The organism is Desulfatiglans sp., assembly GCA_012513605.1.
Taxonomy (GTDB): domain Bacteria; phylum Desulfobacterota; class DSM-4660; order Desulfatiglandales; family HGW-15; genus JAAZBV01.
Map to the genome: position 1 here is coordinate 1 of JAAZBV010000033.1, position 44,417 is coordinate 44,417.

At 41.0% G+C, this 44,417-nt stretch carries 47 protein-coding genes; 18 read left to right on the plus strand and 29 right to left on the minus strand.

The genetic code is table 11. The features are described from left to right. The first annotated feature begins 160 nt into the window (after positions 1 to 160). The 12 genes from GX654_03905 (at position 161) to GX654_03960 (ending at position 9,810) form a co-directional block, all read left to right on the plus strand. Complete coding sequence (locus GX654_03905) at positions 161 to 481, plus strand: nucleotidyltransferase domain-containing protein (GenBank protein ID NLD35992.1); 321 nt, start codon at positions 161 to 163, stop codon at positions 479 to 481. Positions 482 to 573: 92 nt separating this feature from the next. Continuing rightward, positions 574 to 960: a nucleotidyltransferase domain-containing protein gene (locus tag GX654_03910; GenBank protein NLD35993.1), complete on the plus strand. Its 387-nt coding sequence runs from the start codon at positions 574 to 576 to the stop codon at positions 958 to 960. Further along, positions 957 to 1,427, plus strand: a complete 471-nt coding sequence (locus tag GX654_03915; protein ID NLD35994.1) for a hypothetical protein — start codon at positions 957 to 959, stop codon at positions 1,425 to 1,427. The genes GX654_03910 and GX654_03915 overlap by 4 nt, the downstream gene beginning before the upstream one ends. 157 nt (positions 1,428 to 1,584) lie before the next feature. Continuing rightward, entirely contained in the window at positions 1,585 to 1,929 is a 345-nt protein-coding gene (locus GX654_03920; GenBank protein ID NLD35995.1) for a four helix bundle protein, read from the plus strand. After that, positions 1,929 to 2,237 carry a hypothetical protein gene (locus GX654_03925; protein ID NLD35996.1) on the plus strand — a complete coding sequence of 103 codons (309 nt, stop codon included), beginning with the start codon at positions 1,929 to 1,931 and terminating at the stop codon, positions 2,235 to 2,237. Before GX654_03920 ends, GX654_03925 begins: the two co-directional genes overlap by 1 nt. Positions 2,238 to 2,347: 110 nt before the next feature. After that, positions 2,348 to 3,832 carry an MOP flippase family protein gene (locus tag GX654_03930; protein NLD35997.1) on the plus strand — a complete coding sequence of 495 codons (1,485 nt, stop codon included), beginning with the start codon at positions 2,348 to 2,350 and terminating at the stop codon, positions 3,830 to 3,832. Positions 3,833 to 3,878: 46 nt separating this feature from the next. Continuing rightward, positions 3,879 to 4,832 carry a polysaccharide pyruvyl transferase family protein gene (locus GX654_03935; GenBank protein ID NLD35998.1) on the plus strand — a complete coding sequence of 318 codons (954 nt, stop codon included), beginning with the start codon at positions 3,879 to 3,881 and terminating at the stop codon, positions 4,830 to 4,832. Positions 4,833 to 4,973: 141 nt separating this feature from the next. Beyond that, the gene (locus tag GX654_03940) at positions 4,974 to 5,705 is read left to right on the plus strand and encodes a glycosyltransferase (protein ID NLD35999.1); all 732 of its coding nucleotides are present in this window, start codon (positions 4,974 to 4,976) and stop codon (positions 5,703 to 5,705) included. 183 nt (positions 5,706 to 5,888) lie between these two features. Next, entirely contained in the window at positions 5,889 to 6,875 is a 987-nt protein-coding gene (locus GX654_03945; GenBank protein ID NLD36000.1) for a glycosyltransferase family 2 protein, read from the plus strand. 129 nt (positions 6,876 to 7,004) lie between these two features. Further along, positions 7,005 to 8,039 (plus strand): glycosyltransferase, encoded by a 1,035-nt coding sequence (locus GX654_03950; protein ID NLD36001.1) that lies wholly within the window; start codon positions 7,005 to 7,007, stop codon positions 8,037 to 8,039. A gap of 125 nt (positions 8,040 to 8,164) precedes the next feature. Next, a complete protein-coding gene (locus GX654_03955; protein NLD36002.1) occupies positions 8,165 to 9,007 on the plus strand; it encodes a glycosyltransferase family 2 protein in 843 nt (280 codons plus the stop codon). Between the two features lie 62 nt (positions 9,008 to 9,069). Then, positions 9,070 to 9,810 (plus strand): FkbM family methyltransferase, encoded by a 741-nt coding sequence (locus GX654_03960; protein ID NLD36003.1) that lies wholly within the window; start codon positions 9,070 to 9,072, stop codon positions 9,808 to 9,810. A gap of 9 nt (positions 9,811 to 9,819) precedes the next feature. Here the strand turns inward: GX654_03960 and GX654_03965 are convergent, their stop codons facing one another. Further along, positions 9,820 to 10,404: a hypothetical protein gene (locus tag GX654_03965; GenBank protein ID NLD36004.1), complete on the minus strand. Its 585-nt coding sequence runs from the start codon at positions 10,402 to 10,404 to the stop codon at positions 9,820 to 9,822. 1 nt (position 10,405) lies between these two features. Next, a complete protein-coding gene (locus GX654_03970; GenBank protein NLD36005.1) occupies positions 10,406 to 10,669 on the minus strand; it encodes a hypothetical protein in 264 nt (87 codons plus the stop codon). A 286-nt stretch (positions 10,670 to 10,955) separates the two neighbouring features. On the opposite strand from GX654_03970, the gene GX654_03975 reads away from it, so the two are divergent. Both GX654_03975 and GX654_03980 read left to right on the plus strand, forming a co-directional pair. After that, entirely contained in the window at positions 10,956 to 11,195 is a 240-nt protein-coding gene (locus tag GX654_03975; protein ID NLD36006.1) for an AbrB/MazE/SpoVT family DNA-binding domain-containing protein, read from the plus strand. Then, positions 11,192 to 11,653, plus strand: a complete 462-nt coding sequence (locus GX654_03980) for a type II toxin-antitoxin system VapC family toxin (GenBank protein ID NLD36007.1) — start codon at positions 11,192 to 11,194, stop codon at positions 11,651 to 11,653. Before GX654_03975 ends, GX654_03980 begins: the two co-directional genes overlap by 4 nt. A gap of 2 nt (positions 11,654 to 11,655) precedes the next feature. On the opposite strand, the gene GX654_03985 is transcribed toward GX654_03980, so the two are convergent. The 15 genes from GX654_03985 to GX654_04055 form a co-directional block, all read right to left on the minus strand. Beyond that, positions 11,656 to 12,090, minus strand: a complete 435-nt coding sequence (locus GX654_03985) for a type II toxin-antitoxin system VapC family toxin (protein NLD36008.1) — start codon at positions 12,088 to 12,090, stop codon at positions 11,656 to 11,658. Next, the gene (locus GX654_03990; GenBank protein NLD36009.1) at positions 12,087 to 12,359 is read right to left on the minus strand and encodes a type II toxin-antitoxin system prevent-host-death family antitoxin; all 273 of its coding nucleotides are present in this window, start codon (positions 12,357 to 12,359) and stop codon (positions 12,087 to 12,089) included. The genes GX654_03985 and GX654_03990 overlap by 4 nt, the downstream gene beginning before the upstream one ends. Before the next feature lie 204 nt (positions 12,360 to 12,563). Continuing rightward, positions 12,564 to 13,373, minus strand: coding sequence for a class I SAM-dependent methyltransferase (locus GX654_03995; GenBank protein ID NLD36010.1), 810 nt, complete (start codon positions 13,371 to 13,373; stop codon positions 12,564 to 12,566). Between the two features lie 51 nt (positions 13,374 to 13,424). Beyond that, entirely contained in the window at positions 13,425 to 13,754 is a 330-nt protein-coding gene (locus GX654_04000) for an XRE family transcriptional regulator (protein NLD36011.1), read from the minus strand. Further along, positions 13,747 to 14,103: an addiction module toxin RelE gene (locus tag GX654_04005; GenBank protein NLD36012.1), complete on the minus strand. Its 357-nt coding sequence runs from the start codon at positions 14,101 to 14,103 to the stop codon at positions 13,747 to 13,749. The genes GX654_04000 and GX654_04005 overlap by 8 nt, the downstream gene beginning before the upstream one ends. Before the next feature lie 68 nt (positions 14,104 to 14,171). Then, a complete protein-coding gene (locus GX654_04010) occupies positions 14,172 to 15,158 on the minus strand; it encodes an NAD-dependent epimerase/dehydratase family protein (GenBank protein ID NLD36013.1) in 987 nt (328 codons plus the stop codon). Between the two features lie 12 nt (positions 15,159 to 15,170). Continuing rightward, complete coding sequence (locus GX654_04015; protein ID NLD36014.1) at positions 15,171 to 15,839, minus strand: YdcF family protein; 669 nt, start codon at positions 15,837 to 15,839, stop codon at positions 15,171 to 15,173. A gap of 9 nt (positions 15,840 to 15,848) precedes the next feature. Continuing rightward, positions 15,849 to 16,979 carry a radical SAM protein gene (locus tag GX654_04020; protein NLD36015.1) on the minus strand — a complete coding sequence of 377 codons (1,131 nt, stop codon included), beginning with the start codon at positions 16,977 to 16,979 and terminating at the stop codon, positions 15,849 to 15,851. Between the two features lie 9 nt (positions 16,980 to 16,988). Beyond that, positions 16,989 to 18,164 (minus strand): glycosyltransferase, encoded by a 1,176-nt coding sequence (locus tag GX654_04025; GenBank protein NLD36016.1) that lies wholly within the window; start codon positions 18,162 to 18,164, stop codon positions 16,989 to 16,991. A 20-nt stretch (positions 18,165 to 18,184) separates the two neighbouring features. Next, positions 18,185 to 19,066: a glycosyltransferase family 2 protein gene (locus tag GX654_04030; GenBank protein ID NLD36017.1), complete on the minus strand. Its 882-nt coding sequence runs from the start codon at positions 19,064 to 19,066 to the stop codon at positions 18,185 to 18,187. 18 nt (positions 19,067 to 19,084) lie between these two features. Next, a complete protein-coding gene (locus GX654_04035; protein ID NLD36018.1) occupies positions 19,085 to 19,447 on the minus strand; it encodes a prepilin-type N-terminal cleavage/methylation domain-containing protein in 363 nt (120 codons plus the stop codon). A gap of 64 nt (positions 19,448 to 19,511) precedes the next feature. Then, positions 19,512 to 21,215, minus strand: a complete 1,704-nt coding sequence (locus GX654_04040; GenBank protein NLD36019.1) for a phospholipid carrier-dependent glycosyltransferase — start codon at positions 21,213 to 21,215, stop codon at positions 19,512 to 19,514. Positions 21,216 to 21,467: 252 nt separating this feature from the next. Next, entirely contained in the window at positions 21,468 to 22,640 is a 1,173-nt protein-coding gene (nrfD, locus tag GX654_04045) for a polysulfide reductase NrfD (GenBank protein ID NLD36020.1), read from the minus strand. Positions 22,641 to 22,681: 41 nt separating this feature from the next. After that, the gene (locus GX654_04050; GenBank protein ID NLD36021.1) at positions 22,682 to 23,620 is read right to left on the minus strand and encodes a 4Fe-4S dicluster domain-containing protein; all 939 of its coding nucleotides are present in this window, start codon (positions 23,618 to 23,620) and stop codon (positions 22,682 to 22,684) included. A gap of 24 nt (positions 23,621 to 23,644) precedes the next feature. Further along, entirely contained in the window at positions 23,645 to 24,871 is a 1,227-nt protein-coding gene (locus tag GX654_04055) for a hypothetical protein (protein NLD36022.1), read from the minus strand. 454 nt (positions 24,872 to 25,325) lie between these two features. Between GX654_04055 and GX654_04060 the strand changes: the two genes are divergently transcribed. Continuing rightward, a complete protein-coding gene (locus GX654_04060; protein NLD36023.1) occupies positions 25,326 to 26,489 on the plus strand; it encodes a type III PLP-dependent enzyme in 1,164 nt (387 codons plus the stop codon). 80 nt (positions 26,490 to 26,569) lie between these two features. Here the strand turns inward: GX654_04060 and GX654_04065 are convergent, their stop codons facing one another. The 4 genes from GX654_04065 to GX654_04080 all read right to left on the minus strand — a co-directional run bounded on the left by GX654_04065 (position 26,570) and on the right by GX654_04080 (position 31,763). Beyond that, the gene (locus tag GX654_04065; GenBank protein NLD36024.1) at positions 26,570 to 27,547 is read right to left on the minus strand and encodes a polyprenyl synthetase family protein; all 978 of its coding nucleotides are present in this window, start codon (positions 27,545 to 27,547) and stop codon (positions 26,570 to 26,572) included. A 47-nt stretch (positions 27,548 to 27,594) separates the two neighbouring features. Next, a complete protein-coding gene (gene rimO, locus GX654_04070) occupies positions 27,595 to 28,929 on the minus strand; it encodes a 30S ribosomal protein S12 methylthiotransferase RimO (protein ID NLD36025.1) in 1,335 nt (444 codons plus the stop codon). An 18-nt stretch (positions 28,930 to 28,947) separates the two neighbouring features. Beyond that, positions 28,948 to 30,300 (minus strand): protein kinase, encoded by a 1,353-nt coding sequence (locus GX654_04075; GenBank protein NLD36026.1) that lies wholly within the window; start codon positions 30,298 to 30,300, stop codon positions 28,948 to 28,950. 113 nt (positions 30,301 to 30,413) lie between these two features. After that, the gene (locus tag GX654_04080) at positions 30,414 to 31,763 is read right to left on the minus strand and encodes an HD domain-containing protein (protein ID NLD36027.1); all 1,350 of its coding nucleotides are present in this window, start codon (positions 31,761 to 31,763) and stop codon (positions 30,414 to 30,416) included. A 269-nt stretch (positions 31,764 to 32,032) separates the two neighbouring features. On the opposite strand from GX654_04080, the gene GX654_04085 reads away from it, so the two are divergent. Together GX654_04085 and fbp are read left to right on the plus strand one after the other, a co-directional pair. After that, positions 32,033 to 33,094: an AI-2E family transporter gene (locus tag GX654_04085; GenBank protein ID NLD36028.1), complete on the plus strand. Its 1,062-nt coding sequence runs from the start codon at positions 32,033 to 32,035 to the stop codon at positions 33,092 to 33,094. A gap of 48 nt (positions 33,095 to 33,142) precedes the next feature. Next, complete coding sequence (gene fbp / locus GX654_04090) at positions 33,143 to 34,162, plus strand: class 1 fructose-bisphosphatase (protein NLD36029.1); 1,020 nt, start codon at positions 33,143 to 33,145, stop codon at positions 34,160 to 34,162. 87 nt (positions 34,163 to 34,249) lie between these two features. On the opposite strand, the gene GX654_04095 is transcribed toward fbp, so the two are convergent. The 4 genes from GX654_04095 to GX654_04110 form a co-directional block, all read right to left on the minus strand. Next, positions 34,250 to 35,254: a 2-hydroxyacyl-CoA dehydratase gene (locus GX654_04095; protein NLD36030.1), complete on the minus strand. Its 1,005-nt coding sequence runs from the start codon at positions 35,252 to 35,254 to the stop codon at positions 34,250 to 34,252. Next, a complete protein-coding gene (locus tag GX654_04100) occupies positions 35,251 to 35,892 on the minus strand; it encodes a serine/threonine protein phosphatase (GenBank protein NLD36031.1) in 642 nt (213 codons plus the stop codon). The genes GX654_04095 and GX654_04100 overlap by 4 nt, the downstream gene beginning before the upstream one ends. Before the next feature lie 87 nt (positions 35,893 to 35,979). Then, positions 35,980 to 36,690, minus strand: coding sequence for a Bax inhibitor-1/YccA family protein (locus GX654_04105; protein ID NLD36032.1), 711 nt, complete (start codon positions 36,688 to 36,690; stop codon positions 35,980 to 35,982). A 90-nt stretch (positions 36,691 to 36,780) separates the two neighbouring features. Further along, entirely contained in the window at positions 36,781 to 37,956 is a 1,176-nt protein-coding gene (locus tag GX654_04110; GenBank protein NLD36033.1) for a M48 family metallopeptidase, read from the minus strand. Positions 37,957 to 38,083: 127 nt separating this feature from the next. On the opposite strand from GX654_04110, the gene GX654_04115 reads away from it, so the two are divergent. After that, positions 38,084 to 39,295 carry a 6-phosphofructo-2-kinase/fructose-2,6-bisphosphatase gene (locus tag GX654_04115; GenBank protein NLD36034.1) on the plus strand — a complete coding sequence of 404 codons (1,212 nt, stop codon included), beginning with the start codon at positions 38,084 to 38,086 and terminating at the stop codon, positions 39,293 to 39,295. Positions 39,296 to 39,530: 235 nt separating this feature from the next. On the opposite strand, the gene GX654_04120 is transcribed toward GX654_04115, so the two are convergent. The 4 genes from GX654_04120 to GX654_04135 all read right to left on the minus strand — a co-directional run bounded on the left by GX654_04120 (position 39,531) and on the right by GX654_04135 (position 44,225). Further along, positions 39,531 to 40,070 (minus strand): hypothetical protein, encoded by a 540-nt coding sequence (locus tag GX654_04120; protein ID NLD36035.1) that lies wholly within the window; start codon positions 40,068 to 40,070, stop codon positions 39,531 to 39,533. Between the two features lie 16 nt (positions 40,071 to 40,086). Further along, positions 40,087 to 40,935, minus strand: coding sequence for a hypothetical protein (locus tag GX654_04125; protein ID NLD36036.1), 849 nt, complete (start codon positions 40,933 to 40,935; stop codon positions 40,087 to 40,089). Between the two features lie 870 nt (positions 40,936 to 41,805). Further along, positions 41,806 to 43,080, minus strand: coding sequence for a group II intron reverse transcriptase/maturase (gene ltrA, locus GX654_04130; GenBank protein ID NLD36037.1), 1,275 nt, complete (start codon positions 43,078 to 43,080; stop codon positions 41,806 to 41,808). A gap of 725 nt (positions 43,081 to 43,805) precedes the next feature. Further along, positions 43,806 to 44,225, minus strand: coding sequence for a hypothetical protein (locus GX654_04135; protein ID NLD36038.1), 420 nt, complete (start codon positions 44,223 to 44,225; stop codon positions 43,806 to 43,808). Positions 44,226 to 44,417: the final 192 nt, after the last annotated feature.

Genomic DNA, 44,417 nt, shown 5'->3' on the forward strand with positions numbered 1-44,417 from the left:
TCAGGTTTCAGGTCTCAGCCCTCAACCCTCTCATCAGGTTTCAGGTCTCAGCCCTCAGCCCTCCTCTCCGGTTTCAGGCATCAGGTCTCTGTTCATGTATTAATAACAATTTGCTAAAAACCCTATTGTATACAATACCAAGCTATGATATTTTATGGGCATGGAAAAAAACGAAATTATAAAAGAAATTGAAAAAATTTTCGATCAACTAATCAAAAAATATAATTCTTTAAAAATAATCTTATTTGGATCTGCAGGACGTGGAGAATATGAAAAATTAAATGATCTTGATTTTTTGATAATAAAAGAAAATGTGCCATCACAAGGTCTGGATAGAATGAGGGAACTGGATGATTTAATAGAAAGAGATATTGCTGCAGATATGTTAGTGTATCGTCCTGAAGAATTCGAAGAGCGAATCAAGCTTGGCGATCCCTTTATTAAAACAATTCTTGATGAAGGTCGCGTTTTATATGGCTGATCCGAAGGTAATCAAAGAATGGTTAGATAAAGTTGATGAAGACTTTGAATTCGCCAGTTTAAAGAGACTCATATAACAAATCAGGAAAAAATATGGCAAAAACCACATTGGAAATACCCCGGGAAGAATGGAGAAAATATAATCCTTCCCTTATTATGAGCCAAAATTCATATAGTGATGCTGAAGTTGAACAGCAGAAGCTTGATGCATGGCAAATCGCAAGAAAAGCATCTCATTTACTTAAAAAAAACTATAGTGCCAAAAAGGTCTTATTAATTGGTTCTCTAGCAAGAGAATCAGGATATCATTTACATTCTGATATTGATATCGCTGTTTCAGGTATAGCCCCTGAGAAATTTTATTCCGCTGTTGCTGAAATAATCGGATTATCTCCTCTTTTTAAAATTGATCTGATCGATATTGATGATTGCAACCCCGGCCTAAAAAAAGCTATCGAGGTCGAAGGCCACTTGATATGAATTCTATCATACAACAGACCTCATTACGTATAAGATCTGGAGTTGAAGATCTTGAGGTTCTTGCACATAGAATTAATGAAGGTTGGGCAAAGGCAGAACATAACGCTGACACATACTATCTTGATAGCGTCGCGCTCAATCTTCATGGTTTTTATACAGGTTTGGAGCGTTTATTTGAAATAATTGTGACAAATATAGATGGGACCATTCCAGAAGGTGAAAATTGGCACCAGCAGTTACTTAAACAAGTTTCAAAAGAATTGCCTAAAATAAGACCTGCGATTATTTCAAAATCCAGTTTTTTAGATCTTAATGAATTACGAGGATTCCGGCATGTAGTAAGAAATGTTTATACCTTCAATTTTAATCCATCAAAAATTAAAACCATCGTCGAAAAAATACCAGATTTATTTAGCAGCTTGAAGGCGGAATTAACCGCTTTCGCTGATTTTCTTGATGATGCCTAAAAAGAGGGATGAGGGGTGAGACCTGAAACCTGAAAGGTGAGACAGGAAACTTGAAACCTGAGAGGAGAGACCTGAAACCTGAAACTGGAGACTGGAAACCTGAGATAAGAAAGGTGAAAGAAATATAGTGGAGAAAGCTGAAGACAGAAAAGAGATTTTGAGGCAGAGGACAAAGAAATATGCCTCTGCTGTTATTCGATTATACTGTGAGTTACCCAAAAACCGAATGGAGTGTCAGGTTATAGGGAAACAACTTCTAAGATCAGGCACCTCTGTAGCTGCAAACTATCGTGAAGCATCAAGAGCAAGAAGCAATGCAGAATTTATCTCCAAAATTGAAATATGTGTACAGGAAGCAGAGGAAACCATGCTATGGCTTGAACTCCTTCGAGATGATTGCGCCATTATATCTGATAAGCTTGACTGGTTATTTGATGAATCTAACCAACTGATTTCCATATTTGTAACCATGTCAAAAAATGTAAAGATGAGATGTAAATAATGGAAAATGATTTACCTCAGGTTTCAGGTCTCAGCCCTCATTCTTCAACTCAGGTCTCAGGTCTCAGCCCTCATTCTTCAACTCAGGTCTCAGGTCTCAGCCCTCAGGTTTCTCCTCCGGTTTCCGGTCTCAGCCCTCATCCCTCCGACGACGTCCTCATCCGAGTCGAAAACGTCTCAAAAAAATTCTGCCGGAGCCTGAAAAAATCACTCTGGTACGGCATGAAGGATTTGGGAAGTGAACTGATAGGCCGCTCACACGAAGAGAATGATGACCTCCGCCCTGATGAATTCTGGGCAGGGACTTAAGATATTACAATAATATAACATAGATTAATATATGCCAGTGAAAAACGCTAAAAGTCTTTTTCTTTTATATGTCCCTACCCCAATGAAAATAACTCGTAACCTTCTACACTATGTCATTTTTCGCCCCTCAACATCCCAATACTGATCTAAAAAAACAGTCACTGCGCGGCGGCGCGGTCACCCTTACATCACAGTCTCTTTCCTTAGTGATACATTTAGGGTCAACAATGATCCTGGCACGAATTCTGTCGCCTCAGGATTACGGCATTATCGCAATGGTAGCTGCGATAACAGGATTTGCAGGGGTCTTCAGTGACCTCGGGCTGTCCACAGCTACGATCCAAAGAGATAAAATCAGTCACGAGCAGGTAAGTAACCTGTTCTGGATTAATGCAGGGCTAGGATTAATCATAACCCTGGTCGTGGCATCACTCTCCCCTGCGGTAGCGTGGTTTTACCACACACCTCAGCTTGTTTGGGTTACTGTGGTTCTTTCAATGAACTTTATGATCACTGGGCTGGGGGTACAGCATCAAGCACTTCTTACACGCCAGATGAGGTTTTTTAGCCTAGCTAAAATCCATATTTTTTCAATGCTTTTGGGAATTGGAATTGCTATTTTGATGGCGCTTCATGGCTACCGCTACTGGGCGCTTGTCTTTAATACCATCACTTTATCTGCCAGCAATACATTCTGTCTATGGTTGGTTGCCAGGTGGCAGCCCTGTTTGCCCAAACACAAAACAGGGATTCGACCTATGATTCGTTTCGGATCGGATATCGCAGGTTTTAATACAATTAACTTTTTTGCCAGAAATCTCGATAATATCCTCATCGGCCGTTACCACGGTAGCGGCCCGCTGGGTTTTTACAGTAAAGCTTACCAGCTTTTGATGATGCCCATCACCAATTTTAGGGCTCCTCTTGACAAAGTTGCGCTACCTGCTATGAGCCGTCTTCAGAATGATCATGAGCGATTCCGTGATTATTACATGGAGTATTTATCGATCCTTTCTTTTATCTATATGCCTCTGGTCACTTTCATGTTCGTTTGTTCTGATAACATAATAAAAATCATTCTAGGACCTCAATGGATTAAGGCTGGTGAAATATTCAGGATTCTAGCAATCGCAGCCTTAATCCAGCCTGTAGGTTCATCACGTGGGTTGGTTTTGCTATCCACGGGGCAAAGTCGAAAATATCTTTTCCAGGGTGTCACAGTGGCTTTAATAATTAGCCTAGCCATTGTTCTTGGAGTATCTAAAGGGGCAAAAGGAGTTGCATGGGCTTATGCAATTTCTGTGTACGCCGTGCTTTTCCCTTCTTTATTTTTTTCCTACAAAAACACATCCATTCATATAGGCCATTTTTTAGAAGCGATTAAGCAACCCTTTGCTGCGAGTTTAGCTATGGGTGTAATATGTTATTTACTTTTATCAAAAATTAGAATTTTTGGAGATATGGCCAGCTTAGTTATATGTTTGATAACAGGTATTCTCAGCTATCTTGGGCTGATAATTTTCTTTTCAAGAGGGTTGAAAAACTTACTTAAGTATTACGAATATAGCAAGTTAATGTTTAAAAATATTCATTAGCCATTTAAGAAAATCTTTATTTAAAACGCCCAAAATAGCAGGCAACATGAGCAATTCATTACTATTTGACAGTAGGATAAAATTCTATGATTTATCCACACTGGTAAAGCAGCAGAGAGTTCCAAAATCCAAAACAATTCAATTTTATTCGGCTGTTAACAATATTGGGAATTACACTCCCATACTTGGAATTCGTAAAATAATTCAGACACATCCGGATACATGGAACATCCATGACAAAAATATTGATTTTAAATTTATTAATGAAAATTATACACATGCTATTATAGGAGGAGCCGGGCTGCTTCATCCCTGTTTCTCATCTTTTTGGCGAAAATATGCAGAAGAATGCAGGCTCCCCACTGTAATTTGGGGAGTAGGCATATGTTTACCTCTATATTCTACAGGGTGGGAAAAAGAAGATAAGAAAAAAGTCAGAGCAGTCTTTTCTCAGGCAGACTTGGTTAATGTAAGAGATGAAATAACTGTGGACTATTTCGATATCAAAAACGCAAATATAGGACCATGTCCCACAATAGCCTATTTATCGGATTTTCTTACTTATAAACACCCTTCTAAACATCTCCTATACAGTTTTCATGATGAAATTCTTTCAAGCGATAAATCTGAAATATTATACAAACAGATACAAACTAAAACAAAGTCTACCGTATTAAGAACAGACAATATTCAGTATAGATTCCAAGGTATTCAAAAAATACTAAAGAAATTATACTGCAAGAGTTCTCTTGTAGTATCTACCCGTCTACATGGAGCAATCTTCGCTTATGGGCTTGGAATACCTTATATCGTTTTTCCTGTTGATAATAAAATAATAGATTTTCAAAAAATTTATAAGAATGGACTAATTATTGGTATTGAGGAGTTTGATAATATTAAGGATTTAGATGCTATTTGTAATAACATTAAGATCAACGAAATTAGACTCGATTCGGTCTTAAACTTTGGTAAACTAGTAAAAGAATGGTTGACACTCTAGAAAGTATCAGAAAAATATTCTAAAAAATATTTAGCGACTTTAATACGAGGAAATCAATTGAGAGTTATCGTTTCACTAACCAGCACATTTGAAAGATCTCATATGCTATTTTATGGTATACAATCTATCTTGAAGCAGTCAGTGAAACCTGATCTAATATTGATAAATCTTTCTAAAGATTCCTATCTCAGTGACATCGGTTTTAAGGCTATACCTGACTGGTTGATAAATCCTAATATAAAAATAAATATAGTTGAAAATACCGGGTCATACAGAAAGTTACTTCCAGCGTTAGAATTTGCTGATGATAAGGACCTTATCGTTACTGCGGATGATGATATTCTGTATGCTACGAATTGGCTTAAAAACCTTTTGAAATTTTCAACTTCAGAGCCAGATTCAATAGTCTGCTGCAGAGCACGACTTATGAAAAAAAATATTATCAGAAACTGGCAGAATTATACAAAATGGGATTTGATCAATGAGAAAATGAAAGGAAATAATATCCTGCCAACAGGAGGTGCTGGTGCTGTTTACAAAAAAAAATTATTGGATGTTGATTTTTTGTCTGATCATATGTTTTTAGAAATTGCACCCACTACCGATGACCTCTGGTTTCGAATGGCCAGTTTAAGGATGAACACACCGGTTGCAGTATTTCCTGAGATAGGTTATCAGAATATATATTTATTACATAGATTAGGACTTGAACAGGAAAATATTTTAAAACCAAAAAATGCTTCTGTTTCATTTTATTTCCCCTTTTATAAAAAATGGATGAAGTTTTTAGACTATATTGGAAAAAACCAGTCAAAAAATGATTTTGCCTGGGCTTCTATTTGTAAATATAGCCAGTCAGTGCAAGGCAAATAGGATCTGACATTATTCCTTTGTTATTATGTGCAAAAAACTACCCGAAATATTATCATTTTCGATCCAAGCTATTGGCCGAACATTTTTTGGGGTATAAAGTTAGATATATTCAAATAATTTATTACCCCTACAAACTTTTTAAGTAATGACTTACACATCTGCATCTGGACTAATAACAAATAAATGTCTCCTATAGTTTCAGTAATAATTCCTACTGCTAATCGTCCGCATTATTTGCCCAGAGCCGTAAATAGTGCGTTAGCTGGTATGCAACAAAATGAGATTGAAATCATTGTAGTGCCAAACGGCCCGGACGAATCCTGGAAAGAATCTCTTAAACCATATAAAAACAACCCTTGTGTAAAAATAATACCAATCCAGGAAGCAAACGCGAATATTGCCCGCAATAGAGGCATGGAAGAAGCTCGAGGAGAGTTTTTGAGGTTTTTAGATGATGATGATTACCTTTTTCCAGATAAAGCTATTATCCAGTACCAATTAATCAGGACCTCTAACTTTGATATTACATGCGGGGCTATTGATGTCATAAATTCGTATGGTAAGATTATTCGGACGTTAAAACCTCCTGAATTTAATGACTTTTGTGAATCAATAACATCTCCCATTGGATTTCATTTAATTCACGCATATGTATATCGAAAGAATGCTATCCAGGGGCTTACTTGGGACCCTCATATCAAGAGTCGTCAAGATGTTTTTTGGCTTTTTAAACTATGTCAAACAAAGGAAGTAAAATATATAAAGCTAAATGAAGCTGTCGGTGTATGGCAACATCACTGGGGTACTCGTATTTCTACAAAACAGGATATTAATGATGCAAATCGTATAACTGCAGAAGCATTAATACAAATATTCAAGACACTAGAGAAAACCGATCGATTAACAGAAGGGCGGCGAAGATCCATTGCACAAGGTTTATGGTTCTGCGTACATGCGGCCTTTTTCTTAAGTCCAGTATATTGGGCAAAAATTGCCAAAGTAGCACGTCATATTGATCCGCAAACAAGACCCATACAACCGATATATCAATGGCCATTATTACGATTTATTGATCCACTCATCATTATGTGGGCTTTATATCCAAAAAAATTCTTTATGCATTTAAGGCGAAATTATTTTCTTAAGCATAAATCAGATAATTATTGGTAGGTTTAAACTATCTAATATTATTATCTTTTCAATAAATATGTAAAAATAGACTACGAAGCATTTTAAATAAATTATTACCCAGCCATCCCGGATTCGTTTGAAAATTTATTTCATGAAAGTATATTACTAATGTATGATCAAACTAAAATATCACAATTATCTGTATGCGTAGTAATCCTGGCTTATGGATCGCGAACAGAAAATCTCCGACGAGTTCTTTCAGCTGTTCTAGATATCGGGGTAGGACATATCATCGTGGTAGCGAATGCCGTGACCTTTGAAACCCATCAAATGCTCAATAATTTTTCAAAGACATATCCAGATTGTATTGAAATCTTGACATCGTATGAGAATATAGGTTCCGCAGGTGGGTATGCGCTTGGTTTGCGAGCGGCATTTAAAACCTCGTATGATTTTTTTTGGCTCCTCGATGATGACAATCTTCCTCAAAAAAATGCATTGATGGGTTTGATAAATGCATTTTCATTTCATACGGAAAAGATCAAGAAGGATGGTTTTCTATTGCTGTCATTCCGTAAATCACTTCCGGAAATGATGTATTACATTCATTCTAAATCTCAAATAATTTACCCAAGGCCAGCGTCTTTTATAGGCTTCCACATATTCAACATTTGGAAAGATTTTCTATTGTTTATACAAACAAAAAAAAAGCCTGACACTGCCTTTACAGATCATCACAAAAATAACATTTCATTAAATTTTGCCCCATATGGAGGATTATTCTTTCATCGAGACGCTGTTAAGATATTGGGGCTCCCAAATCCGCTTTTTTTCCTATACTCGGATGATTTGGCCTACACACTCAACTTTACCCTAAAAGGTGGCTCTCTGTTTCTGGTACCCGACAGCTGCATAAACGATATTGAACCTCCTTGGAACGCAACCACCAGTAAAACCTTCAACATATCAAGGCGATTGAAGGTGATGACAGCGGAAAAAACTTACTATGAGGTACGAAACAGGGTTTATTTAGGCAGAACAATGTTCCCGGGGCATCCATTAATATATTTATTAAATAAGTGGCTATATATTACTATATTAGGAAATTTTGCACTATATTATCGTAGTTGGAAAAGATTCAAGCTGATACTTCGCGCGGTTACTGATGGCGAGAAAGGTCGTCTGGGCAAACGAATTTTTTGAAATAAAAAGTAGAAAGGTATCAAATTCACTTAACACTTTGAACGCTCAAAGGTTCTTGCTGGCAATAAAATGCAGACCTTCTTAAAGAAAAATCGTAAATACTTATTATGAATATTTGTGCAATTATGATTAATTATTTCAACTGGCGCGATACAGTTGAAAGTGTTGAATCAATCATTGATCAACCGATCACACGGATTGTTGTTCTCGATAATTCAGGGGATGAAAAAGAAGTAACTTCACTTAGAAAGGCACTAGGATGTTATTCTTGTGTAGATGTAATGGAATCAAACACCAACCTTGGTTTTGCTGGTGGTATGAATTATGTTCTTAATAAAAAGTTTCCTTTAGGTTTTGATTACTTTTTAATACTAAATAATGACATTATTGCTTCGGAAAATCTTGTTAAAAACCTGATCGAAGGCTCCGGATCCAAATCCTTCGATATATCTTCTCCAATTATTTATTATTACCCTCAAAAAGATCGACTGTGGTCTCATGGTTATTACTATAATATGATGACAGGAATCGTAACACATAACCCAATAGCATTCCTGCCTCGAAACTGCTTTTATCTAACTGGATGTTGCATGTTGATCAGGCGTGAGGTTTTCGAGGATATCGGTCTTTTTGATGAAACATTTTTTATGTATGGTGAGGATGTTGAATTTTCATACCGTGCGGTCAAGAAAGGTTACCGGATTGGAATAGTGGAATCCGCAAAGCTTTACCACCATGTAAGCCTCACTACCCAAAACAATTCTCCCTTTTATGAATATCACATTACTCGCAGCCATTTTCTGCTTATTAATAAATTCTTTAACAAACCTTTCAAACAGGCAATATCTTTTATCATTAAATCAATTACGTTAAGCATGCGTGTGTTAGTAAGGACTATAAAGTATAAAAACCAAAATGCTTTATCAGGTTTTACAAAGGCTTTTTATGAAAGACTTTATAGGTCATGAATTTAGAAACAATATCATTGAGATAGTAACTAATATAGACGCTGTTCAGGCAAAATCTTCGGATGAAAAAACACACTAAATGGCTGAGAACAAGGCTTGTTGAGATACTTGCTTCATTTTTAAATCTATTGCCGATAAGACATCAAAATAAGTTTTTTGAGATTGTCTTACGATTTATACCAATCCCCCTCCTTAAACTCATTCCCTGTTCTTACTCTGCTTACATTAAACAATACATGCCTCAAAGAGGTGATGTAATAATTGATTGCGGGGCACATATCGGTAACTGTACTATCCTTTTTTCACGACTTGTTGGTAAGTCAGGCACTGTTATTGCGGTGGAACCATTTGAGGTTTCTTTCAGAATTTTAAAAGAAAGAACTAAAAATTTAAAATGTAAAATCACCCTTATCAATAAGGCTGTTTGGGATAAAAACACAAAAATACCATTGAAGGTGTTTGATAACACAGTTTCCTGCCGGATTGTCGATGATAACCATTCTGCGGCAGGGCCGGATATTAAGATGATCGACTGCATTGCCATTGATGACCTTGTAGCTGAAATAAACCCCGAACGCCTAAATATGATAAAGATGGATATTGAAGGGGCTGAAATAGAAGCTCTAAAGGGTTCTGTAAATACAATAGAAAAATACTCCCCACGTTTTGCAGTAGCATCCTATCATAAAAGGAATACTCAAAAGACATGTTATTGGGTTGAAAACTTTTTAAACGAAAGAGGCTATTCGACTAAAACCTTTTTCCTGCCTCATCTGACTACCTACGGTGAAATACGAGGATAACGAACTAACCTAAATATCAGACTGCTCTTTCAACGCCTTTTCAAGTAATTCTGATACCCCTCTTTGCTCTGCCCGCTTAACAAGATAGTCAATATCAAGCCTTCCTGATTGAACCTGCAAAATCCCTATAACATCATTCCATTGACGCTCGGACACATACCCTCCCAGTTTATACCAGTATAATTTATGAAGTAATACATCCTCCGCACTTGCCAGAAAAATTTGATCCAATGGATCATCAGATAACTGGTATCTGTCTTTGCGTCCTATTTCTTCTTTTGATAAATCATCTCGGCCAAGAATAAACACATCAACCTTAAACATAGTTTTGAGATGGATTACATTGAAGGAGGATTTACGATGAAGTGCGTCAAATATCATATCCTGGTCGATATAGAAACGATCTTTTAAATTATCTACGAGAACTGAAACATCCTCCTTTTTTATATCTGCTACAATATCAACATCCTGAGTGGCCCTGGGGATACCATACAGAGAACTTGCCAGAGAACCACCAATGAAATAGGGTATTTTGAGATCCTCGAATACTTTGGCAATAATTCTCGTAATACTTAATGGTTCCGCTACTGTCATATTAATAACCTTGAAGACCGGGATCCCAGTTAAAAACTCTGATCATCGTCTCCCTGTCAAGCCAAAGTGAAGCAAGCCTGAGCCGCTCTTCCTGCTCTGAGATGTTTTTATGCTGTTTTCGGATACGCACAAGGGCAAGCTGCTGAACTGCTTTTGTCATTTCATTAACTTGAATAAGCTTTTCATGCGGGGGCATTCTGCGATATCCTTCAACAATTATTTTGTGTATGGCAGGCGATGTATCTGATAATCTGGTATCCGGCATTAAAAACACCTCAAATTATTAACGATTTTCCCTTTTTTAGCACATAACCCCTTTTGCATTCAATGTTTATTATTCATCTTTACCTGGTAAAAAATGTTATTGGGTTGAAAATTTTTAACCGAAAAAGGCTATTCGACTAAAACCTTTTTCCCGCCCCAAATTAACCTATGGTGAAAAACCTGAATAAACAAAACTATCGCTATTTTAGGTCCAATTTTACAATAGGTTGACAGATTTAGTTTTGCAGCTATAATATCATTTAACATCAAATAACGAGGTTTGCAGCATGATAACAGAAAGTGTCACAGTTTCAAATAGAGGGTATATTATTTTGCCCGCCCATATTCGAAAAGAGATGAAGATAAAACCTGGCACCAGAATCCTTCTTAGTAAGGAGGATAACAAGGTTATTCTCCAGCCAGTTTCTTCATTTACAGAAAAAATATCCGGATTAACTGCTGGTTGCTTTGGTAAAGACAAAAATGCAGTTGATGACTACATTGACAATGAAAGAAAAGATAGATGAGCCTGATTAAGCCCTCTGTTTTAAGAAAAGCTGTTTATGGTAAACAAATACTTGTTGATACGAATATCATTATTTACTTGACCGACTTAGTAGAGCCTTACGTTTCATTATCCAGACTACTGTTTGAGATGATAGAAAAAGGTGAAACATCAGCCGTAATCTCAGTTATTTCTATTGCAGAGGTAATGCATGGCCCTTTAAAAAAGGGTAACCTGAAGAATGCCTTTGATGTTAAAAATTATCTCATGAATTTTCCGAATATTCTCTGTCAGGAAATTACCGAAAAGGTTATAACGAATATAGGCATTGATGAAAAGATAGAATGGGCAAATTTGAGGGTAATGGATAGCCTGATAATTGCTTCAGGTGTTTCAAACAATGTTGACCTGATTATATCAAATGACACTCACTTCAAAAAAGCCCTGTCAAAGAATTATATCCTGACTTTTGATGAATAAAACTAACCGAATTCGTGTATTAGTAGCCCTTCCTTCTTTGCTGCTTTATTTAAATTTCTGTCAAAGCATGAAAAGAAAAGATCAGATAATTCACCTTCATTTTGAATGACAAGGGCAGACGCCAGATGAACAGCGTCATACCCCCTCAGGTTATGTTCAAAGATAAGTTCCATGGTGCTATTGATCAACGTTTCATCAACTTTTATCAACCGAAAGTTATTCCATTCCCTCTGGAACTCTGCTCTGGCTTTTTCCATATCGGTTTTTTTATAACGCCCCTCCTGACTGGCACGGTTAAAAGCGGATAACACCTCAGGGTATGAAAGGATCGATGTAAAAACAGTATCGGCTTCATCTCTTGCCAGCCTTGCAATATCCGAGTATTGTTCATCAATAAACAATTTTACAATACTGCTGCTGTCAAAATAGGTAATCACCTTCGATCCTCAACAATCATTTCAGATACAGGTTTATCAGGCATGGCATTTTTAATGGTCTTTATATTTCCAAGCACACCTGTACCCCCACCTAAAAGACCTTTCTTCTGCAAACCATTCAGAAGCTTCTGTTCTTTGCTTTGAATTAATGGCTGCATTTCAACAACGGCTTTCCCGTGTCGCATAATCCTTATAACTTCGCCGCTCTCAACTTTTTTAAGGACACTGCTAAGATTATCTCTTAGTTCTTTCACCCCTATATTTTCCATCTTAAGTACCCTCAATTTATGTACATATTTATGATTAATTGTAGACACAATATAAGTAGATGTCAAAAGATAATTCTCATAGCGCCTGCAGCATAATATGTAACCACGAAATACACAAAACCCACTAAATATAAATTGGCGTTAATTTCCAATATGCATATTGTCATATGTCATGTCATAGGGCACTATTCTGGTTTTTGGTGATTATTCAGATTTGATTCCTACCACATAAAAAAGATGGCTCATGGGGAGTTTAAAGACACCCTTTCTGAATGCCATATCCCACCTTCCAAGGTACTTCATCCAGCCCGGAAAATTTCCTGTTTTGATATAATCCAGAATTGGCACACTCCATAGAGGTCTTGCCCCCGAAGGCTGAACCCCTTTTGTTCCATATCTCCTGTGCAACCTCACATCCCTTGGCCCACTGGGGTCAGGCCACCCAGGGGTATCGATGGCGCCATATTCAGACACCTTTAACCCAGCCTTTTCAAACATCCTTCTAACTCTTGTAATATGATTGTATTTCACCTGCCCATGCGTCCATGGAAAACCGAATAGCCAGTGCAGAAACCTGTGCCAGGGATAGCCAGGCTGAAAGTTATTACATGTTACAAGAAACACATATCTTTTAGATACCCGCTTCATCTCCTTTATTAAGAGCTCCGGTTTATCAAGCTCAGTCCATGTAACAAAATTCCAGGCCAGATCAAAGCTGTTATGTTCAAATGGAGTGTTACAGACATCAGTGCATTTGACAGTCTGAATATTTTTACCGATGCCAAGTTCATCCCATCCATACATCATCTCCATCTCAGGGTTTACCAGTGTTACATTACATCCGGCGAGCCCAAAACCTATGGAGTAAAGTGATCCTGCGGCCTTTGCGCCATGGCTGGGCATCTCTATAACAGTTTTGAGCCCAAACTCTTCAGTCATGATTCTGTGCAGGTTTAAAAGCACATAGCGGTCATAGGTAACTCCAAAGACCTCTGTTTCTTTTTTATTTGTCATTCGATACACATCATATAATATTGGTTGATCAGAAGAAACAAATAATGCTTATCAGGCAGCGATAACACTTATGGTTCCTCTTTTCTGTGAATTCTTTTTGGCTCGTATTACTATTTCCACGTTGTAATTCAAACTGTTTAAAAATCGCAGCAACCGTTCGGTAGAAAAGCCAGTAAGCCGACCATTCAGCAATGCTGATACTTTAGGTTGATCAATTCCCAAAATTTTTGCAGTAGCATGCTGTGTAAGCTGGCGCTCAGCAATAATCTGATTGATTTGACGTGCCAACTCGGCTTTTGCCATTGCTTCTTCAGGGTTAGAGACCTTCAAATCTTTAAAAACATTGCCACTACTTAATTCAAATTCTAAATTTTCATCCATGATACTCACCTTTTATATAAATCTCTTTTGCTCTCTTCAGCCTGGAATTAATAATATCCATCTCCATTTTTGGTGTTGATATCCCCTTTTTGGATTTCTTTTGAAAAGCATGTAGCACAAATATTATATCCTTGAACTGAACAGTATAAACAGCCCTGTAGGTATCACCCTCGAAATCCTCAACAATCTCCAGCACACCTGCCCCTTTAAAACCTTTTAAAGGCTTTGCATGCAAATATTTATCCCCTTTCTGCGCCAGGTATAATGCATATCCCATGACACGACGCACATCGTCCGGAAATTTAATCAGATCATTTTTTGAGCTTCCCATCCAAATCAGTTCTTTCATTTCAACGCCTTAATTATGCCAGATATGGCATAATTAATCAAATGAAACATGAATAGTAAAAATCAGAATTAAACCCACCCCTGCTTCATGTACCACTCCACTGTCTCCTTAAGCCCTTTCACTGGGTCTTTTTCAGGGTTAAATCCCAATTCCCTCTTAGCCTTTTCTATTGAGAATACCCTGTCAGCGAGAGTGGACTCTATGTTCTTTCTGGTAACAGGAGGAACCTTACCTGTAAGAGAAAACACCTTTTCACACAGTGTGGCCATAAAAAGGGCTGCCCACTCAGGCGCATATAATGGAATCCTTTTAACACCCAGCGCCTCCTGTAATATCTTTCTTATATCATCAAAGGGCATGGATTCCCTGTTTGTGATCAGGTATATCTCACCTGCCCTCCCCTTTTCAGAAGCAAGCAGAAGCCCTGTTACTGCATCATCAACATGAATCATTGGAGTAAGCTTTGGTCTATTGCCTATCTTCGGGAACATCCCCTTTTTAGCTAGCCTTGTAAGTCTGAGCATATCACGCGGGTCACCAGGGCCATACACCATTGAAAATCTCACAATCACAGCAGGAAGGGCTTTCTCAGCCACCATGCGCAGAACTTCTCCTTCCGCCTCCAGCTTGCTGCGGCCATAGGGATGATGAGGTTGACATTCAGTCTTTTCGGTTGCTGGCACCTCAGAACATATACCCATCGCAGCAACAGAACTGCAATGAACAACCCTTTTTACTCCTGCCTTGATGGCCTCTCTCATGATGTTCTGAGTGCCACAGACATTAACCTTCATAAACATCTCCTCAGTCACATGGAAATTATTCATGTGACCAAGGGTCGCCATATGAAATATACAATCTATCTCCTCTGCGATATTTTTGAGGCTGTTAATGTCGGTAATATCGCCCTGAACCAGTTCAATACCAGCGCCTTGATAAATATTCCTGTTTCCTGTATCTCTCACAAGACAGCGGCATCTGTGCCCTTCAGATATAAGTCTTCTGACCAGATATGGGCCGATAAAACCTGTTGCGCCTGTTATGAGGTAGTTCAATCTGTAACCTTTCTATATATTTGTGACCTTTTTCCAGTAATAAAAAATCCACGAACCATATTCAGAGAGCACCCATCTTATCTGCCGACCATCTTTCCACCACGATGCCGGATCAAATGGGTCTGTTTTAGCTGAAACAGAAATCACATCAAGTTTACCTTCGTACATCTCCTTCCATATATGGGCCGCACGCCTCGTATGGAACCTGCTTGTTATAAGAATAATCCGATTGTATCCCAAGGCAATTATCTCAGTGCCTACATCCTCAGCCTCTGTATTCGTATCATAGGCATCTTCTGCGCTTATTGCGGTTATACTGTGCCTCGGCACGCCAAGCATTTCAAGTATCCGCATGCTATCTTCATACCATGTGCAGCAGCTTGTAAAACCCTGCGCTTCCAGATACCGCAGAGAATCTGTTTTCCTGTCGCCATTTATGATAATCCTCTCAGCCAGCCCCTTTTTATAAATATCAGCCGCCTCAATAAGCCTAGGATAATATTCAAGGCCTGTGTTTAAAACAAGCGCAGCGTCCGACTTGATCGGTATATCGTCACGGATAAGAAACTCACCCATCTGTTTCAGTAAAACGCTATGAAATAGAAATACAAAAGCTATAGCCAATATTAGCATGACTGCAATAGCCTTTAGCCCTCTTCTCTTTTTAGCTTGTTCAGTCATTTTAATGTTTCACTTATAAAACAGATGCCTCATAACCCTGGTCAAAGAGGGCAGATGCATGAGTATATTTGAATAGGTCTGGTTGGCAAGCGGGCAGGAACAATTCTTATCCTTTATATACCGCCTTACCTTATCTGCATCAGGGCTGTTCCAGAGCGACCCAAAATCATAATTATGGTCTCTCAGATTCCCCATGGATTTATCATAGCCCAGGGTACAGCAGGGCCATATATCACCATAGGGGCTCATGTGGGCATTTGATATGCCTGCATAACATGGGATTACATGTCTGTTTTCCTCCATTATTCGTATGGCAAGATGATAGTAAACCAGACGAAAGGCATTATTAATGCGCTGAAAAAACGAAAGGCTCTTTTTTCTTCCATCAATTTCTCTGATAAAGAGATCAATAGCCTTTTTGTATGACTCGATCCCTGGTGTTATAGGATCTTCCATATTAAACATCTCAGACCTTTTTTCAGCGATCTCATTCCTGTAGCTGTCGGGTTCCATACTCATTGCAAAATGTGAAATCTCTTCAATGTCATTTACATTCCAGCTTGAAATAACTGTGCCCAGCTCAACATGAAGATTGGAATTCTCCTTTTTCATCCCTTTCAATCTTCTGAATGCCTCTGCAACCTTTTTGTAATTTCCCTCAACTCCCCTTATATAGTCATGTCTTTCTCCTGCATGATCAAGGCTTGGTTTGATTGTAAGCTGGATCTCCGGTTTTATATTTTTGATTATATCAAGAATCTTCCTGGTCTCTTTCTCAACTGTATCAACAGCAATTGCGTTTGTAGGGATATGAATGATTGCAGGAGTCAGGTATCTGCATGCAAGCTCTATGATTTGTGACAAATCTTTTCTTAAGAATGGTTCTCCCCCACTTATATTAAACAGATATGTGTGTCCCATTGATTTAAATATCTTTTCTATCTCATCAATAGTAAGCTCTTCATCCCTTTTTGATGGGTTATCCCTGTACAGCTTCCATATGCTGCATGTTTTGCATCTGGACTGGCAAAGGTTGGTTACTGAAAATGTCAGATTCAGAGGCGTTCCGGGTGTCGAAAACCCCAGACTGAACAGGCGGTAGCGGATGATCTTAGGTATTATTTCTTTAATATATCCCATAAAAATAATTCAATTAGAAATTTTATCATTAAGGAGTTTTTCATAGACCTTAAAGGTCTCAATTGCAATATTATCCCATGACATCCGCTCTGCTGTCTCCTTTGCCTCTAGCGACATCTTTGCAAGCTCGTCCTTATTATTAAGGCAATATATGATCCTGGCTGCTAGCGATTCAGCATCCCCTGGAGGAATAACATTTTTATGGTCATTCAAAAGCTCCGGCAACCCGCCTGTATCTGAAACTATCATTGGTTTATTGAATGCCATTGCCGCCGCGCCAACACCGCTTTGTGAATCGAATTCAAGGTATGGCAATATTACAAGATCAGAGGCATTAAAAAAGGCTGCCACCTCATCAGTATTAATGTAATGGAGATGTGTATCAACATGTTTAGAGAGGCCATTTTCATCTATGATCTTTTGATATTTGTCCCAGGTTTCCCATAATCTGCCTGCAATGAGAAGACGTGCATCAGGTACTTCCTTAATCACCATTGCAAATGCCTCAAGTGCAATATCCAGCCCCTTATAAGGACGTATTGCCCCGAAAAAAAGGATAACCTTAGCCTCCATACAAATGCCCAATCTTTTCCTTGCATCCTCACGGCTCATCTCTTTTCCACTATTAAATGCAAGAGGGCCATGTGGTATCTGGCTTATGCTCTCCTCATTTATATTGAAATGCTCAATAAGGCTAGCCCGGTTTGCTTTTGAATGGACTATAAAATGATCACAAAACTTAAAAAGTATCCTTGAACACAGTTCATAGAAAGGGTTTTTCTCATGGCTTAAGATATTATGCACCGTGAACACAACAGGTCTCTTCCTGATTTTAAATATTATGCAGATCGTGAAATATATTATTAAAAGAGGCGGGCTCCACCATTGCGCATGAAGGATCTGCCCGTTTGTTTGCAACCCTTCCATAATCCAGCTCAATGGATTATACCATGTGAGATTTCTTCTTACCCTGGTTGCCAGTTTTTCCTCAAGAGATGGAAAGGTATTATCCTGTTTAAGCGCCCCTCCAGGATAAAGGAATGAAGGGTAAATACTTTTAAAGGAGATAAACTCAGCATCAATAAGCCCTGATATTGCCTGAAAAAATGAGAGACAGTAACTGCTTAACGCCCTGAGCGGAGGCATGGAGCCTAATATTGTTACTGATCTGTTGCCTTGATTCATATTTTTCAATGTTAGTTTCGCTATTTGTTTTTGAACCTGTCGCTCTCACTTTTTTCAAAACGCATCTGGCTTATCTGCTCTGATATAATCCCCATAAAAAAGACGATTATGGAGGTGGTAAAGAGCAGGGCGCTCATGTTAGTGAATCTTCCATATGTAAAAAATGTGACGAGATAATAGATAAAGCCGATAAGAAAGATGAAAAAGCTTACAGGCAAAAAGATCCGGAAGGGCGAATAGAGTGCGCATATCTTGGTGATAATCATAAAAAACCTCACGCCATCACGTGATATACTGATATTGCTTTTACCCTTCTTCCTTTTTTCAGCATTAATCGGCAGATACTTAAGGCTCTTCCCGTTTCGTAAAACACCAAGGGTCATGGTAGTAGGGTATGAATAGGTGTTTGGTAATAGATATAAAAGGCTCTGCGCTATCTCAGCCTTTACTGCCCTGAAACCCGATGTGAGGTCCTGAACCCTGAACTTTGCCACATACCCTGCAAGCCAGTTGAGCATCCTGTTACCAAAACCCCTGAAAATGGAAACCTGGCTTGTCTTTGAACGCGCCCCAACAACCATATCATATTCAGGGAAGTATTGAAGCATCTTTGCAATATCATTGGGGTCATGCTGCCCATCACCATCTATAAAAACAAGTATATCGCCTGATGCTATTCTTATACCGCTCTTTATGGATGCCCCATTACCAATGTTGTATGGGTGGCTGTAAACAATAGCCCCTGCCTCCCTGGCAATTTCCCCTGTCTGATCTTTTGAGCCGTCATTAACAACAATGATCTCAAATTCAGGGTCTATCTCTTTTACCTTTATTATAACATCCCTGATTGTCTCTGCCTCATTATAGGCAGGGATGATCACAGAGACATCTACTCTTTTCATCTCAATCTCCACTTAAGATTAATTGTCTGTGATTAACCCGCCAGGGCCTGTAAACGTATAGGTTTTATTACCCTTTCGATGATGGGCTGTCATTGTATAACCATTATCATCACCCGTAACATCAAGATCCACACCTGGGGAGGTGTAAAAATCAGGTCTCTTGGCAAGGGCAATATCGGACTTAGCATAGGATTTATACTCTACATAATAGGCCTCCTGCGCTGCTGCGGCATTTCTCAGGTCGCTTACCGCAATTGAGTTATATGACCTTATCCTGTATGCTGAAAACTGTGGTATGGCAATAGCAGCCAGGATACCGATGATAGCTATAACAATCATTATCTCAATAAGAGTAAAGCCTCTCTCATTAATCGCCTTCATAATCCCCTCCCAAAAAGGATGCTGAAATGATTTTTTACATTTTCACTCATGTATTATAATAAATCTACATATTTCTTTTTATCAACTCATTAAGACCAATCCCATTCTCATAAAAGAGAGGCATAGTGTATTCCCTGAAAAAGGTTTTTAGCATCTCCTGTTTTTCTTCAGAACAATTATCCTTTACCCATTTATCAAATACAGGCAATGAAACAAGTATATGGGTAATTCCTCTCTTTTTTAGAGATGATAATATCATGTCAGGACTATTCGATGTCAGTATAGCCCTTGTAAAAAGCGCATCATCAGTCACATAATCCCTGTCACAATAGTATCCCCTGCGCCCGAGATAGACAAAGAGGATTTTTGAATCCTCAGGGAGGGTTTTATTTACAAATTTCAGGGCAGGATATTCAGGGATAAAACCTGAGATATATTCATCACGGGTTATGCTGCCCATGATGTATGGTAATGGTTTTACCCTGCCAAAGAGTTCCACGCCATAGGAAACATTCATAGCAAGGGAGATTAATAAAAGAAGAATAACAGATACGCTCCCAATAGACCTTGCAAAACCAGATGTCATCTCCCTGCTGATTTCAAACAGGTTCTTTACACCCAGAATAGATAACACAATCAAGGGAGGTATAATCGGAGATATGTATCTGATCCTCATCGCTGTGGTAAACATGGCTATCAGAATATACAGGAAGGAAAAGCTGACAATAATCAAGTTTTCCCTTCTTATGGTAGCAGGGATATTTTTTTTAGGGAAAAAGGCAAAAACAGAAAATATAACAAGGAATGGATTCAGCCTGCCGTCAAACAATCTTGGCTCATCATCTTTCCCCTGAAAAAAGATCCTTAAAGGGAGCATGGCAATCTCAAGGCCGGATTCCCCATAAACAATACCTCTGTATGTTAACTCTCCCCTGTTCTGGTCAGCTCTTTTTTCTGTAATCTTTTCACTATTTTCAACTGACCTTTGTATCGGGGGATTAAAGACATTATTATAAAGCGGGTAGATGGGGTTTTCTTTCCAGTGGTAGTTTCTTATCATCCAGGGAGAAAAAACCGCAATGGCTGTAAGGAAAAAGACCATAAAGTGCAATATTGAACGAGGCATCAGCCTCTTTTTATCACAAGTATGCCTTGAATATAAAAACGGGACGAATAATGAGATGAGCGCCAAGGAGACAATGGCGCTGTATTTTGTGCCAAGGGCCATCCCGCACATTATCCCCGCATAAAAGAGATACCTTTTTCTGAAACCTTCATTGAGCCATTTAATAACAAGTAATAATGAGGCGAATGTAAAAAATATCACACCAAGGTCAACATAGGCGGTTATGGACAGTTTTACTATTACAGGTATGGTGGTAAAAAGGAGTGCCCCTGACAGGCCGTAAACTGTGCCTGCCCTCTTTTTCAGGTATCCAAAAAGCAACCATGCAGTAAAAATGGCAAATATAAAATGGATAAATTTAGGAGCAATATCGTTTCCAAAATATAGGGGGATCATATACAGGAGATCAAGATTCATAGGGAAATATGAAAAGTCCATATATGGGATTTCATATATGCCACCATGTTTGAGATACAACTTTGGCACTGCAAGGTGGTGAACCAGTTCATCCCTGCTTACAGGCGGGACTAATGACATAATAATTACAGATACAGAGACTGTTATCAATAAAAGGGCAATGAGAAAAATGGCATTTTCTCTATTGAAAAATCTGGCATAAAAAACAGGTTCTTTACTTATCATTATATATATTTTTTAAATAGTTCATTAACTGCTCGCACGCAAACCATGCAAAAAACCCGGATATTTATAATATATCGGCAATAAAACGATTATTATAAATCCTTATCTTTACCTGTAAGAAAATTCCAGAAACAGAGCATCCCTATAAGAATAATAACTATAAGTATATAGGCGACCCCTTTTGTATGGGTTAAATAATCATAAAGCGTAAAATATATGGTTTCCATAATGCTGTTCTCTCATCTGACAGGCTTAATGAGTCTCTTTATACTCCGGGTGGCTATATAAAACAGGCATCCGGCTTACTATAAACTTAAAGACAATCAGACCGCAGGTTAATAGAAAGACTGATATCCCGATCTCCATCCAGTGAGGAAAATATCTCTCACTTGCAGGGAGATGCCAGTTAAAGGCAATAATGCATATATTGAGCCTGTTAATGATGATGCCCAATACGGTCCAGCCGGCGGTCCATCTTATTAATGTCAGGCGCCTTCCTCTTACGCCTGTTGCATAAAGCAGGCACGGCAGCAACACAAAACCCAGGAGCTCCACCAGATACCAAAGACCATACCCTGTTAAAAGATAGTGCCAGTTATTATCCGCTGAAATCCCAAAAACCTTTATGGCAAAATAACCTGCCAGCACCCATGATGCAGCCTTACCAAAACCAAGCGCAATCTGATCTTTTTCCTGCCTGTGTGCCTCGCCGAGTTTATCCGCAAAAAAATGATGACAAAATGCGCCCTCAAACAGTACCATTGATAAACCAGCAATTATGGCAGATATAAAAAAATATACAGGGAGATAGGAAGAATACCAGAGAGGGTGCAGTTTTGAAGGGGCTATCAGAAACAGGGCGCCCAGGGAAGACTGGTGCAGGGTTGAAAGTATTACACCCAAAATGGTCAAAACAACTGTAAGCCTGTGCACAAGATTCCTGAGCTTTCTCATACCCAGCCACTCTAGTGCAGCAGGTGAAAATTCAAGAAAAAGCACAGTAAGGTAAAGGAATACGCATAAACCAACCTCAAAAAGGACAGAGGTGGTTCCCTGTTGCATGATAAAGGGATATGGCAGCCGCCACGGTATTCCCACGTCATAGTTCAATGCCACAACCACAAGGGCATACCCCAAAAAAGCGGTAAGTATAGCTGGTCTCACTGCTGCATGATACTTTTTCAACCCGAAGATATAAACCGCAGCAGAGGATACAAACCCTCCCGCAGCAAGGGCTACACCCGTAAGCAGGTCAAGACCAATCCATAATCCCCATGGATTATAGTCAGTTAAATTTGATACTCTTGCCAGCCCCCCTGTAAACCGCATTAAAGTTAAAACAAGACCCACCAGGACAATTGCACCTGTTATAAGGTTAAAGGGCGTTAATATCGATTTAGCGGTGTTATTAGCGTTACTGAGCATAAAGAACCTCTATTGATATACCTCTAATCATTTGTCTTTGCTTATTCATACAAAGAGACCTTTTTTTTGTCTCTCCCGGCCGCTTCAACTGCCTCTTTTTTCTCCCTTTCTGCCAATTTTTCCTTTCGCCTGTTGATAGCATATATCCCTGTTAATAATACAGTCCATAAAGAGGCAACCACAGGGACTGCACCCAGCGCACCGGCTGTAAGCTCAGGGGCCGGGGTTATTCCAAGGTCTTCTCTCATGCCCACATCCTTAAAGGGTAGACTTGATATGTAGAGCCAGCTTGTCCCGCCCATTTCATGCTCACCATAGATGTGATCAATGTATCTATCAGGAAATTTACTTATCCTTTCACGGGCGTATTTTATAAGGGCATTGCGTTTACCGAATTTGAGCGCCCCCATAGGGCATGCCTCAACACAGGCCGGGAGTTTGTTCTCCTTTATAAGATCATGGCACATGGTGCATTTCATTACACGGGGGGTATAGGGCTCATCATATTCATAGGCCGGGATTTCAAAAGGGCATGCTATCATGCAGTATCTGCAACCTACACATACTGAAGGGTCATACACAACCGAACCTTCCTTTGTCTTTTTGAAGGCTTTAACAAAACAGGCAGAAGCACATGCTGGCTCCAGGCAATGGTTGCATTGTAATTTGATAAAAACAGGAGACTTATTCTCTTTTTTATTTTCATACCTGTTAACAACTGTTAATGCCTTTGCAGTCGTCCTTCTTTTCTGGTTCAGTACAGAAAGGTCATCAAAGGGCTTAACAGGCGCGGACAATTTATTTACAGCATTACAGGCCTCTTCGCACTGTCTGCACCCTATACAAAACCCGGAATCATATAAAATACCATAGCAGTCGGGGTAGCCTTTAAAATGTTTTCTTGCCCCGTGGGCAGTGGTACTTATCAGTGAAGCGCTTCCTGCAGCGCTTACCCAGCCTAAGAATTTCCTACGTGATATGGACATAAAATAACACCTTAAAACTCATTCAGTTTTACCTTCTATAACTTTGTGACAATCCACACACCCCGTGGATCCGGGGGATTCAATACCCATAAAATCATGGCAGCCTATACACTGCTGGTGATAAGCTATATTAAGGCCTGGCCTTGATAGATCCTGACCATCAGATAAGCTGTTGTGACAGGCGTCGCAACCAAGGGCTTTACCTGGTGGGCTGTAATGATGGCAGCCAAGGCAAATGGTCTCTTTTCCATTGTGAAAGTGGGTTGCCAGTTTACTTTTATTTATACCAAGCAGCAAAGAATCTATGATCCGCCTGTGTGGCAACTCGACCGCACCATACCGGGCAGATAATTTGTCAATAATTACTACATCAGCTATATCCCTATCCTGTATGTCTTCTGATTTATTCATTAACGCTTTACCACCCTTGTGTTTAGAGGGCTCCATATGGCATTTCAGGCATATTGCGTTGAAATTTTCACCCTTTCTCATGACCCTGTGGCATCCTGCACACTCCTTATCCTTCTTCTTATCCTCATGACAACCGACACAGCTCTTTTTATTTTCAATTTCATGCATTGCATGCTCGGCAGTGAGCATTTGCCCCTGTTTTGAACCATCAGCAGTATGACATTCGGCACATGAGCCTGATCCAGAGCGAAGAGGTATATCACATTTATCAAGATATTCCCTGTGTATCTCATGATCAAAGTGAACAGGGCTCATTTTATGGACAGGTGTGCCCCTATGCTTATCCAGATCTTTTTCTCTCTCCTTCATAATTTCAGGCTTTGCCTGATTTGGTATGGGGAACTCCCCGGATTTGGCTGTTTCCTCTTCACCACTTCTGGTATGACAATCACTGCAATTGACAGGCCCCGACATCTCCCTGTGGCAACCGATACAGGAAATATGTGAGGCATTTTTCATGGAAATGATTTTTTTTCTGTCTGTCTCCTTATGGCACTTCCGGCATGATGTTTCTTTACCTTTTACATGGTGACAGGTGCCGCACTCTTTGCCGGTTATTTCAGTATGGAGATCATGCAGAGATTTATCGAACCTTTTTGTTTCAAGGCGGTCGCCCCCCCCCAACATGTCAAAGGTAAAAACATCAGGACTGGTTTCTATGCCTGAAATATCCCCTTGTCCCCCTTTTGTCAGGTTTACCCCGATTGTTAAAATAAAAGCCATACAGGCAATAACAGCAAGAGATTTAATATATTGATACCTTCGTTGTTTCATCCTATGTCCTTATGCAAGTATTGCCTGATATATAGGGCAGGAGCCAATAGAAATGATAATTATAAAAAGACCAATGGTCTTTTTATCATTTTTATCTCCCCAGGAATTATGTAACAGATTATATTCCTGGGTTCAAGGGTTGTTTTAAGAAGCCGATTGCCCAGCTTATGTAAATCTTTTATCCTTTTTAAAAGCCTTCAACCCCCTGTCTTGTCCGGTATATTATAAAATTCTCTCCCCTAAGATGGTAACTTATCAAGGGATTTACCCTGTTAAAATAAAAAATCACTGTTATGATAATTTTTCTTGATCTACAATCTCATTTTTCTTATAGTGCCCCCCTTAAAAATTTAAGTTCTTATAAAAAACTTAAATATCAATGCAATTACCCGTAAAGTTACAACATGGATAGTTGCAGGATATAATGTAAACATATGGAATTGGAGTAAATATTGTGCCTATACAACTTGAAGAATACATAGAACCTGAAATATTTGAAAAGATCCGGGCCTTTTCAGCAAATAAGGAGACCCCTTTTCTGGTTATTGATACCTCTACTGTTATGCGCAAACTGGAAGAGCTGGAGAAACTCTTTTCCTATGCAAAGATCTATTATGCTGTTAAGGCAAATCCTTCAATTGAGATCCTTACCCTTCTGCGTGACAGGAATATCAACTTTGATATAGCCTCCATCTATGAGCTTGACCGTGTGCTATCCCTTGGTATAAGTCCCGACAGAATCTGTTTCGGCAACACCATTAAAAAGAGCAAAGATGTCAGATATTTTTACGAAAAAGGTGTCAGGATGTATGCTACAGATTCCGAAGCGGATATCAGAAGCATTGCCAAGGCTGCACCCGGTTCTAAAATCTATACCCGAATTTTGACTGAAGGCACATTTACCGCAGACTGGCCCCTGTCCAAAAAATTCGGTTGTCAGGCAGACATGGCGATGGACCTGATTATAATGGCAAAAAATCTGGGGCTGGTTCCATGCGGGGTCTCTTTTCATGTGGGCTCCCAGCAGCGGGATATCGGCGCATGGGATGCCGCCATTGGAAAGGTAAAGGTTATATTTGAAAGACTCATGGATGAAGATGGGATTGATCTTAAAATGATCAACCTTGGAGGCGGATTCCCTGCAAATTATCTTACAAAAACAAATGAGCTTGAACTTTATTCACAGGAAATTACACGTTTTCTTACAGAGAGTTTTGGTGAAAACCTGCCTGAAATCATACTGGAACCGGGCAGATCACTGGTAGGCAATGCAGGGGTTCTGGTCAGTGAGGTTGTATTGATTTCAAGAAAATCAAGGACAGCGCTTAACCGCTGGGTCTATACAGATGCGGGAAAATTTACAGGCCTGATAGAAACAATGGATGAAGCTATCAAATACCCCATATACTCCGGAAAAACAGGAGAACTGGAAGAGGTGATACTTGCAGGGCCCACCTGTGACAGTATGGATATATTATATGAAGACTATAAATATCCCCTGCCATTAAACCTGGCAATCAGTGACAGACTCTACTGGCTATCCACAGGGGCATATACCAGCACCTACAGCTCTGTTGAATTTAATGGATTTCCACCTTTGAAAACATATTTTATATAACCATAGAGTTTTCCATAAGCTTATCCGGCACCCTGGCAAGGCGACTTGTCAGGGTGTTTTATTTTAAGAAAGGCCAGTGGCTAGTAGAGTCGGTCCAGCAGGTATTCATTTAAAGAAAGCAGGTTATTCCTGTTTTCTGAGGCAGGTAACCCCTTCAGATGTTTTGCTGCATCTTCTATGTATGCCTTTGCCTTGGCCTTTGTCTTTTCCATGCCCCCGCTGTTTCTTACAATATTGACAAGATCCCGGTAATCCTCCTCTTTTTCGCTGCCCTGTAAAAGAAGGGCCTCAAATCTCTTCACATCATCTGCTGTCATGTCAGGGATGGTGTAAATGAGGGGCAGTGTGACCTTACCCTCTTTAAAATCCTTTCCTGCCGGTTTTCCAAGCTCGCCATTTGATGACGAGTAATCAAGCAGGTCATCTATCATCTGGAAGGCGATCCCCATACTGAGCCCGAAATTTTTAAGTGCTTTAGCTGTTTTCTCATCTCTCTCTGCTGCAACAGCGCCTGCCTCACAGCAGACAGAAATAAGCTCCGCTGTCTTTAATGTGATGATATCAAAATACTCCTCCCCTGTTAAACCCCACCTTCTGGTACAGATAAGCTCCTTTACCTGCCCTTCAGTCATGCGTACTGCTGCGTTATTAACGATAGAGAGGATATTGAGGCTTCCTGATTCCATGGCAGCATTGAATGCCATTGAAAACATGTAATCACCTGTAAGTACAGCGGCTGGATTCCCCCAGAGATTGCCGGCAGATGGCTTTTTGCGTCGCATATCCGCATTATCAATAACATCATCATGGAGCAGGGATGCGCAGTGGACAAATTCAAACATGGTGGAAAGGCGGTAGATGTTATCCTTTTTATAACCGCACATGAGCGCACTCAGGACAAAGAGAAGCGGACGAAGCCTCTTGCCCTCGCCTAACAGAGAGTGGCTGCATATATCATTAATAAGTGGCACGCCTGAACTGAAACCCTTAATAAGCTCTTTTTCTATCCTGCTATAGTGGTCATTAAACCTGTCCAGGTATTGTTTATTTACTCCCAAATAAAATTCTCCTGCATAATCAACTTATTATTCAATTAATCCAAATATCAGACAATCTCCCCCACCAGGTCATAGGGATTAGCCTCAGTTACAAGCACATTCTGTATCTCACCGATCATCCCTTCCCCGCTGTTAATAAGCACCTGGGTATCAACATCAGGCGCCATCCTGATGCTCCTCCCGCTCAAGAGGAGATCTGTCTCCTTTGAAAACCCCTCCACAAGGACAGGGATGGTCTTGTTTATCATCCCCCTGTTTTTTTTAAGGGATATGCGCGCCTGAAGCCTCATTATGGAATCCCTTCTTTTCTTTGATACCTTTTTATCGGGTATACCCTTCAGCCTTGCCGCATGGGTGCCCGGTTCAGGACTGTATATGAATGTGCCGAGGTGATCAAATTCCACCTTTTTTACAAAATCATAAAGCTCCTGATACGCCTCATCGGTTTCGCCCGGAAACCCGACCATCATGGTTGTCCTGAGGCTGAACCCCCTTTTATATGAGCGGACACGTTCTATCAATTCATAAGGGGTCTCCCCTTTTATCTCCCTCGCCATTGTCTTCAGTATCCTTTTGTTTACATGCTGAAGAGGTATATCGAGATATGGGGCTATCTTCTCTTCCCTGTCCATAAGCCCAAGAAATAAATCCCTTATCTCGTTCGGGTGTGAATAGAGCACCCTTATCCACTCTATCCCCTGGATGGGAATGAGCTCTTCAAGCAGCCTTTCTATGCCACAATCCATACCAAGGTCAGAGCCATAAACAGTGGTGTCCTGGGCAATAAGATTAATCTCCTTTACCCCCCGGTCTCTCATCGCCTTTGCTTCCAGCACAATAGACTCAACAGGCCTGCTTCTTAAGGGGCCCCTTATGGCAGGGATAGCACAGTATGTACACCTGTGAAAACAGCCCTCCGCTATCTTTATATATGCAGAATAAAAAGGGGTGGTCTGCACCCTGGGTAATTCATGGTCTGCAATAAACTCCGGTCTGCCTATGTAAAAAGGGGCATTTGAACCGGTTGACTCCACAAGTTCTGTCACCCTGTTCAATTCACCAGTGCCTATCCATCCGTCAACCTCCGGCATCTCCCTCTTGAGTTTATATCCGTATCTCTGGACAAAGCAGCCGGTCACTATTACCTTTTCAAGCCCTCCCCTCTTTTTAAAACCAATCATCTCCAGTATAACGCTGATGGCCTCTTTTACTGCCGATTGCAGAAACCCGCATGTATTAATGATTCCTATATCAGCATCATCTATGTCTTCTGCGATAGGGTACCCCTGGGAGGATAAAATCCCCAGGATATTTTCACTGTCAACGAGGTTTTTTGCGCAGCCTAAGCTTAACAGGAATATCTTTTTTTTGGTGTCAGCCATAACAGTGATAAGAATTTGTTATTTATATTTATCAAGGCTTACTGTTAATCTTTTAAGAAGTGTCATGCTGAATCTCTTGAGAAAGAGGAGCTGCAAGTCCTTTGAAGATTTATCAAGGAGCATGGAGCTTATCTTTAGGAGTATACAGTCGGTTTCTGCGGTTACAGTCGCAACCCGTGAATCACCGCTCAGGTATGCCATTTCACCGAAGCATTCACCTCTCTGTATGGTTGCTATCGTAGCATTGTTCTTTTTTACCGTCGCCCTGCCGCTTAAAATCACAAAGAAGGAATCATCTATTTCACCCTCATTCATTATTACATTTCCTGCAGACACCTTGATGATGCTTGCGGTATCGAGTATCCGATGCACCTGATCCCTGGTAAAACTGCTGAAAAACTGGATATTGTGTACATAATCTATTACATCATCCACCTTTTCTTTTTTGGTGACAACATCTTTGAGCCCCCTTAGGGCAATCCTTAAGTCATAGGCAAGGTCCATACAGGTCTGGTAGCGCCTGTTTTTCTCCTTGGCAAGGGCCTTACGCACAATATCATCCATTACCTTTGGAATCTCCGGACGCAGCTCCTTTACGGGCACAGGGCTCTCGTTGGTGATCTTGTACATGATCGCAAAATGGTTATCGCCGGTAAAGGCCTTTTCACATGTAAGAAGCTCATACAGCACGCAGCCAACCGAAAACACATCGCTGATGCTGTCAACCTCCTCTTCCCTGATCTGTTCCGGCGATATATAGCTTGGTGAACCGATGATCTCATTTGAGATAGTATGATCCGCCTTGATCTTCGCAATGCCGAAATCTGTAATCTTTACATCACCCGATTCATTTATCATTATGTTTGAGGGCTTTATATCCCTGTGGACAATCCCGTTCTGGTGGGCGTAATCAAGCGCCTTGCAAACTGTCACTATAATCTCAGTCACCTTTGTCAGCGGCAGCATACCATCTTTCAGGCAGTATCTTGACAGGGTGTGCCCGTTAACATACTCCATTGTGATATAGCAGAAATCTTTGTACATGCCTGCGTCATAGATGGCAACTATATTGGGGTGCAATAACTTGCCTGCAGACTGGGCCTCCCTGAAAAAGCTCTCCCGGTATTTTTCTGCAATCTCGCTGCTGGCCTCAGAATGGGGACGAGATATCTTGATGCTGACATCTCTTTTAATATAGGGGTCCCTTGCCCGGTAAACAATACCCATGTTCCCCTGGCCAAGTTTTTCTGTGATCTCATACCTGTCAACCATCTTGATATCATCAAGATCCCTTATAAAACTCTGATCAACAGGGCTTTTAACCCTCTCCTTTCCGAGAAGTTTTACGCTGAGCCACCTGGTTAAACCCATCTTTTCAGGTTCAGATGTATTTTCGCTCTCTTTTTCAGCCAAATTGATTTTTCAACCCCTTATATTAGTATTGAATCTCAATAACATAGAAAAAATAAAAAGTATATTAACATTTAGATGGCTTTTTTATTCCTTAATTCCCTAAGTTTCTCTGTCAGGATCTCTTCTGTATTCATCTCAGGGCTTTCTATTATAAGATCAAGAAGCATCTCAAGCGCCTCCCCCACCTTTTGGCACTGACCTATGCTGAGGATTGCCATGACCTTTTTACCATCCAGGGCCAGGTCGGAAATATTTGTTACTGTATTATGCGTCATCATATCAACCCGCTCTTCAAGATGGTTAATAAGCGCCAGTTTGTCATCATTCTTACCATGTGCAATTATATCTGCCCTTCTTAAGGCTATAAGATCACTGATATCTTCCCTGCCTGCCCGCCTGATAAGGCGACGAATGGCTGAATCTGTCCATGACAGATTGTAATTAACCATATGATTAAGAACAAGCCCTGTGACACTCCTGATCTCATCCCTGCTGAACCTTAACCTCTCCATAATCTCTTCGGCCATCTTTGCGCTAACTGCCTCATGATTATAAAAATGGATTTTACCCTCCACCTCCGCCCTTACACGGGGCTTGCCTATGTCATGTAACAGTGCGGCAAGCCTTAATATCTTGTCAGGGGGGGTGTTATCCACTGTGTCAAGGATATGTTCAAACACTGTAAACCTGTGGCAGAGGTTCTGCCCCATGCCATAACCTTCAAGGAGTTCAGGGATAATAAATTCAAGGAGACCAAATTTCTGAAGCATTTCGAGCAGGCCTGATGGCCGCGCGCACATCAGAATTTTTATCAGCTCATCCCTGATCCTCTCATTTGATACCTGTGTAATTAAAGGGGCAAGCGCAGGTATAGCATTAAAGGTATTTTTATCGATCTCAAAACCCAGCTCACCGGCTATCCTTACTGCCCTAAGCATCCTCAGGGGGTCTTCCTTAAACCTCTCAGCCGGGTCTATTACCGCCCTGATCCTTTTTGCCTTTATGTCTGATGCACCATAAAAGGGGTCAAGTACAATGGATTTTAGGGCATCATAGGCCATTGCGTTTATGGTAAAATCCCTATGGGCCAGATCACTCAAAATATCCGCCTTTTTACCCTTAATACCCCTCATGGAGGTCACCTCATACTCTGTGGTTGAATCAACCAGGGTGACTGTCTCATGCTTTAATGCGAAATGGGTAATATCCCTGAAGAGAGATTTAATCTCATCAGGCACTGCATCAGTGGCTATATCCCAGTCAATGGCCGTGCGCCCGATAAACTGATCCCTTATGGCCCCACCCACGACAAAAGAGCTGAAACCCATTTTATCCAGCCTTTCCAGTACAAAACCCACAAAACCGGGGATTTCTATTTTGATTGGAAATTTATTTAGATTTTCATTTGGAGTATTGATCATTAAAAACGGCCTTATTATACATTGGTGTAAAAACAATATCTTTTTTTTAACCACGGAGAGCACGGAGAACACGGAGTAAAAGCTTAAAAGATAAAATCTCCGTGACCTCCATGGTTAGATAAAATGGCGCAGATCATATATCACTGAATTAACAAAATAAACTATTTAGATCCAATTAATTGTTGTAAATAATTTTAAATATAATAAATATATACCAATCACTGGTCATTCAGGGAATAGATATTTACCATATTTATACTGTCATGGAAATGGATCAAAGAACTGCCCCAAAATTATTTTATGTAATCCTCTTTATATTCCTGGGGTTATTCTCCTGGCTCTGCTGGGCATTTATCTCAGCTATCGTGCTTGGCCTTGTTATAGCAAGCGCATTCTACCCGCTCTACTCGTGGTTCAGGGGGCTATTTAAGGGCAGGGAGGTCTTCAAGGCCCTGGCTATGACGATCTTTGTTTTTCTGGTTTTGACTATCCCCATAAGCGGATTTGTAGGCAGCCTTTACACTGAGGCATTAGGGTTATACAGCAGGACAAGGGATTCTGTCTCTATCCAGAAGATGCAGGAGATACTTGAGAGTGATTCCATATGGGTAAAAAGGCTTCACAAGGTGAGCGAATATGCCAACATCAAGCTGGATCCTCAGAGCATACAGGAGACAGCAGCGAGTATGGGTAAAGACCTTGGTCTTTTTCTTACCAGGCAGCTCAGTTCATTTGCCACAAATATCATGGGTTTTATGCTTGATTTTATGCTCATGCTGCTCATCATATACTATCTTTTCAAGGATGGAGAAAGGCTGAATAATTATCTCCTTTCACTCCTTCCATTTCCCCGCTCCCAGCAGGAATTGATACTTGCCAAATTCCATGAGATGGGCAGGGCAATAATATTCGGAAACGGGTTATCAGGCATTATACAGGGGATACTTGGCGGTTTTGCCTTTTATTTTTTCGGCCTTGGCTCTCCCTTTCTATGGGGAACTATAATGGGGTTCCTGGCCTTTTTGCCTGTAATTGGTGCCTCTGTTGTATTTATACCTGCAACACTGATACTGCTTATACAGGGCGAGATTGGGGCAGGCATAGGGTATTTGATATATAATGCCGCATACAGCATTGTTATAGAATACTTTATTAAGCCAAGGCTCATCGGTAAGGGTATGAAGATGAACACCATATTCGTATTCATAGGCATACTTGGGGGTTTAAAGCTCTGGGGCATCCTGGGCATAATATACGGCCCGTTTATTATAACTATTATTTTTACACTCTTTGAGATCTATAGACTCGAATACAGGACAATGAAGGTTTGAAAATATCTTTTCTTAATAATACAAATTAATTGATAAAAGGAGGGCATAATGGCAATCGGAACCACAATAACCCAGCACATACTTAACCAGCAGAGGGAAAACCCTGAGGCAACAGGGGCCTTCACACATCTTATACATGAACTCATTGTAGCAGCAAAGGTAATATCAAAGGAGGTAAACAAGGCAGGGCTCGCTGACATACTGGGCGCAACCGGAGACACTAATATCCAGGATGAAAAGGTCCAGAAACTGGATGTATATGCAAACAGAATAATAATAGAGAGGATGCAGCATATAGGTCAGCTATGCTGTATGGGATCTGAAGAGGTGGCTGACCTTATAGACATACCAGCAAGATATCCAAAGGGTAACTATATATTGCTCTTTGACCCACTTGACGGCTCATCAAATATTGACGTGAATATAAGCATCGGCACCATCTTCGGTATATACCGAAAAAAGAGCGATGAGACCGATATAAATTTCCTGCTGAATGAGGTGCTTCAGCCCGGGTTTGAACAGGTTGCAGCAGGTTATTTCATATACGGCTCAAGCACAATAATGGTGTATACAACAGGAAAGGGGGTCCACGGATTTACCCTCTATCCGAGTGTAGGTGAATTCCTTCTTTCACATGAAAACATCAGGATACCTGAACGGGGCAAGATCTACAGTGTAAATGAGAGCAATTACCCATACTGGGATGAAAACACAAAGGCCCTTATTGATTATTACAAGACAAAGGATAAAAATACAGGCCGATCATTCACATCAAGGTATGTGGGGAGCCTGGTTGCGGATTTCCACAGAAACCTGCTAAAGGGCGGCATATTTCTCTACCCTGCGGATAATAAAGACCCTAAAAAACCCACAGGAAAGCTAAGACTAATGGTTGAGGCAAATCCCCTTGCCATGGTGGTGGAACAGGCAGGCGGTTATGCGAGCGATGGTAAAGGCCCCATACTTAACATACAACCCAAAGACCTTCATCAGAGGGTGCCCCTTTTCATAGGGAGTAAAGAGGATGTAAAGATGGCTGAAAGATTTCTTAAAGGGGAGAGGGAATAAAAGAAAGGCGCAGGGTGAAGAAAAAACTGGGGGCAAGGCACAAGGCAAAGGGTTTTTCCTTGCGCCCTGCGCCCTGTGCCTTATGCCCTATTTATCCCCCCGTACCATCTCCACAAATGCCTCGATCCTAAGGGCAGTTCTTCTATCGATTGCGCCGGGCCGGTCGCCCTCTATAGTAAGTATAGGGATATTCAACCTTTGTCTGAAAACCATGTCATACAACTGCCTGAAACAGAAGGTCTGGGTATAGTGTATAAGGCCATCCAGCTTTCTTCCCTCTATAGCCTCTGCTATATCCCTTATCCTGGGCGCTGAACCATATGGATAGGTATACAGGGTATATTGTTCTGCTATATCTTCTGTCTCATAAGGCATGCTGAACTGTCGCTGCACCTCGTTAAAGACTACCCTTGTGCCAAGGGATTCTATAAACTGATAAAAATCTGAGAATATGGGAGGCACTCCGAGCACACCCAGCCTGATATCAGCATTAAGCGCCTTTCTACCCTTTGCCTCATCAAGAAACCTGTCTATCTCCCTTTCAAAGCTGTCAGGGTCAGATTTGAAATCAGATGCAGAGACAAGGAAAAGGTGATTTTCATATCCTGTGACAACATTATCAATGCAGGTCAAATGGTCAATCAGCTTGAGTTTCTTTCTTATCCTGTCAAGCCGCTCCTTTTCCATTTTTATAGCTGCCCATGATGTCCCGAGGGCCTTCCTGAAGTCATCTATCTTTTGTTCAACATGCGCCCTTGAGCAGGTTAAAGGGTAATCAAAGGGTATGATCTCTATCCCCTTGAGGCCCATGATCTCTGAAAGGGCAAGTGTATTGCTGCAATCCCCTCCGGTTACTGCAATGATGCGTCTTATGCCATGTTCAAGTGCTGTTGAATAAATACCCTTGATCCAGGCGCAGATATTGCCCGGAAAACCGGCTGATTCCGACCTTGTGACAAGGATATCCGGTTCATCTGCCCCGATAAAGATATTATTGATATCAACAGGAATACAGCCCGCGGCATATATTACCTCAACCGGTATGGTTGAGGTGATGCCTATAATATTGTTTTCAGGGGGGGGCTGTTTCAACTCAATTTCTCTACAAAGTAAAATTTTTCATCCGGAAGCTCAAGACAGGTAAGTTTGTTGCCAAAGACAGCGCCGGTGTCTATCCCAATCTTGTTTTCAGTAATATAGGGCGAGTAAAATGGCGTGTGACCGAATATCACCTTTTTGCCAAAGTTATATTCAGAGGTTATAAAGCTCTCCCTTATCCAGAGCCTGTCCTTTACTGTCTGTTCTTTTATATTCAAACCAGGTTTAAGGCCCGCATGCACTATGTAATAGTTATCCAGTTCAATAAGGGTATGCAGGGACTGGATAAATGAGACATGCTCGGGCGGGATATAGGTGGTACCGTTCACCCTGTAGCTCTCAAGGGTGGTCATGCCGCCATTAACCAGAAATGTCTTTTCATCACCACCGAACAGATATTCCAGAAAGATACTTTCATGGTTTCCCATAAGGCATTTCACCTTTGGGTAGGTAACGCTGAGTTTGATAAGGAGATCAATTACACCCTTTGAGTCATTACCCCGGTCAAGGTAATCCCCTATAAAGATCAGGTTATCTGCTTCAGGGTTCCAGGGTATTATAGAGAGCATCCTTTCCAGCATCTCCCTGCAACCGTGCAGATCACCAACTATGAATGACTTCCCGTTCCCCATTGTAAAAGCTATCTCACATCCTTAACAAAAAAGTGCCCTGCCTGATCAGCAGGGCACATGATTTATTGAACAAAGGCATAAAGGGTATCAGTCTCTGCTGCCTCCAAATATCCTTAAGAGCATAAGAAACAGGTTGATAAAATCAAGATAGAGTCTAAGCGCGCCCAGGATGGCCCCTTTTCTGACCACATCACCATCAAGGTGCGCTGGCTGTGTAACTGCCATCTCTTTTATCTTCTGTGTATCATATGCAGTAAGCCCTACAAATACTATGACCCCGACATAACTGATTATAAAATTAATGGCAGGGCTCTTCAAAAAGATATTTACGACTGAGGCTATTATGATCCCGATGAGACCCATAAACATGAAGTTCCCGATTGAGGTCAGGTCTTTTTTGGTTGTCCATCCATAGATGCTGCATGCCAGAAATGTCAGGGAACAGATAAAAAAGGTACTTGCTATTGATGAGCCCGAATATATCTTGAAGATAAAAGAAAGCGTAACGCCGTTTAACCCTGAATAGACAATAAACAGGGCTGTTGCTGTGGCCCCGCTCATTTTGTTTACCATCCCGCTTATGGAGAATACAAGAGCCAGCTCAGCGATTACGAGTATAAAGAACAGGGGTTTAACACCGGTCTCTCCAAAGACCATTCCCATCAGTGTTTCATTTCCGGAAACATACCAGGCCATAAGCCCTGTAACAGCAAGCCCCATACACATCCAGTTATATACGCTCCTTACAAACTCGTTTACCCTTACATCCGCCCTCTGAAAAGCTGTTATTCTTTCCATATTTAATCTCCTTTCTGAAAAGAGGTTTTTTTATTTTCTAATATAAAACATTAAATGCTATTTTTCAACCGTCTGGTTACTAGGATAAAATCACATTGAGGCGAGATTTGCAATCCTTTCCGCAACAGGGGGGTGTGAATAGTGAATTTTCACATACAGTGGGTGCGGGCAGAGGTTTGAGAGGTTGTCCAGCGCCATCTTTCTTAATGCGCTTATCAGGGGCTTTGAGTCATTAAGGGCATCATGTGCAAACCTGTCTGCCTCCCTTTCGTACTTTCTTGAGATGGCCGTAAAGAGAGGTGATATAAAGATAGCCAGGGGCCCCCATATGACCCCTATTAAAAACAGCCCTGCATAAAAAGGCGTTTCTGTAAATCCGAAGCTTTTATACATTATTTCCCAGTCAAGCATCCGTGCGGCAATGTAAAAAAGGATAAGAGAAACAATACCCGTAAGAACAAACTGCCTTTTTATATGCCCCTTTTTCAGGTGACCCATCTCATGGGCAAGCACCGCAAGTATCTCATCCTTGTCATGGGATGAAATCAGTGTATCATAGAGCACTATCCTCTTGGTTTTTGAAAGGCCGGTAAAATAGGCATTGGAGTGCCTGCTCCTCCTGCCTGCATCCATCTGAAAAATTCCTGTGACCGGCACACCGTTCTTTTCGGCAAGGGCGCTTATGGCCTGCTCAAGCTCTTTATCTTCAACAGGGGTAAATTTGTTAAAAAGTGGGGCAATTACTGTCGGATATAAAACTGTCATAAGCAGTTGAAAGGTAATAAATATGGCCCATGCATAGATCCACCACATTTGACCTGTCAGGTTTACCATCAGGAAAAAAATGGATAAAAGGCCTCCCCCAAGAATAACAGAGATTAAAACCGATTTTATATGATCCATTACCCAGGTCTTTAGGCTGCTTGTGTTAAAGCCATATCTTTCTTCTATCACAAATACGCTGTAATAGCTGAATGGTAGGCCAATAACAGAGGTAATAGCCCCTGGCACAGCAAAAAATATGAGCCCAGCGATGATATAGTTCATATCCTTCAGGTTATTCGACAGCCATGGCAAAAACCCGTATAAAATAATTGCCAGTAAAAATATCATGCCTGAAATAGACCGGATTACTGAGACCCTTGTATTGTCCGCCGTATAGGATGTCATCTTTGCAAGCTTAACGTCATCCAGAAACCCTTCAAAACAGGGAGGGGTCTTCATACCATTTTTTTTGAGATAGGCTGAATTTATTATATCGAGCATTATTTCTGTAACTGAACCCGATATGTAAATAATGATAAATGCGAATAAAAAACTATTGATAGTTATCATAACTCTGTCTTATCATAAAAAAATTATAAAAACTCAGTTTAAAGGAAAACAATTCATCATGGAACGAAAGCTATATATCGTAATGGTCGGTCTTCCTGCAAGGGGAAAATCCACAACGGCCAACAAGGTAAGGGATGACCTGAAAAAGGACTCTGTAAGGGTAAAGATATTCAATAATGGCGACTTAAGGAGAAAGCTCATATCAAACAATACCTCCTATGCGGAGTTTTATGACCCTAAAAATCAGGAGTCAGCAGCCATACGGGAAAGGATATCACTGATAAACCTCCACAGTGCAAAATCATATCTCAGGCATGGAGGCCAGGTGGCCATACTTGACGCCACAAATGCAAGCGGATCAAGGAGGGAGTGGATTGCCTCGCAACTTGATGAGCATCCGGTGCTGTTTATTGAATGTATGAATAATAATGAGGAGATACTTGAGGCAAGCATCAGGCGAAAGGTGGACACGCCCGAATTTGCACACCTTGGTCTTGATGAGGCGGTAAAGAATTTCAAAAAAAGGATATCATATTACCTTAATATCTATACCCCGCTCAAACATGAGAGAAATATAATAAGGCTTGATACCCTGAACAAGAAGGTTGTCCATGAGGAGATAAGGGACACTATCCCCTACTATGACCAGATAAGGGATTTTCTTGTTACCGATTCAGTAAGACACCTATTCCTGATAAGACACGGAGAGACATATTTCAATATTGAAAACAGGATAGGCGGAGATTCAGACCTTACTGAAAAGGGGCATGATCAGGCCAACGCCCTTGGCAGATTTTTCGCAAAAAAGGAGGTGCCCCTTATATTTACAAGCAGCCTGAAACGCACCATGCAGACAGCAGAGCCCATAGCAAAAGGCCAAAACAAATGCACTATCATACCGCTGCCGGAGTTCAATGAGATTGACAGCGGTGTATGTGAGTGTATGAGTTATGATGAAATAAGAGAGAACATGCCTGATATTGACAGGGCCAGAAAGGTTGATAAATATAATTATGTCTATCCTGAGGGTGAAGGCTATGTGACCATGAAAGAAAGGATTACAAGGGGGATTAACAAGGTGCTCTACCTGAGCGACATATCCCGGAACATCGTAATAGTGGGCCACAGGGCAGCAAACAGGATGATACTTTCACACTTCCTGTTCAGGCGCGAGGAGGATGTGCCCTATATCTACATACCACAGAACAAATTTTATTATATCTCTGTTACCCAGAATAAAAAGCTGTTCCAGCTTATGAAATACAGGTAGATAAAAAGCATGCCCGCATAATATTCCTAGAGACATGCCCACCTGTGTTCGTATAGCCAGGGCATCTCAACATATTACCCTGATTCCCACGGTCCCCGTGGGAATGCTCTGTTTGCCATGGTGCCCCGGAAGGATTCAGAAGGCCTGAGATAAGGACATTAGTATCCAGAACAATCTTCATTTTATACTGCAGCTCTTTCTGCTTTCTGAAATGAGAGTATCAATCTCGGATTCATTACTTCCATTCGTACCTTGATAGTTCGGATAGAAACAGCGCTATGTTTTCGCGGACAGCACCTTCGCAAGCTTCGCTCAACCTGGTTGCGCCGGCAAAGGCGTTAGAGCCTGCCTCCGACAGGATAGTTTCTTGCCACAGGATGCTCCCGGATCCGTTTTCAATTAATTTGTAATTGATTGTGATTTCGTTGCGCGTTTTGAAAGATGCCCGGTCTTTGAAACGCTGCGCGATGACAGTCGCCCGCAGTTCCAGATCGCTTTGCCCCTCCAGCACAACGGCCCTGAAGTATTTTGCTTGGTTAAGACCTCTAACGAGAGCGTCGCGTATCTGACTGTTTTTGGCATTTCCGGCCTCCTTCACTTCACCCGAAACCTGTCCCACCCTGACCGTTTTTGTGATGGTTTTACCAGCCATGGGCATATCGAGCGGTACCATCCTACTTGTCCCTGGCCCCGTGCATCCGAATAATATCACAGCCAAAACGCAGACAAAAAAACCGTGGTGCTCAAACGCTTTTATTTGAAAATGTCTTGTCATTTGCCACCCCCCTCTGTTAAAAATTGCGGATGTCTGAAAAGACTACTTCCCGGAGAAGAAGATCGATGGCATCTCTTTGAGAAATCACCTCGGGATTCATTGGATCGCCGTTTCCATGAACGGCATTGGATTTCAAAAGCGCTCCCGACCGCATATCCAAGAGTCCTGCGGTCATCTGATAAGCGTCTTTCATACCATGTGGAAAAGCGTATAACATGACTCCTCCCGAAGCAGCGCCGGTGGCGATGCCCGTTGCGAACCCGACTGAAAATTGGCCAATGCCCTGTGCAAACAACTTTCCCTTTGACAGGCTGTTTCCGGTAATGCCAATATAGACAAGGCTTGAGCAATGCGTCCGCGCCGCTATAAGAGCAGCGGCCGCTTTTACTTTTTCCATATCGACGCTGTTTCGCAAAAGGGCGCTTTGGTAGGCAAAAGTGGCGATGTGCTGCAAGGCTGAAATGTATTGGATGTCTTGTTCCAATACAGGATCAACATCGAAAGGCTGGGTTTTTATTTCAAAACGGCCTGCAAGGGTCTCGGCGATCCTTTTGGGCGGGTTTTCCGAGTCGTGCAGAGCCCCGCAGACGAAAGGCACAATTTTTTCGCGAACGATCAGGCCATTCTCATTGAAATAGTCGGTAACGGCTTTTAAAACAGTTGCCGCTCCTTGTCGTGAATTCTCTATCACAAAGAAATCGTCATCGCCGACGGTATCTCTCTTGAGACAGACATCGACAAACATCAAGATTCCAGCCTCATCCTTTAACGCCGCGTGTTGTGTTAGCCTTTGGCTGCTTGGTGGTGATACCGCAGCGCAACCCGCCAGCAATAGACAAAAAAGTATCGGATATAATCGTTTCATCTGGCCTCCTTGGGGCAAATTTGCCAACTACGGCGGTAAGGAGCTGGCGGATTTATGGCAACCAATGTCATGCAAGAAGAAAGGCTGCTAAGGCTATGAACTCGATTCAGCATGATGCCAGCCAGTCACCTTGACTGCATGGGTTAAAAGCAGTTTTCGCCTGCTATTTACCGACTGTTTATTTTTGATAACCAGTTATTATTACAAACAATTTTTGATTTTATTTTTCTATTTACCGAAATTGCTACAGATGGCATTTTCGGTAGTTAGGCATTAATTCAGCCCGGATTTTTATTTTTTTTTAATACCATTTGGTAAATATGCTCATATTAGCATTTTTACCAAATGGCATGTTATGCACATCCCATTTCAGCTTTTAAGGCCCACAATAAGGGGCTGGCGGATTTATGCCTACCAATAGCATGCAAAAAGAAAGGTTCCGAAGATTCTGATTTCGGCCCGGCAAGATGGTAGCCAGTCGCACTTAATTGTGATTGTTATCAGTTTATCCAATATCATTGTTTCCGATATTATTTGCCCTCCTTCTGTGTTTGATTTCGGAGAATAGAAAAAAAGGCCATAGTAGACACATTAGTAGATACAGCAGTAGGTTCAGATCAGGAAGTATTAGCATCTTATCTGAAAGCATTACACTTTTCGGATTAATCTTCTCTTCTCTATTCATGAACCAAATAAGTACTCCTGCCCCAATTAAAACGTATAATGCAACTATAAAAATCCAAATCATTTTATTTCCTCTCTGAATCGAGATAGAACTACCGGTTACCCGGTAGCCCTCTCACAGTTCCCTGCATGCGGTTTTCCCGCACAAGGCTCTTCAGTATTACTCGCTTCGTACAAAAGCGATAGTTAATCCCAATATCCTATTATCCGGGGTCGGGGGATTCTGTAATACTCCAGCATCCTCTTAAACCCTTCCCATGTACAGCTTTTCCTCTGACTTCGGCGATTCAGCCACTTGAACATCATTTCCTTTGCTAGATAATAATACTTCCATAGCATTTCAAAATTACCACATACTCCGTAGTAATTCCAGTGTCCTTGTAACTTCTGCCTTAGCTTTGTAAATAGTTCTCTCGTCCCAAGCCTGCTGCGTTCTTTCTTTATCCATACAAGAAGATTGGATACTGCAACTTTAAACTTCTTCTTGGATGTACGCATCTTAACAAGCGGCTTTCCTTCCCTGCTAACGCCCCAGCGGTATTCAAATCCCAGAAAGGTAAATACTTCACTACATTCTGTTATAAACCTGGTAAATTTTATCAGTCTGGTCTTTTCTTTCGATATTTCCAGACCAAATTTCCCAAGTCTTTTTCCAAGCACATCATAAAACCGCTGGGCGTCCCGATGATACTGGAAACATACCACAAAGTCGTCAGCATATCTCATCAACATTACATCTCCTTCACATCTTGGTTTTACTACCTTCTCAAACCAGATATCCAGAGCATAATGAAGATAAATATTTGCTAAAACTGCCGATACTATGCCACCCTGTGGTGTGCCTGTTACAGGATAGATTATCTTTCCATCCTGTTCCAGTATCCCGGCCTTAAGCCACTTCTTTATCAGCCTGAGAAACGAACTATCCTTTACACGTTCCGACAGCATGCGGATCAGCCAGTCATGGTTCAGATTATCAAAGAACCCTTTGATATCAGCGTCAAGTATCCAGCGAAACTTTCCTCTGTGGATCAGTTCGCTGAGTTTCAACGCTGCCTTCTGGGGGCCTTTTCCTCTCCTGTATCCATGACTGAACGGCATAAAGTCCTGTTCATATATTGCTGACAGGATTGATGCTACTGCCGTTTGCACTACTTTGTCTCCTACAACCGGTATCCCAAGTGGTCTTCTTCCTCCGGGTTTGGGGATATAGCGGCGTCTTACAAGCTTCGCCTTATATCTACCTTCCTTTAACTCAGTGACTATCTTTTCAATATTCTCATCCAGGTTGGACTCAAATTCCTTATAGTCAACTGAATCAACTCCCGGTGCTGCTTTCCTATTAATACCAGGAAAGCACCACTTAAGATTTTCCTCGTTAAGGAGGCTGTACAGGTTCCCGAATTTGTGTTTGGGGTCTTCCTTCGCCCTCTTTGCTATTCCCCGCAGTGAGGTTTGCATACGATTATCAGCCTTTCTTATCTGCATATGTTTCCTTTACGGGCTGCGTAATACTGTCATCCCCTTCCCCGGCCTGTTGTTACAGGCACCTGCCTGCGCTGCTGTAGCTTTAGTGTAAGCGTGTGATCGGCCCTACCGTCTCAGAGTACTATGGGATGATCTGACTCCCTTAAGTTCTTCGGTTGTCCTTCCTTTTGGTTGTAACTCCCTACCTCTCTATTGGAGGAAACTTAAGGGTCTCCCAAGTTCCTGATGCTTCTCTCACTACATGCCACGCTCTCTGACCCCGGCAGCCCCTCATGAATCTCGCCTTTTCGATTCACTCGTCCCGGCTTTCGGTTCGTTAAGACCGTCGCCAACTGCTCTTTGCTACTAACGGGGCTGAATTGCTTTAGGAGGGTACGTCCTCCCTGCGGCCTATAGTGTTCCCTGTGTACGCTTCGTGTGGGTCGTTCGGTATATATTTACCACCTATCCTTCCCAGTCACGCAACACTCGGTACGGGCTGCTGGCTAGGCTTTGCCCGATAAAGACTTCCTGCCATTACAAGCTCAAGTGTGACAGGTCACTCTATAAGAAGCACCAAGCTGCGCTTGGCGCACTAACGTTAAGCTAAGGAGCCTAGCGGCCTTATGGAAAGTAACCGTGGCATGCTCCCAAGACAGTTGTTAATATTGATTATGCTCGCCCGGCGATATAGTAGCTAGGTCGCCTTGAGCTTATTGTTATGGAATTTTGTTCAATACACTTTGAGCCTTTTCAGTGACTTCTAATATAATATTATGGCAATTTGCCTTTTCAGATTCTTTTCCTTCTTCATAATCACAGGAGCCTACGTTGAGGTATATTTTTTCTTGATCATATCCATTTTGGCTGAAATATATCGAGCTCATAATTGGCTCCTTTATTTTTTTTAAAAATGATTCTGGTACCACAAACAACTTCCTATTTACTGAGTAGGTTATAGCAGTCAATTTATTCAACTCAGTGTCGTAAGTTGCCGTAATCTTACCAGTTGAATAAGGCTTAAGAAGCGCCTGTGTGATTTCAACCTTTGTAGTGTAAGGAACTAACACAAAATCAGCTGCCGCTTGAGATGAGATAAAGAGTATGGATAAAAGAATATATATAGATTTTTTCATCATTTTTTCTCCATAACTAATTGATAACCGGCCGGGCAGCGTTTTATCGCCCGGTCGGGTTGATTTGTTTGATAATGTTTAAGGCCTCCTCCTCTAATGGTATATAGTTCTTTTGCGAAGAAAACCAAAAACCCATTAGAAAAGGAGAAGGCCAGATGAAATTTTATACAAAGCAACACAAATACTATTGCGGAA

Bases quoted from the DNA above. Each gene is read 5' to 3' on its own strand.
- GX654_03905 (NLD35992.1), top strand. From the start codon at position 161: ATGGAAAAAAACGAAATTATAAAAGAAATTGAAAAAATTTTCGATCAA.
- GX654_03910 (NLD35993.1), top strand. From the start codon at position 574: ATGGCAAAAACCACATTGGAAATACCCCGGGAAGAATGGAGAAAATAT.
- GX654_03915 (NLD35994.1), top strand. From the start codon at position 957: ATGAATTCTATCATACAACAGACCTCATTACGTATAAGATCTGGAGTT.
- GX654_03925 (NLD35996.1), top strand. From the start codon at position 1,929: ATGGAAAATGATTTACCTCAGGTTTCAGGTCTCAGCCCTCATTCTTCA.
- GX654_03930 (NLD35997.1), top strand. From the start codon at position 2,348: ATGTCATTTTTCGCCCCTCAACATCCCAATACTGATCTAAAAAAACAG.
- GX654_03935 (NLD35998.1), top strand. From the start codon at position 3,879: ATGAGCAATTCATTACTATTTGACAGTAGGATAAAATTCTATGATTTA.
- GX654_03945 (NLD36000.1), top strand. From the start codon at position 5,889: ATGTCTCCTATAGTTTCAGTAATAATTCCTACTGCTAATCGTCCGCAT.
- GX654_03950 (NLD36001.1), top strand. From the start codon at position 7,005: ATGTATGATCAAACTAAAATATCACAATTATCTGTATGCGTAGTAATC.
- GX654_03955 (NLD36002.1), top strand. From the start codon at position 8,165: ATGATTAATTATTTCAACTGGCGCGATACAGTTGAAAGTGTTGAATCA.
- GX654_03960 (NLD36003.1), top strand. From the start codon at position 9,070: ATGAAAAAACACACTAAATGGCTGAGAACAAGGCTTGTTGAGATACTT.
- GX654_03965 (NLD36004.1), bottom strand. From the start codon at position 10,404: ATGACAGTAGCGGAACCATTAAGTATTACGAGAATTATTGCCAAAGTA.
- GX654_03970 (NLD36005.1), bottom strand. From the start codon at position 10,669: ATGCCGGATACCAGATTATCAGATACATCGCCTGCCATACACAAAATA.
- GX654_03975 (NLD36006.1), top strand. From the start codon at position 10,956: ATGATAACAGAAAGTGTCACAGTTTCAAATAGAGGGTATATTATTTTG.
- GX654_03980 (NLD36007.1), top strand. From the start codon at position 11,192: ATGAGCCTGATTAAGCCCTCTGTTTTAAGAAAAGCTGTTTATGGTAAA.
- GX654_03990 (NLD36009.1), bottom strand. From the start codon at position 12,359: ATGGAAAATATAGGGGTGAAAGAACTAAGAGATAATCTTAGCAGTGTC.
- GX654_03995 (NLD36010.1), bottom strand. From the start codon at position 13,373: ATGACAAATAAAAAAGAAACAGAGGTCTTTGGAGTTACCTATGACCGC.
- GX654_04000 (NLD36011.1), bottom strand. From the start codon at position 13,754: ATGGATGAAAATTTAGAATTTGAATTAAGTAGTGGCAATGTTTTTAAA.
- GX654_04005 (NLD36012.1), bottom strand. From the start codon at position 14,103: ATGAAAGAACTGATTTGGATGGGAAGCTCAAAAAATGATCTGATTAAA.
- GX654_04015 (NLD36014.1), bottom strand. From the start codon at position 15,839: ATGACTGAACAAGCTAAAAAGAGAAGAGGGCTAAAGGCTATTGCAGTC.
- GX654_04020 (NLD36015.1), bottom strand. From the start codon at position 16,979: ATGGGATATATTAAAGAAATAATACCTAAGATCATCCGCTACCGCCTG.
- GX654_04025 (NLD36016.1), bottom strand. From the start codon at position 18,164: ATGAATCAAGGCAACAGATCAGTAACAATATTAGGCTCCATGCCTCCG.
- GX654_04030 (NLD36017.1), bottom strand. From the start codon at position 19,066: ATGAAAAGAGTAGATGTCTCTGTGATCATCCCTGCCTATAATGAGGCA.
- GX654_04035 (NLD36018.1), bottom strand. From the start codon at position 19,447: ATGAAGGCGATTAATGAGAGAGGCTTTACTCTTATTGAGATAATGATT.
- GX654_04040 (NLD36019.1), bottom strand. From the start codon at position 21,215: ATGATAAGTAAAGAACCTGTTTTTTATGCCAGATTTTTCAATAGAGAA.
- nrfD (NLD36020.1), bottom strand. From the start codon at position 22,640: ATGCTCAGTAACGCTAATAACACCGCTAAATCGATATTAACGCCCTTT.
- GX654_04055 (NLD36022.1), bottom strand. From the start codon at position 24,871: ATGAAACAACGAAGGTATCAATATATTAAATCTCTTGCTGTTATTGCC.
- rimO (NLD36025.1), bottom strand. From the start codon at position 28,929: ATGGCTGACACCAAAAAAAAGATATTCCTGTTAAGCTTAGGCTGCGCA.
- GX654_04075 (NLD36026.1), bottom strand. From the start codon at position 30,300: ATGGGTTTAACCAGGTGGCTCAGCGTAAAACTTCTCGGAAAGGAGAGG.
- GX654_04080 (NLD36027.1), bottom strand. From the start codon at position 31,763: ATGATCAATACTCCAAATGAAAATCTAAATAAATTTCCAATCAAAATA.
- GX654_04085 (NLD36028.1), top strand. From the start codon at position 32,033: ATGGATCAAAGAACTGCCCCAAAATTATTTTATGTAATCCTCTTTATA.
- fbp (NLD36029.1), top strand. From the start codon at position 33,143: ATGGCAATCGGAACCACAATAACCCAGCACATACTTAACCAGCAGAGG.
- GX654_04100 (NLD36031.1), bottom strand. From the start codon at position 35,892: ATGGGGAACGGGAAGTCATTCATAGTTGGTGATCTGCACGGTTGCAGG.
- GX654_04105 (NLD36032.1), bottom strand. From the start codon at position 36,690: ATGGAAAGAATAACAGCTTTTCAGAGGGCGGATGTAAGGGTAAACGAG.
- GX654_04110 (NLD36033.1), bottom strand. From the start codon at position 37,956: ATGCTCGATATAATAAATTCAGCCTATCTCAAAAAAAATGGTATGAAG.
- GX654_04115 (NLD36034.1), top strand. From the start codon at position 38,084: ATGGAACGAAAGCTATATATCGTAATGGTCGGTCTTCCTGCAAGGGGA.
- GX654_04120 (NLD36035.1), bottom strand. From the start codon at position 40,070: ATGACAAGACATTTTCAAATAAAAGCGTTTGAGCACCACGGTTTTTTT.
- GX654_04125 (NLD36036.1), bottom strand. From the start codon at position 40,935: ATGAAACGATTATATCCGATACTTTTTTGTCTATTGCTGGCGGGTTGC.
- ltrA (NLD36037.1), bottom strand. From the start codon at position 43,080: ATGCAAACCTCACTGCGGGGAATAGCAAAGAGGGCGAAGGAAGACCCC.
- GX654_04135 (NLD36038.1), bottom strand. From the start codon at position 44,225: ATGATGAAAAAATCTATATATATTCTTTTATCCATACTCTTTATCTCA.